General features: G+C 33.3%; 60 protein-coding genes (2 of these 60 only partly in view). 39 read left to right on the top strand and 21 right to left on the bottom strand.

Translation table 11 applies throughout. The features are described from left to right. Positions 1-700, top strand: partial view of an amino acid permease gene (locus BTJ66_RS04205; RefSeq protein ID WP_099089723.1) — the 3' portion only. The gene continues 689 nt to the left of window position 1, outside the view; only the last 700 of its 1,389 coding nucleotides appear in the window; its start codon lies beyond the left edge, outside the window; the stop codon is at positions 698-700. Between the two features lie 248 nt (positions 701-948). Beyond that, complete coding sequence (locus BTJ66_RS04200; RefSeq protein ID WP_099089722.1) at positions 949-2,382, top strand: alkaline phosphatase; 1,434 nt, start codon at positions 949-951, stop codon at positions 2,380-2,382. Positions 2,383-2,520: 138 nt separating this feature from the next. Here BTJ66_RS04200 and BTJ66_RS04195 read toward each other — a convergent pair whose 3' ends face one another. The 6 genes from BTJ66_RS04195 to BTJ66_RS04170 form a co-directional block, all read right to left on the bottom strand. After that, positions 2,521-3,396 carry a MurR/RpiR family transcriptional regulator gene (locus BTJ66_RS04195; RefSeq protein WP_099089721.1) on the bottom strand — a complete coding sequence of 292 codons (876 nt, stop codon included), beginning with the start codon at positions 3,394-3,396 and terminating at the stop codon, positions 2,521-2,523. A 2-nt stretch (positions 3,397-3,398) separates the two neighbouring features. Continuing rightward, positions 3,399-4,838: a PTS transporter subunit EIIC gene (locus BTJ66_RS04190; RefSeq protein WP_099089720.1), complete on the bottom strand. Its 1,440-nt coding sequence runs from the start codon at positions 4,836-4,838 to the stop codon at positions 3,399-3,401. A 62-nt stretch (positions 4,839-4,900) separates the two neighbouring features. Further along, complete coding sequence (gene murQ / locus BTJ66_RS04185; RefSeq protein WP_099089719.1) at positions 4,901-5,791, bottom strand: N-acetylmuramic acid 6-phosphate etherase; 891 nt, start codon at positions 5,789-5,791, stop codon at positions 4,901-4,903. A 5-nt stretch (positions 5,792-5,796) separates the two neighbouring features. Continuing rightward, on the bottom strand, positions 5,797-6,846 hold the full coding sequence (locus BTJ66_RS04180; RefSeq protein ID WP_099089718.1) for a MupG family TIM beta-alpha barrel fold protein: 1,050 nt from the start codon (positions 6,844-6,846) through the stop codon (positions 5,797-5,799). Between the two features lie 97 nt (positions 6,847-6,943). Continuing rightward, positions 6,944-7,273 carry a hypothetical protein gene (locus tag BTJ66_RS04175; protein ID WP_099089717.1) on the bottom strand — a complete coding sequence of 110 codons (330 nt, stop codon included), beginning with the start codon at positions 7,271-7,273 and terminating at the stop codon, positions 6,944-6,946. Positions 7,274-7,473: 200 nt separating this feature from the next. After that, a complete protein-coding gene (locus BTJ66_RS04170; RefSeq protein ID WP_099089716.1) occupies positions 7,474-8,166 on the bottom strand; it encodes a helix-turn-helix transcriptional regulator in 693 nt (230 codons plus the stop codon). A gap of 448 nt (positions 8,167-8,614) precedes the next feature. Between BTJ66_RS04170 and BTJ66_RS04165 the strand changes: the two genes are divergently transcribed. The 7 genes from BTJ66_RS04165 (at position 8,615) to BTJ66_RS04135 (ending at position 16,682) form a co-directional block, all read left to right on the top strand. Beyond that, positions 8,615-9,406, top strand: a complete 792-nt coding sequence (locus BTJ66_RS04165) for an inositol monophosphatase family protein (protein ID WP_099089715.1) — start codon at positions 8,615-8,617, stop codon at positions 9,404-9,406. Positions 9,407-9,545: 139 nt separating this feature from the next. Continuing rightward, entirely contained in the window at positions 9,546-10,499 is a 954-nt protein-coding gene (locus BTJ66_RS04160) for an LCP family glycopolymer transferase (RefSeq protein ID WP_099089714.1), read from the top strand. 278 nt (positions 10,500-10,777) lie between these two features. Next, a complete protein-coding gene (fdhF, locus tag BTJ66_RS04155; protein ID WP_099089713.1) occupies positions 10,778-13,732 on the top strand; it encodes a formate dehydrogenase subunit alpha in 2,955 nt (984 codons plus the stop codon). After that, positions 13,732-14,199 (top strand): helical membrane plugin domain-containing protein, encoded by a 468-nt coding sequence (locus BTJ66_RS04150; RefSeq protein WP_099089712.1) that lies wholly within the window; start codon positions 13,732-13,734, stop codon positions 14,197-14,199. Before fdhF ends, BTJ66_RS04150 begins: the two co-directional genes overlap by 1 nt. 241 nt (positions 14,200-14,440) lie before the next feature. Further along, on the top strand, positions 14,441-14,674 hold the full coding sequence (locus BTJ66_RS04145; RefSeq protein WP_099089711.1) for a hypothetical protein: 234 nt from the start codon (positions 14,441-14,443) through the stop codon (positions 14,672-14,674). A gap of 26 nt (positions 14,675-14,700) precedes the next feature. Then, positions 14,701-15,477 (top strand): N-acetylglucosaminidase, encoded by a 777-nt coding sequence (locus tag BTJ66_RS04140; protein ID WP_099089710.1) that lies wholly within the window; start codon positions 14,701-14,703, stop codon positions 15,475-15,477. Positions 15,478-15,557: 80 nt separating this feature from the next. Next, positions 15,558-16,682 (top strand): FAD-dependent monooxygenase, encoded by a 1,125-nt coding sequence (locus BTJ66_RS04135; protein WP_099089709.1) that lies wholly within the window; start codon positions 15,558-15,560, stop codon positions 16,680-16,682. Positions 16,683-16,741: 59 nt separating this feature from the next. On the opposite strand, the gene BTJ66_RS04130 is transcribed toward BTJ66_RS04135, so the two are convergent. The 5 genes from BTJ66_RS04130 to BTJ66_RS04110 all read right to left on the bottom strand — a co-directional run bounded on the left by BTJ66_RS04130 (position 16,742) and on the right by BTJ66_RS04110 (position 20,135). Further along, on the bottom strand, positions 16,742-17,698 hold the full coding sequence (locus BTJ66_RS04130) for a 2-hydroxyacid dehydrogenase family protein (RefSeq protein ID WP_099089708.1): 957 nt from the start codon (positions 17,696-17,698) through the stop codon (positions 16,742-16,744). 275 nt (positions 17,699-17,973) lie between these two features. Continuing rightward, positions 17,974-18,288, bottom strand: a complete 315-nt coding sequence (locus tag BTJ66_RS04125; RefSeq protein ID WP_099089707.1) for a DMT family transporter — start codon at positions 18,286-18,288, stop codon at positions 17,974-17,976. Next, the gene (locus BTJ66_RS04120) at positions 18,288-18,608 is read right to left on the bottom strand and encodes a DMT family transporter (RefSeq protein ID WP_099089706.1); all 321 of its coding nucleotides are present in this window, start codon (positions 18,606-18,608) and stop codon (positions 18,288-18,290) included. Before BTJ66_RS04120 ends, BTJ66_RS04125 begins: the two co-directional genes overlap by 1 nt. 357 nt (positions 18,609-18,965) lie before the next feature. Further along, positions 18,966-19,433, bottom strand: coding sequence for a CHAP domain-containing protein (locus BTJ66_RS04115; RefSeq protein WP_099089705.1), 468 nt, complete (start codon positions 19,431-19,433; stop codon positions 18,966-18,968). 330 nt (positions 19,434-19,763) lie between these two features. Further along, positions 19,764-20,135 (bottom strand): DUF4870 domain-containing protein, encoded by a 372-nt coding sequence (locus BTJ66_RS04110; protein WP_099089704.1) that lies wholly within the window; start codon positions 20,133-20,135, stop codon positions 19,764-19,766. A 282-nt stretch (positions 20,136-20,417) separates the two neighbouring features. Between BTJ66_RS04110 and BTJ66_RS04105 the strand changes: the two genes are divergently transcribed. Both BTJ66_RS04105 and nhaC read left to right on the top strand, forming a co-directional pair. Next, on the top strand, positions 20,418-21,488 hold the full coding sequence (locus BTJ66_RS04105) for an NAD/NADP-dependent octopine/nopaline dehydrogenase family protein (protein WP_099089703.1): 1,071 nt from the start codon (positions 20,418-20,420) through the stop codon (positions 21,486-21,488). Positions 21,489-21,516: 28 nt separating this feature from the next. Beyond that, complete coding sequence (gene nhaC / locus BTJ66_RS04100; RefSeq protein ID WP_099089702.1) at positions 21,517-22,914, top strand: Na+/H+ antiporter NhaC; 1,398 nt, start codon at positions 21,517-21,519, stop codon at positions 22,912-22,914. 760 nt (positions 22,915-23,674) lie between these two features. Here nhaC and BTJ66_RS04095 read toward each other — a convergent pair. Beyond that, complete coding sequence (locus BTJ66_RS04095) at positions 23,675-24,412, bottom strand: CHAP domain-containing protein (RefSeq protein WP_099089701.1); 738 nt, start codon at positions 24,410-24,412, stop codon at positions 23,675-23,677. 517 nt (positions 24,413-24,929) lie between these two features. Here BTJ66_RS04095 and BTJ66_RS04090 point away from each other — a divergent pair. The 4 genes from BTJ66_RS04090 to BTJ66_RS04075 all read left to right on the top strand — a co-directional run bounded on the left by BTJ66_RS04090 (position 24,930) and on the right by BTJ66_RS04075 (position 28,344). After that, positions 24,930-25,982, top strand: coding sequence for an LLM class flavin-dependent oxidoreductase (locus BTJ66_RS04090; RefSeq protein ID WP_099089700.1), 1,053 nt, complete (start codon positions 24,930-24,932; stop codon positions 25,980-25,982). 15 nt (positions 25,983-25,997) lie between these two features. Next, positions 25,998-26,357, top strand: coding sequence for a DoxX family protein (locus BTJ66_RS04085; RefSeq protein WP_099089699.1), 360 nt, complete (start codon positions 25,998-26,000; stop codon positions 26,355-26,357). Between the two features lie 371 nt (positions 26,358-26,728). Then, positions 26,729-27,076, top strand: coding sequence for a transcriptional regulator, SarA/Rot family (locus tag BTJ66_RS04080; RefSeq protein WP_099089698.1), 348 nt, complete (start codon positions 26,729-26,731; stop codon positions 27,074-27,076). Positions 27,077-27,264: 188 nt separating this feature from the next. Next, a complete protein-coding gene (locus BTJ66_RS04075; RefSeq protein WP_099089791.1) occupies positions 27,265-28,344 on the top strand; it encodes a PTS sugar transporter subunit IIC in 1,080 nt (359 codons plus the stop codon). Between the two features lie 250 nt (positions 28,345-28,594). Here BTJ66_RS04075 and BTJ66_RS04070 read toward each other — a convergent pair whose 3' ends face one another. The 4 genes from BTJ66_RS04070 to BTJ66_RS04055 are packed head-to-tail and all read right to left on the bottom strand — an operon-like array spanning position 28,595 to position 31,590. Then, complete coding sequence (locus BTJ66_RS04070) at positions 28,595-29,293, bottom strand: amino acid ABC transporter permease (RefSeq protein WP_099089697.1); 699 nt, start codon at positions 29,291-29,293, stop codon at positions 28,595-28,597. Positions 29,294-29,306: 13 nt separating this feature from the next. Then, a complete protein-coding gene (locus BTJ66_RS04065) occupies positions 29,307-29,990 on the bottom strand; it encodes an amino acid ABC transporter permease (RefSeq protein ID WP_099089696.1) in 684 nt (227 codons plus the stop codon). Continuing rightward, positions 29,990-30,844 (bottom strand): transporter substrate-binding domain-containing protein, encoded by an 855-nt coding sequence (locus tag BTJ66_RS04060; RefSeq protein ID WP_099089695.1) that lies wholly within the window; start codon positions 30,842-30,844, stop codon positions 29,990-29,992. Before BTJ66_RS04060 ends, BTJ66_RS04065 begins: the two co-directional genes overlap by 1 nt. Beyond that, positions 30,841-31,590: an amino acid ABC transporter ATP-binding protein gene (locus BTJ66_RS04055; RefSeq protein ID WP_099089694.1), complete on the bottom strand. Its 750-nt coding sequence runs from the start codon at positions 31,588-31,590 to the stop codon at positions 30,841-30,843. The genes BTJ66_RS04060 and BTJ66_RS04055 overlap by 4 nt, the downstream gene beginning before the upstream one ends. A 150-nt stretch (positions 31,591-31,740) precedes the next feature. On the opposite strand from BTJ66_RS04055, the gene BTJ66_RS04050 reads away from it, so the two are divergent. The 4 genes from BTJ66_RS04050 (at position 31,741) to BTJ66_RS04035 (ending at position 35,693) form a co-directional block, all read left to right on the top strand. Next, complete coding sequence (locus tag BTJ66_RS04050; RefSeq protein WP_099089693.1) at positions 31,741-32,892, top strand: acyl-CoA dehydrogenase family protein; 1,152 nt, start codon at positions 31,741-31,743, stop codon at positions 32,890-32,892. 185 nt (positions 32,893-33,077) lie between these two features. Then, positions 33,078-33,992, top strand: coding sequence for an ABC transporter substrate-binding protein (locus tag BTJ66_RS04045; protein WP_099089692.1), 915 nt, complete (start codon positions 33,078-33,080; stop codon positions 33,990-33,992). Positions 33,993-34,368: 376 nt separating this feature from the next. After that, on the top strand, positions 34,369-34,917 hold the full coding sequence (locus BTJ66_RS04040) for a biotin transporter BioY (protein WP_099089691.1): 549 nt from the start codon (positions 34,369-34,371) through the stop codon (positions 34,915-34,917). Positions 34,918-34,955: 38 nt separating this feature from the next. After that, positions 34,956-35,693 (top strand): GNAT family N-acetyltransferase, encoded by a 738-nt coding sequence (locus BTJ66_RS04035; RefSeq protein ID WP_099089790.1) that lies wholly within the window; start codon positions 34,956-34,958, stop codon positions 35,691-35,693. A gap of 51 nt (positions 35,694-35,744) precedes the next feature. Here BTJ66_RS04035 and fdhD read toward each other — a convergent pair whose 3' ends face one another. Next, positions 35,745-36,542, bottom strand: coding sequence for a formate dehydrogenase accessory sulfurtransferase FdhD (gene fdhD / locus BTJ66_RS04030; RefSeq protein WP_099089690.1), 798 nt, complete (start codon positions 36,540-36,542; stop codon positions 35,745-35,747). A 207-nt stretch (positions 36,543-36,749) separates the two neighbouring features. On the opposite strand from fdhD, the gene BTJ66_RS04025 reads away from it, so the two are divergent. The 8 genes from BTJ66_RS04025 (at position 36,750) to BTJ66_RS03990 (ending at position 44,805) form a co-directional block, all read left to right on the top strand. Beyond that, a complete protein-coding gene (locus BTJ66_RS04025; protein ID WP_099089689.1) occupies positions 36,750-37,754 on the top strand; it encodes a LacI family DNA-binding transcriptional regulator in 1,005 nt (334 codons plus the stop codon). Between the two features lie 97 nt (positions 37,755-37,851). Further along, positions 37,852-39,012 (top strand): galactokinase, encoded by a 1,161-nt coding sequence (locus tag BTJ66_RS04020; protein WP_099089688.1) that lies wholly within the window; start codon positions 37,852-37,854, stop codon positions 39,010-39,012. A gap of 35 nt (positions 39,013-39,047) precedes the next feature. Continuing rightward, positions 39,048-40,049, top strand: coding sequence for a UDP-glucose 4-epimerase GalE (gene galE, locus BTJ66_RS04015; RefSeq protein WP_099089687.1), 1,002 nt, complete (start codon positions 39,048-39,050; stop codon positions 40,047-40,049). A 3-nt stretch (positions 40,050-40,052) separates the two neighbouring features. Continuing rightward, complete coding sequence (gene galT, locus BTJ66_RS04010; protein WP_099089686.1) at positions 40,053-41,543, top strand: UDP-glucose--hexose-1-phosphate uridylyltransferase; 1,491 nt, start codon at positions 40,053-40,055, stop codon at positions 41,541-41,543. A 199-nt stretch (positions 41,544-41,742) separates the two neighbouring features. Beyond that, positions 41,743-42,522, top strand: coding sequence for a molybdate ABC transporter substrate-binding protein (modA, locus tag BTJ66_RS04005; RefSeq protein ID WP_099089789.1), 780 nt, complete (start codon positions 41,743-41,745; stop codon positions 42,520-42,522). Positions 42,523-42,534: 12 nt separating this feature from the next. After that, entirely contained in the window at positions 42,535-43,206 is a 672-nt protein-coding gene (gene modB, locus BTJ66_RS04000) for a molybdate ABC transporter permease subunit (RefSeq protein ID WP_099089685.1), read from the top strand. Next, the gene (locus tag BTJ66_RS03995) at positions 43,207-43,812 is read left to right on the top strand and encodes an ATP-binding cassette domain-containing protein (RefSeq protein WP_099089684.1); all 606 of its coding nucleotides are present in this window, start codon (positions 43,207-43,209) and stop codon (positions 43,810-43,812) included. A gap of 162 nt (positions 43,813-43,974) precedes the next feature. Next, positions 43,975-44,805 (top strand): MBL fold metallo-hydrolase, encoded by an 831-nt coding sequence (locus tag BTJ66_RS03990; RefSeq protein WP_099089683.1) that lies wholly within the window; start codon positions 43,975-43,977, stop codon positions 44,803-44,805. Between the two features lie 92 nt (positions 44,806-44,897). On the opposite strand, the gene cudC is transcribed toward BTJ66_RS03990, so the two are convergent. Further along, positions 44,898-45,458 carry a choline uptake/conversion transcriptional regulator CudC gene (gene cudC, locus BTJ66_RS03985; RefSeq protein WP_099089682.1) on the bottom strand — a complete coding sequence of 187 codons (561 nt, stop codon included), beginning with the start codon at positions 45,456-45,458 and terminating at the stop codon, positions 44,898-44,900. Positions 45,459-45,694: 236 nt separating this feature from the next. On the opposite strand from cudC, the gene BTJ66_RS03980 reads away from it, so the two are divergent. Both BTJ66_RS03980 and BTJ66_RS03975 read left to right on the top strand, forming a co-directional pair. Continuing rightward, positions 45,695-46,699, top strand: a complete 1,005-nt coding sequence (locus BTJ66_RS03980) for a ThiF family adenylyltransferase (RefSeq protein ID WP_099089681.1) — start codon at positions 45,695-45,697, stop codon at positions 46,697-46,699. Between the two features lie 13 nt (positions 46,700-46,712). Continuing rightward, positions 46,713-47,213 carry a MogA/MoaB family molybdenum cofactor biosynthesis protein gene (locus tag BTJ66_RS03975; protein ID WP_099089680.1) on the top strand — a complete coding sequence of 167 codons (501 nt, stop codon included), beginning with the start codon at positions 46,713-46,715 and terminating at the stop codon, positions 47,211-47,213. Positions 47,214-47,284: 71 nt separating this feature from the next. Here BTJ66_RS03975 and moaC read toward each other — a convergent pair whose 3' ends face one another. Then, a complete protein-coding gene (gene moaC, locus BTJ66_RS03970; RefSeq protein WP_099089679.1) occupies positions 47,285-47,770 on the bottom strand; it encodes a cyclic pyranopterin monophosphate synthase MoaC in 486 nt (161 codons plus the stop codon). A 63-nt stretch (positions 47,771-47,833) separates the two neighbouring features. Here moaC and BTJ66_RS03965 point away from each other — a divergent pair, with 63 nt between their 5' ends. The 7 genes from BTJ66_RS03965 to BTJ66_RS03935 all read left to right on the top strand — a co-directional run bounded on the left by BTJ66_RS03965 (position 47,834) and on the right by BTJ66_RS03935 (position 52,629). Further along, positions 47,834-49,093: a molybdopterin molybdotransferase MoeA gene (locus BTJ66_RS03965; protein ID WP_099089678.1), complete on the top strand. Its 1,260-nt coding sequence runs from the start codon at positions 47,834-47,836 to the stop codon at positions 49,091-49,093. Beyond that, positions 49,090-49,581, top strand: coding sequence for a molybdopterin-guanine dinucleotide biosynthesis protein B (mobB, locus tag BTJ66_RS03960; protein WP_099089677.1), 492 nt, complete (start codon positions 49,090-49,092; stop codon positions 49,579-49,581). The genes BTJ66_RS03965 and mobB overlap by 4 nt, the downstream gene beginning before the upstream one ends. Next, the gene (locus tag BTJ66_RS03955) at positions 49,582-50,031 is read left to right on the top strand and encodes a molybdenum cofactor biosynthesis protein MoaE (protein WP_099089676.1); all 450 of its coding nucleotides are present in this window, start codon (positions 49,582-49,584) and stop codon (positions 50,029-50,031) included. A gap of 2 nt (positions 50,032-50,033) precedes the next feature. Continuing rightward, positions 50,034-50,267, top strand: coding sequence for a molybdopterin converting factor subunit 1 (gene moaD, locus BTJ66_RS03950; RefSeq protein WP_099089675.1), 234 nt, complete (start codon positions 50,034-50,036; stop codon positions 50,265-50,267). A 5-nt stretch (positions 50,268-50,272) separates the two neighbouring features. Continuing rightward, on the top strand, positions 50,273-50,881 hold the full coding sequence (gene mobA, locus BTJ66_RS03945) for a molybdenum cofactor guanylyltransferase MobA (RefSeq protein ID WP_099089674.1): 609 nt from the start codon (positions 50,273-50,275) through the stop codon (positions 50,879-50,881). Between the two features lie 14 nt (positions 50,882-50,895). Then, positions 50,896-51,918 carry a GTP 3',8-cyclase MoaA gene (moaA, locus tag BTJ66_RS03940; protein WP_099089673.1) on the top strand — a complete coding sequence of 341 codons (1,023 nt, stop codon included), beginning with the start codon at positions 50,896-50,898 and terminating at the stop codon, positions 51,916-51,918. A 360-nt stretch (positions 51,919-52,278) separates the two neighbouring features. Beyond that, positions 52,279-52,629 carry a SarA family transcriptional regulator gene (locus BTJ66_RS03935; RefSeq protein WP_099089672.1) on the top strand — a complete coding sequence of 117 codons (351 nt, stop codon included), beginning with the start codon at positions 52,279-52,281 and terminating at the stop codon, positions 52,627-52,629. Positions 52,630-52,694: 65 nt separating this feature from the next. Here the strand turns inward: BTJ66_RS03935 and BTJ66_RS03930 are convergent, their stop codons facing one another. Then, positions 52,695-53,906, bottom strand: a complete 1,212-nt coding sequence (locus BTJ66_RS03930) for an MFS transporter (RefSeq protein WP_099089671.1) — start codon at positions 53,904-53,906, stop codon at positions 52,695-52,697. 1 nt (position 53,907) lies between these two features. After that, positions 53,908-54,342 (bottom strand): MarR family winged helix-turn-helix transcriptional regulator, encoded by a 435-nt coding sequence (locus BTJ66_RS03925; RefSeq protein WP_099089670.1) that lies wholly within the window; start codon positions 54,340-54,342, stop codon positions 53,908-53,910. Between the two features lie 348 nt (positions 54,343-54,690). Here BTJ66_RS03925 and BTJ66_RS03920 point away from each other — a divergent pair, with 348 nt between their 5' ends. The 3 genes from BTJ66_RS03920 to BTJ66_RS03905 all read left to right on the top strand — a co-directional run. Continuing rightward, complete coding sequence (locus tag BTJ66_RS03920; protein ID WP_099089669.1) at positions 54,691-55,452, top strand: VOC family protein; 762 nt, start codon at positions 54,691-54,693, stop codon at positions 55,450-55,452. 367 nt (positions 55,453-55,819) lie between these two features. Then, on the top strand, positions 55,820-57,067 hold the full coding sequence (locus BTJ66_RS03910) for a lipid II:glycine glycyltransferase FemX (protein ID WP_099089667.1): 1,248 nt from the start codon (positions 55,820-55,822) through the stop codon (positions 57,065-57,067). A 242-nt stretch (positions 57,068-57,309) separates the two neighbouring features. After that, a protein-coding gene (locus tag BTJ66_RS03905) for an efflux RND transporter permease subunit (RefSeq protein ID WP_099089666.1) crosses the window boundary here: on the top strand, positions 57,310-57,671 show its beginning. It continues 2,812 nt past the right edge of the window; 362 of the gene's 3,174 nt are visible here — the first part of the coding sequence; the start codon lies at positions 57,310-57,312; the stop codon falls past the right edge of the window.

The raw sequence follows: 57,671 nt of genomic DNA, 5'->3' as shown, positions 1-57,671 counted from the left end.
AAACATTAAAAGTGCGGTGAATGGTGTTATCTGGCGTATCTTGATTTTCTATATTGGTGCGATATTTGTAATCGTTACTGTTTATCCGTGGGATGAATTAGGCAATATTGGCAGTCCGTTTGTTGCAACATTTGCCAAAGTAGGTATTACATTTGCAGCTGGATTAATTAACTTTGTTGTATTGACTGCAGCAATGTCAGGGTGTAACTCAGGTATATTCAGTGCCAGTCGTATGACATTAAACTTATCTCAAAAAGGTATGCTACCTAAGTTCTTTGGTAAAGTTATGAAGAATGGTGTGCCATTATGGACAGTACTTGCTATTGCAATTGGTATTTTAATCGGTGCATTATTAAATGTTATCTTACCTTTATTTATTAAAGGCGCAGACAGTGTCTTTGTTTACGTTTATAGTGCATCCATCTTACCAGGTATGGTGCCATGGTTTATGATTTTAATTAGTCATTTAAGATTTAGAAAAAATCATCCAGAAGAATTAGAAGGCCACCCGTTTAAAATGCCAGGTGGCGCAATCACGAACTATATTACAATGGCATTCTTTGTAATGGTATTGATAGGTATGTTATTCAATAAAGAAACGGTTGTTTCTGTAGTCATTGGTATTATATTCTTACTGTTCATGACATTGTTCTTCTTCTTAAAAGGTTATCATAAATTAAATAAAGACAAACTTATATAAATGAATAAAACAATAAAATAAGTATAGCTTAATAAGCGATTATATAATGATACATCATTATATAATCGCTTTTCTTTTATTTATTCATATGAGTAAAAAATAAAGTAGCTGTTATGTATTATGATGGCATTTATATTCAAAATATAATTAATTTACAGAAAATTAACTATATTAAAATGTTCACTCAAAATTTGTGCTTTAAACTGAAGTAGTAGCATGATAATACATATTAAAGGAGTTATTAATTTATGAAGATATTCAATAGGTTAGCAACTATTACTGTAGCAAGTGCAATTGTGGCTGGTACGGCATTGGGGAGTGCACAACCAACCTATGCATCAGGTGGGGAACAAGAATCAAATCAAAATGATGAAGTTGCATATATGGGAAATACCAAAAACCCTAAAAATGTAATTTTTCTTGTTGGTGATGGTATGGGACCTTCATATAACTCTGCTTACCGTTATTTTGCGGATAATCCAGAAACTAAAGAAATGGAAAAAACAGCATTTGATAAATATTTGGCAGGTAATCAACGCACCAATCCAAATGATCCTAAAGAAAACGTAACTGATTCAGCAGCGGGAGCAACAGCTTTTAGTTCTGGTCATAAAACTTATAATGGTGCTATTGGTGTAGATGAAAACAAAAAGAATGTTAAAACAGTATTAGAACAAGCAAAAGAAAATGGTAAGTCTACTGGACTCGTTTCTACAGCTGAACTCACAGATGCTACGCCAGCTGCTTATGCATCGCACGTGGACGATCGTGATAAAAAAGATGAAATTGCACAACAATTTTATAATGATAAAATAAATGGCAAACATAAAGTGGATGTTCTGCTTGGTGGTGGTGCTGAATATTTTGGTAAAGATAATGGCGATTTAACGAAAAAATTCAAAAAAGATGGCTATGATATCGTGAAGAACAAAGCACAAATGCAAAATGCCAAAAGTAATCAAATGCTCGGTTTATTTGCTGATAATGATATGCCTCTACAACTTGATGCGCCTAAGAAAAATCCCAAACTTGTTGATATGACGGATACCGCGGTTAATAAGTTGAAGCAAAATGATAAAGGATTCTTCTTAATGGTAGAAGGTGCATCAATTGATAAATCAGGTCATCCAAATGATGTTACGGGTGTCATGTCAGAAATGCAAGGATTTGAGAAAGCTTTTGATTACGCAACACAATATGCTAAGGAAAATCCAGATACACTGGTCGTTGCAACTGCTGATCATTCAACAGGCGGTTTATCTATCGCGAAAGGTAAAGACTACGTGTGGAATCCAGATGCAATTCATTCGATGAAGCATTCAGGTGCGTATATGACTAAGCAAATTGCTGAAGGTAAAGATGCTGCAAAAGTAATTAATGAAGGTTATGGATTTGATGTGAAGCAAACACAAATTGATAAAATAAACGAAGAAGCTAAAAAAGTGAGAGATCTCGATGAAGATGATGAAAAATATAAAGACCAATTACAAAAACTTCAGGATGCTGTACAAAAACCTATAAATGATAAATCTAATACTGGGTGGACGACATATGGTCATACTGGAGAAGACGTGAATACTTACGCATATGGTCCAGGTAGTGAAAGATTCAAAGGCAACATTGATAATACTGATAATGCTAAAAACATCTTTGATTTTTTCAAAAATGAGCAACAATCTTAATTTGATTGCTATATAACTAAAGAAAACACTTTCGTTAAATCCACACAAGCATGTGAAGGATAACGAAAGTGTTTTTTTGTATTAGAAAAGCTAAAGTATACATAGATATTTCGCTATAAGCAGCTATGCCCTGGGAATTTAATGCTTAAATCGAATTGTTGATAAATGTTTTCGATAATTATCTAAAGCCATTTTGGATTGTGTAATGGAGTCAAGTGCACTTTGATAATTTAAGGCAATATAGCGATAATACAAAATATCAACAGTGAATAATTGAGCAAAGAGTGACGTAGTAGCAGCCATGCGTAATTCATTTTCATCTGTTGGACCATAAATGATGGTGAAATCAGATATTTTAGCAATCGGATTATCATTCGAACTAGAAATTGTAATGATGGGCACGCTATAATCTGTGGCTACTCTTGCCATAGATTGCATTTCACTGTGGTTACCTTGATTTGTCACAAAAATAATGCAGTCTCGTTCATCATGTGTAGCAAGTGTAGACATGAATAAATGTGTTTCTTGTATAAGACGTACATTCAGTCCTATTCGTGATAATTTTTGAAAAAGATCAGTGACCACTACGAGTGAGGCACCATAGCCAAATAAGAATATCGTACGTGCACGTTTCATTGTGTCGCAAATCATATCGATAATTTGATCATCGATATGATTAGAAACAAAATTCATTGTATCAGTCGCACGAGAAAGCATTTTGGATTTAAGCATATCTACTGATTCATTATCGACAAGTTCAAGATGACTATTGTTAATAGCATCATCAGGTAAATAACGAGATATAGCAATTTTAAGCTCTTGAAATCCTTTTTTCGTAATTTTTTTACTAAATCTAACTATTGATGCTGTACTTGTATCAATTTCTTTTGCTAAATCTTGGACAGACATATTGATTATTTTATGAGGTGTATTCAATATGAAGTCTGCGATTTTCTTCTCACTTTTAGTAAATTGATTATAGTTGCTGTCAATTTTATATAGTACGTTGGTCAATTTTAATCACCTAATGTATCAGATTCTCGCATAGCCTTCGTTGTACCGAAGAAATAGGTGAATACGAAACCACCTGCATATGCTGCGAGTAGCCCTGCAATATAGCCTAAATACATATGATCTGAAATCAAAGGTAATAAAGAAATACCGCTTGGTCCGATTGCAGTAGCACCTATGTGACCGATGCCACCTATGACAGCACCGCCGATACCACCGCCGATGCAAGCTGTAATGAATGGCTTTCCGAGTGGTAATGTGACACCATAAATTAATGGTTCTCCAATACCTAAAAAGCCAACGGGTAAAGCACCTTTAAGCGTATCTCTTAGGGTTGTATTTTTACTGCATCTTACCCAAAGCGCAAGCGCTGCACCAACTTGTCCAGCACCTGCCATTGCTGCAATTGGGAGTAGGTATGTAGCACCTGTTTGATTAATCATTTCAATATGAATAGGCGTAAACATATGATGTAATCCTAACATTACTAATGGAAGGAAGAACGCTCCGATAATAAAGCCACTAAAGATACCACCGATATCAATAATGCCATTAATAACACTAACCAGACCATCAGAAACAAAACCAGCTAGAGGCATGAATATAAAGATTGTTAATAAACCGATGATAAATAATGTGATTGTTGGCGTAACGATAATATCAATCGAATTTGGAACGATTTTATGAAGTCGTTTTTCAACAATACTAAGTAACCAAACGGCAAAGATAACACCAATGATACCACCTTGTCCTGGCTGAAGGGGGTCACCTGTAAAAATATTTGTAATCATATTTTTGTCTGTTAATCCCGTCAATAATGTTGTACCACCAATGACGCCACCTAAACCAGGTGTAGCTCCAAATTCTTTAGCGGCATTGATACCTGTAAAGATTGCTAGGTAAGCTAACATACCATCCTTAATGACATTAAAGACGGTAACAAGTTGTGTAACCCATTCACCTGAAATTTGTCCTGCAGCTAACATGTTACTTAATACGGCAGCGATACCACCAATTAAACCTGCTCCAATAAAAGCAGGGATTAAAGGTATGAAGATATTCGCTATTGTTTTTAATAACTTATTAAACTTGCCTCTTTTTTGCTTATTTTGAAATTCAGATTTATTTTCTTGTGCTTTTGCTGCTGCATTCGCGCGATAGTCTTTAGATTTATGTGGAATTGTTTCTCCTAAAGGTGCGCCACTTAATTCAGACATGTGAGATGCAACTTTATTAACGGTTCCAGGTCCAACAACAACTTGTACGCGATCATCTTTTACTACGCCCATGACACCTTTAATAGATTTTAATTGTTCATAATCAATTTTATCTTCATCGAGTACTTTAATTCTAACGCGTGTCATACAATTAATGATGTCATCCATATTATCAATGCCCCCAACGGCATCTATAATATTTTCTGCTAATACTTGCTCTTTAGTCATAAAATGACCTCCTTCTCATCTTGATTGCAGTTAATTATTGTAGCGTTTACCTGTTAAAGTCATTATTCTTCTCGGATAGCTTTTTTAATTATATCATCGTTGTTTCTAAGTCGTGTGAGCGCTTCTGTTTTATTGATACTACATAGATGCATGACGACTGCTACTTTTAAGTTATGGTCAGCACTATCATATAGTTGATGAGATTGTTCATAAGAGATATCACATATGTCTTGAATCATGCGTATAGAACGATCCACTAACTTTTGATTGGTAGCTTTTACATCTACCATAAGATTATCGTAGACTTTACCGACACCAACCATCGTAATGGTTGAAATCATATTAAGAATTAATTTTTGGGCAGTGCCTGATTTTAATCTTGTTGAACCGGTCAAAACTTCTGGTCCTACATTTACTTCAATAGCATATTGAGCTAATTGACTTATTTTTGTATTTGTGTTGCATGAAATTGCGACAGTATGTGCATCCGTTACTGTAGCGTATTTAAGTCCACCCATCACATAAGGGGTGCTCCCACTAGCAGCAATACCAATTACAACATCTTTTTCATTGAGATGTATATGTTTTAAATCTTCATGAGCAAGTGACTCACTATCCTCTGCACCTTCTACTGCCACTGTCATTGCTCGTTGTCCGCCAGCAATGAGTCCTATTACTTCATCCGTAGAAGTATTAAACGTCGGTACACACTCTGCAGCATCTAGTACACCTAAACGACCACTTGTACCAGCACCCATATAAATGATGCGTCCACCTTGTTTGAATTGTTCAGTAGTAACTTGAATGACCTTTGCTAGTTCAGGCAGGACATCACGAATTTGTTGTGGTACTTTTTGATCTTCAGTATTCATTATTTCCAATGATTGTTGAATTGTCATCTCATCTAAATGCATTGTTGCTTCATTTCTTGATTCTGTAATAGAATGATTCATAATTCTCAGCTCCTTGTATGTATGGTAAATTCAAACGTATCATTAGGACGCATACATTCAATAAGTGGTATATCGTCATTAATAATTTGACCAACTACGTTAACATGGTCATGTGGTTGTAAAGTAGACTTTATAATTTGTAATTCTCCTTGATAGCGGCCGTTGAGTTGATTATCTACAGTTACGGTGCCTGTTTTACGTAAAACATTAAATTGAGGTTCTATCGCGGTTTGACAGTAATGGCGTGCTTCTTGAGAACGAACTACATTGCCTGGGTTATCTGCTCGAACGGTATGCTGCTTTGATAGAATTGATTCGACTTGCGCATCTTGTAACGTGATAGATAAATTGAAATGTCTTTTAGTTAAAAGTGACATGAGTTTATGTGCATAAGTTTGTGATATAGATGGATCTCCAATCATTACATGTGTTATAGATTGATCTAGTAATAATTGTGCACTTTTAAGCGGATGCATATATCTTGTTTCTTCAATTGTCGGTAACCCTTTAAACAGGGGACCTCGTTTTGTTGTGCCAACAATAAAACCATAAATATTAGCATTAGGATTGTATTTTAAAATTAAATTATCCTGAGATTGAACAAAATTTGTCGTTAATCCAGTATCAGGACGTGGATAATAATTATGACAATAGCATAAGTAACTAAAATCATATAACTGAGTATATAACTGCTGAAGTAATTGTTCAGATACAATGCTAGCGTTTAAGCAGCATTGAAATCCATGTTCAATAATATCATTTACAATAGCGATAGACGTGCTGTGATCAATACGAATAATAAAATTAGCACGTTGATATTGCTTTAAAAATTGATAAAAAGAATGATTCAGCAATGAAGGATTGATATCAATCATATAAGTCAGCTGATCGTTTGACAGATAATCTAAAAGTTCTCCCAAATAGCGATATTTAGTGTTTTCATTTTCTTCAGGAATTTGAACTGAAGTAAAAATGGTTGTGTATCCTAAATCAACCATGCGTCGTATATATGACTTATCGATGGATTGACCAAGATAAATAGAAAAGCCATGCATCTTTACCACTCCTTTAATGCTGTAATCGTTTTCATTGTACAACACATGAAAAAGTATTACAATTTGTATTTATATAATTATAGAAAATGAAATTTTATTACAAATAATAGGATAGTAATTGATGTATATGCAATAAACGCTGTTGAATAAGGTCAATGTGTTTGCTGGTATTACCAATTGTAAGTTCGTCAAGGGGATCTTCTATTTGATTGCTTAAGAAAGTAAAATAATTATAATGAAAAAGAGAAGCTTGATATAAGGCATCTTGTTTAAATGAATTGTATTCTTGCTCTATAAATTTATGAACTTCCATTTTATATTGAGACTTCTTTTTATGATTGGTGACATAAGCGAATTTATATACTTCGATTAAATTGAGTAATTTGCTCATACGTTGTTCTAAGTTATGAAATTCTAGTTGATACATAGAATCATCCTTTCATTATATGCGGGTATAATACACAATCATTAGGTGAATGGTTGATAGCAGGTAGGCATGCGAAAAAAATTTAAGTAATTCGATTAAGCGATAAGGAAAAAGTTGAGTCTATATATTGTGACTCGAATAAAAAAGAGATAGATAGCCAATATGACCATAAGTGATAATACATAAAAAATCCAACTGAGTTAAGACTCAGTTGGATTTAAAAATTGTTGATAATTATTGATAGTGATATCTTGTGTTTTGATGGTTTTGCCAAAAGAATAAGCTATATCATGGATATCAACAATTGGTATTTCATTTGTTTTACCGAGTCCAATTTCAAAAATGACGGCTTTCCAAAGCCCCTCTTCACATAACAACCCAATGAAAATAACGTTTTCTGTAACAATATCTAAACTATTATTATATTCCATTGCCATGACATTTCTTTCAGTACAGTAAATCAGTACATCAGAAAATATAGGGGGTAAGTTTAGATGTTCACTATGGTCAAATTTAATATAGCGATCTAGTTTTTTTAGCGAACGTCTCATTTTGGTATAAGGTAAGTTTAAACATTTTTTAATTATTGCATTGATTTCGTCTTTATAAGGTAGTGTTGAATAAGATTGACTTTCATTTAGGACAAGGAATAGAGCAGACAATTGATTTTCGGTTAACTCAATGTCATAACTATTTGGTGTTTCTTGTAATTGGTAACCACCCAGTTTACCGTGTTTCGCTAAAATTTTGACACCTTGATCTTCCAAGTCTTGAATATCTCGTAGAATCGTGCGCTTTGAAACATTTAAGTTTATTGCTAATTCTGAAGCAGTAATCTGCCTATTCTCTTGAATAGCTAGAACAAGTTTATTTTGTCTTTCGCGTTTATTCATTAGAAAGTCACCTCCCAAATGATTACATATTACATTTATTATATCATAAAAGTGACAATGACGACATTTAGAAAATTTTTTCGAAAAATTTAAAGAAATTTATAGAAAACGCTTACATTTATTTTGTGGTTATGTTAGTATGTAACTAGTAACAAGGGGGTAGCGAATAGATGGCAAAGGGGTAGGCTATTACATAATAGTTTTGTTAACATCTATTTGTTCGAGTTACTAAATCAAACATCTTCAATATTTATTACTTACTTTCCTTTCTATTTAACCGACTAGCTACGCTAGTCGGTTTTATTTTTTTGTGCTTTAGCCCACATTTTATATATAGTGAGATATGAAATAGCATATATTTTAGGTCGAATTCTGTGATAGAATATAACAAATTATACATAGTGTTTATGTTCGGCATATACTATTTAAATAAAGAGGTGCATCATATATGGAAAAAGAACAACTTATTGAAATAGATGAATCGATTAACGCCTGGTTAACAACATTAGATGACATAATTCCCAAATTAATCAGCGATATGGTCACAACTACAAAAGAAAATATGTTTGATTTAGTAACTAATGTAGATAAAGCAATTCAACAAAATTTCGAATTGTTTTTAAAAGAACATTATCCAAGTCATCAACTATTTGCAGAAGAAAAATCTAATCGTGAGGTCAATGCTAAAGAAGGCCATGTATGGATAATGGATCCTATCGATGGCACGACGAACTTGGTTAAGCAACAGGAAGATTATTGCATTATATTAGGTTATTTTATTGAAGGAGAACCCGTCTTATCTTATATATATGATTATCCACATGGACAACTTTATAAAGCAGTCAGAGGATTTGGTGCTTATGTAAATGGACAACCATTATCGTCACCTGAGGATATTGAGTTAAAAGATGCGATTATTTCTTATAATTCATTAGTCATCAATGATGAAACCATTCAGGATTTAAATGATGCTTCCTTTGGATATCGCTGTATTGGCTCTTGTGGATTAGATTCTATACGTGTTATTAAAGGACAATTTGGTGCACATGTAAATACGAATCCTAAGCCTTGGGATATAGCGGCACAATTCTTATTTGCAAGTGAATTAGGATTAAAAATGACGACCTTAAACAATACAAAGTTGGATTTTTCAACTGGTGGACCATTTATTATTAGTAATCAAGCTTGTCATGCCAGTATGTTAGAAATACTCAATTCAGGAAATGGTTATAATAAATAGTAAATTCAAAAAGTTACTATATCTATTATTTATTTAATAAATAATAGGTCTAAAGCACTATGTCATATTTAATGTATTACTTTATAATGTATTATTAAATAGATTATAAAATTGAATATAGAAATGGAGAATGATAATAGTGAATCGTTCTGATAAAAATAAAAAAATGAGTTTCCCAGCTAAAATCGCCTTATGGTTCATTGGTATTTTGGCGCTATTAGCTTTAGTAGCAGTTATCTACCTTGGTTTTAAAATATTTTCTGTTGGAGGCTCTATCCATAATCCGCTTGATAGAGATAAATCTTCGTTAAGGGATAAAGATGTCAATTTGGATGATGGAGATCCATTTACAATCGCATTGTTTGGTGTAGATTCGAATGCTGAACGAAATGCTAATGGTGGTGGCCAACGTAGTGATACTATCATGGTCTTATCTGTTAATCCTGAAAAGAAAACGACTGAAATCGTAAGTATACCTAGAGATACACAAGCAGATATTGTAGGTAAAGGGACAACTGAAAAAATTAATCACGCTTACGCATATGGTGGACCAGACATGGCAGTAAAATCGTTAGAAAAGTTACTGAACATTCCGATTGATCATTATGCAACGATTGACATGGATGGTATGCAAGATATGATTGATACAGTAGGTGGTATTACAGTCACAAGTAATGCAACGTTCTCATATGACGGCTATCAATTTACTAAAGGCGAGCAATCTAAAATGGATGGCAAAGAAGCAATGGCATTTATTAGAAGCCGTAAAGAAGACGGTGCTGGTGGGGATTTTGGACGACAAGAACGTCAACAATTGGTCATCCAAGGGCTTGCAAATAAGCTTACGAGCATAAGTTCTATTACGCATTTTAATTCTTTAATGAATCATGTAGAAGATAATGTGAAGACAGATTTATCAATTGGTGAGTTAAATAAAGTGAGAAGTAACTATAAAGATGCAAACGATAATGTAAATAGACATCAATTAGAAGGTCAAGGCGGCATTCAAGATGACGGATTATATTATTTTGTACCTAGTGAAAGTTCATTGAGTGAAATTGAAGCAAATATTAAAGATAATTTAGGAATTTAATATAAACTTTATAACTCGTTTTTTAGTTTAGTCAATCATAGTTTATAAGTGTAATAAAGAAAGTAGTTTTACTTTTTAACAACTATGGAATGAATATTGTGCTATTTAATAAAAAAACCAAAGAAAACCAAAGAAAAACTTAACAATTTGTGAAAATACCTATACAATATAAAGTAACATTATCTTGAAAAAGTGTGGGGCTTTTTAGATGTAATGTTATAAAGCATCTTATGAAGTTAAATACATGGGCAGAATAAATAATAATAGGGGTGAAGTGTATGCAAGAACATTTGATTGTCTCGTTAGATGGCAAAGATTATCTTGTAGAACCTGGAACGAATTTACTACAGTTTATTAAATCTCAAGATACATTCGTTCCTTCAATATGTTACAACGAATCGTTGGGGCCTATCCAAACATGTGATACTTGTACGGTTGAAATCGATGGTAAGATGGAACGTGCTTGCAGTACCACAATAGATAGACCAATGGTTGTTAACACACAGAATGACAAAGTACAAACAAGTCAAAAAGAAGCATTGGATCGTATTTTAGAAAAACACATGCTTTATTGTACAGTGTGTGACTATAACAATGGTGATTGTGAGATTCATAATACAATGGACCAATGGGGTCTTGAACATCAAACATATGAATACAAAGAGAAACCATATGAAAAAGATTATGGCCCATTCTATCGCTATGACCCAAACCAATGTATCTTATGTGGGCGTTGTGTGGAAGTGTGTCAAGATGTACAAGTTAATGAAACACTTACGATAGACTGGGAACGCCAACAACCTCGTGTTATCTGGGATAATGATACTTCTATTAACGATTCTTCTTGTGTTGGTTGTGGACAGTGTGCAACCGTTTGTCCTTGTAATGCAATGATGGAAGTCAATATGGAAGGTAATGCCGGATATATGACAGATTTAGAACCTGGCTCATTGGCAGCAATGATAGATTTAACTAAAAAAGCAGAACCAGGGTATGGACCATTATTTGCAGTTTCAGATTCTGAAGCAGCAATGCGTGAAGAACGCATCGAAAAAACTAAAACTGTATGTACATATTGCGGTGTAGGGTGTTCTTTCGATGTTTGGACAAAAGATAGAGAAGTATTAAAAGTACAACCTCAACACGAATCACCTGCAAACAAGATTTCTTCATGTGTTAAAGGTAAATTTGGTTGGGATTACGTTGATTCAGACGAACGTTTAACTAAACCTTTAGTACGTAAAAATGGTCAATTCGAAGAAGTAGAATGGGAAGAAGCCTTAAATATAGTAGCTGAAAACTTTAACAAAGTAAAACAATCTCATGGCTCGGACGGTTTAGCATTTATTTCTTCATCTAAGGCAACAAATGAAGAATCTTATTTAATGCAAAAATTAGCTAGACAGGTTATTGGAACAAATAACGTAGACAACTGTTCACGTTACTGCCAAGCACCAGCGACTAAAGGATTATTTAGAACTGTAGGTCATGGCGGCGACTCCGGTTCAATAGAGGATCTTGAAATTGCCGATATGGTTGTTTTAGTTGGTACCAATACAGCAGAAGCACATCCGGTTATTGCGTCTCGCATTAAGCGCGGACATAAACTATATAATAATACTTTAAATGTATTCGATATCCGTAAGCATGAAATGGCTGAACGCGCCGACAATTTCTATCAACCGAAACCTGGTACAGATTTAGTATGGCTATCTGCCGTAACAAAATATATTATAGATCATGATTTGCATGATAAGACATTTATTGATGAATGGGTTAATCATTTTGAGGACTATTATAAATCATTAGCACCTTATACAATGGAATTTGCTGAAGAAACTACAGGTATTGCTAAAGAAGCACTGATAGATTTTGCGCATCAAGTAGTTGAAGCTAAATCTGTATCTATTGCTTGGGCAATGGGTGTTACACAGCAAGATATTGGTAGTGATACTTCAACAGCTATTTCAAATTTGTTATTAGCAACAGGAAACTATAGAAAACCAGGTTCAGGTGCTTATCCTTTACGTGGACATAATAATGTACAAGGATGTAGTGATATGGGAAGTATGCCTGATCAATTCCCAGGGTATCAAAAAGTTACAGATGATGAAATCAGAGCTAAATTCGAACGTGAATATGGTGAAGCATTACCGAAACAAGTTGGTAGAGATAACCATCAAATGATGGAAGGTATCCACAATGGAGAAATTGATTCGCTATACTTATATGGTGAAGATACTGGTATTGTTGATTCGAATATTAACTTTGTTCAAGCAGCATTAGAAAAAGTAGGATTCTTGGTTGTACAAGATGAATTCTTTACGTTTACCGCAACGTTTGCAGATGTTGTATTGCCAGCAAGTCCATCGCTTGAAAAAACTGGAACATTTACAAACACTGAACGTCGTATCCAACGTTTATATCAAGCACTAGAACCTAAAGGTGATTCTAAACCGGATTGGGAAATTATCCAAGCTGTTGCCAAAACATTAGGCTATGATTGGGGCTATTCACACCCAAGCCAAATTATGGATGAAATCGCTAGACTAACACCATTATATTCAGGTGTGAACTATGATAGATTAGAAGGTTATAATAGCCTACAATGGCCAGTGGCGGAGGATGGTACAGATGAGCCAACGTTATATCTAAATGGATTTAATTTCGATGATGGTAAAGCTAATTTTTACCCGCTTACATTCGATAACTTCTTTAAAGTAAATGAAACGTATGATTTACATGTGAATAACGGCCGTTTATTAGAGCATTTTCACGAAGGTAATATGACTTATAAAGTACCAGGTTTAGAGTATAAAATGCCGCATGCCTTTGTAGAAGTATCTCCTGAACTTGCAAAAGAAAGAGACATTCATGAAGGAGCAGAAATCAAATTAATTTCTGAAACTGGTGAAGCAGAATTAATCGCACATGTAACAGATAGAGTAAAAGGCAAAGAAATCTATATTCCTTTAAATAATAATGCAATGGTCCATGGCGATAAAGGCGCTATTAATTTATTAACAAATAGTGATGTTGATAAAGATACCGATACGCCATCATACAAACGCACAAGTTGCCGTATGGAAGTTAAAACACGTAGGGGTAAATCACCACTAAATCCTACGAACTTCCGTGTAAATAAACAACGTCAACCACAGTATAGCGTTCGTGTTCAAGATAAGTGGAAACGTGAGGATTATACATTCCCGGGAAGTCAGGTGGATAAGTAATGGCTGAAAGAATCACTCAAATTAAACGTTTGCAAAAGTCCGAAGAAGAACTGAAACAAGATAGTTTAGCAGAAGTTACTGATGCAATTGTTGCTAATAAAGATAGCATCTTAAAAGCGATTAATATTATTAGTACTATAGATGATGCTAAATTATTAGATGCAGTTTCAGGCGCAGTTAAAAGCAGAGGCGTTATTGCTAATAAGTTTGCTGTAGAACTTAACAAAGAACAATATACTGGATTAATTTCAAATATGGCTTCACTTGTATTCTTACTTGGTGATTTAGATGTGAACGATTTGTCGACAATGTTGAACAAAGTAAATAAAGGTTTAAGTGTTGCAAATAGAGCTAATCCAAATCAAAAAACATCTATTACAGGTTTAATGGGAATATTGAAAGATGAAGAGATGAATCGTAGCTTAACGTATATGTTAAATATGCTAAGAGGTATGTCTAGAGAATAGCTAGTTAGACGATATAAAAATATAAAATTGTATTTTCAATAAATACCACTATAATTAAGCATTACTTTATAAGGAATGGGCTTAAGAAATCAAAATTCATATTTTGATTTCAAGCTTGTTCCTTTTTGCTTATTACAAAATGACATATTGAAACGGAGTTAAGTGTGGTACAATTTCTAATATTGGAGTCGAATGAAATTAATTATGTATAGCAAGGAGTGGAAGGCTTATCAGTGCGAAAATGGTGAAAATCTTAGCTATTATCTCAAATGTATTTTTAGTTATCGGAATAGTGTTTTTAATTTCTTTAAACATGATAATGGCAATCACAATGTTTGTTGTATCACTAGCAATAAGTTTAACAATTTTTAATACGTTATTCAGAGATCGAACAGCGATGAAAATTATCATTAATATTTCATTTGCAATAGTTTTAATTGCTATTATATTTGCTTATGTTACATTAACAAAATAAGTGTAAGATGAGGAGTTTTTCATAAAATGAACGAAAACATAAAGCGTAAAATACCTTTGTTTATTATTATCTTAATTTTTATTGTTTTTCTAATCTTATTTATTGTTAATGAAACACATTTATTTGATAATCAAAAAACCAATACATTTAATGAAGCGGTCGAAAAACAAGTAGCAACTGGGACATTAAATATGACTGAAAAAGATGGCCGATTTGTTGAAGCATCTAAAAAAGACGTTCAAAAAGCAATGGATGTGAATAGTGACAAAGATAACTTAAATCACATGGATATTTCTGAAAAAGTATCCATGTCTGAAGACGAAGTCAATCGTATTTTAAAAGATAAAGGTATCTTAAAAAATAAGGGGAAAGCCTTTTTAAAAGCTCAAGATAAATATGAAGTGAATGTCTTGTATCTTGTCAGCCATGCCCTTGTTGAGACAGGAAATGGCAAATCTGAACTAGCAAAAGGCATAGATGATGATGGAAGCCGATATTATAATTTTTATGGTATTGGTGCCTTTGATGAGAATGCAGTTCATACAGGTAGTAGTTTTGCAAAAAAACAAAAATGGACGTCGCCAGAAAAAGCAATAATGGGTGGCGCTCGCTTTGTGAGAACTAACTACTTTGAAAATAAGCAACTCTCTTTATATCAAATGCGATGGAATCCTAAGTCACCAGGTGAACATCAATATGCAAGTGACATTGAATGGGATGAAAATATCGCCACGTTTATGAAACACTACTATGATAAATTTGGCATTAAGAAAGATCATATTAAGAAAGATTACTATTTATAGACTACTATAAATACTGTTATAGGCTAGAATGTCATATAAATAAATTAAGAAGAGATAGGGAAGTTTGGAGTGAATTTTAGATGAAAATAGCAATCGTAGGTGCTGGTATTGGCGGTTTAACAGCTGCCGCATTATTAAGTGAGCAAGGTCACGAAGTTAAAATTTTCGAGAAAAACAAAGAGATTACTGAGATAGGTGCTGGTATTGGCATCGGAGGTAATGTGATAGACAAATTAGGCAAACATGATTTGGCAAAAGGTATCAAAAACATTGGACAAGTTATCAATGTTATGAAAATTTTGGATGATAAAGATAATGTATTAAGTAAAGTGAAGTTGAAGAAACATACAGTGAATTTAACAATGACACGACAAAGTTTAATAGATGTTATTCAATCTTATATTCCAGAATCAGCAATTTTTACAAATCATCATGTTACGCATGTAGATAATGATGCGTTAAAAGTTGTGTTACATTTTGAAGAACAAGAGGCAGAGGCATTTGATTTATGTATCGGCGCAGATGGACTACATTCTAACATCAGACATGCTGTAGCGCCAAATAGCAAAACCTTATATCAAGGCTACACAGTGTTCAGAGGGCTTGTAGAAGATGTAGATATTAAATCAAACAATGTTGCAAAAGAATATTGGTCTTCTAAAGGCAGGGTAGGTGTCGTTCCGTTATTAAATAACCAAGCTTATTGGTTTATTTCAATCAATGCTAAGGAAAATGATGCAACTATGCAATCCTATGCAAAACCACATTTGCAAGCTAGGTTTAATCATTTTCCAAATGAAATTAGAAACATTTTAGATAAACAAAGTGAAACAGATATTCTACTTCATGACATTTATGATGTGCAACCGTTAAAAACTTTTGTCTATCAGCGAATTCTATTACTAGGTGATGCTGCACATGCAACAACGCCAAACATGGGACAGGGAGCTGGACAAGCAATGGAAGATGCTATTGTTTTAGCTAATTGTTTGAAAACATATGCCTTTGATGAGGCTTTGCAAAGATATGATAAATTACGTGTGGCTCATACTAAAAAAGTTATTAAACGCTCTAGAAAAATTGGTAAGTTAGCACAAAAAAGTAATAAATTGGTTGTATTAGTAAGAAATACAATTACTAAAATCATTCCAAATCGACTTGTTGCCAAACAAACTAAATTTATTTATAAAGCAAAACACAAATAAAACAAAACCTCGAAACAATGTCTAAATCACTGTTTCGAGGTTTTTCTGTACATAATTTTTTAGTTTACGGCAAATTTAGGTTTTTGATTGTTCATTTTACTAATTGTATCATTTGCTACAATTTTTGACATCATGTCACGTGATTCATATGTTGCATTACCAATGTGAGGCGTAATTACAACATTGTCTAATGTTTTAAGTTCATCATGAATTTCTGGTTCGAATTCGAATACGTCTAAGGCTGCGCCTTCAATTTCTTTTTCTTTTAATGCTTGTACTAAAGCCTGTTCATGAACGATAGGACCTCTTGAAGCATTGATTAAGTAACTAGTTGGCTTCATCATTTCAAACTGTGCTTTGTCTATTTGGTGATGTAAACTTGGACTATAGGCAGCGTTAATTGTGACAAAATCTGAATTTTTTAATAATGTGTCTAAATCAACATATTTTGCACCAATTTCTCGTTCTTTCTCGACTTTCTGATGCGGTCCTGTGTATAGGACGTTCATGTCAAAAGCTTTGGCACGTCTAGCCACTGCACTACCAATTTCACCTAGGCCAATAATGCCAATTGTTTTACCAGAAACTTCTCTACCGCGGAAAAATAAAGGCGCCCATCCATCAAAACCAGTGGTTCTACATAGTTTATCACCTTCTGGAATTCTTCTTGCAACAGCAAGTACAAGTGCAAAGGTTAACTCTGCCGTAGAATTTGTGGATGCTTTAGGTGTGTTTGTAACATCGATGTTTTGTTGACGAGCATAATCAATATCAACATTATTGAAACCAGCACCATAATTTGTGATGATCTTAAGATTATTGGCGGCATCAATCACATCTTTATCGACATTAGTTGAAAGAAGACTTATCAATGCATCCGCATCTTTAACGCCTTGCTTGAGTGTCTCTTTATCAATGATACCTTGTCCTTCATACATATTAACTTCAAAGCCTTGATCTTTTAATAAGTTGAGACCAACTTCAGGAATTGGACCTGCGATATAAACTTTTACCATATATAATCACTTCCTTCACCTTAAAGTATAGTAAATTTCATGGAACCAAACAAATATTAGTACTGTAAAATAGTAAAAAGTAAAACATTAATCAGAAAATCCAGTTTAAATACGATAACTGTGTAAACTTTATTTTAATAAATTTTATAAAAATAGGGCGATAGGTTAAAATCTAATGGTGTTTTAGACTTTAAGCCACCACCCTAAATGCTAAATAGCTGCATATTATCCTGAAATCAGTAAAAGTTATTTATCTCACATTTGATTTTAAAATATTAACCTACTATTTTTAAACCTACGATAGATAGTATAATTAAAGCAATAAAGAAGATTCTTTTTGCATTTTTTGATTCATTATACAAGAACATACCTACTAAGGTACCACCACCAGTACCAATCCCGCTCCACACTGCATAAGCTGTGCCCATCGGAATATCGTTCATTGCAAACTTTAACGTGCTGAAACTACAGATAAATGCAAGTGCTAATACGACGATGAGCCATTTCTTTTTCGTACGTGTAATTTCATTTAATACAATCACACCTACAACTTCTAAAAGGCCAGCAATTAATAAGATAATCCATGCCATTAGCTTTCAGCCTCCTCAGTAGTTAATTTTAAACCTACAATGCCGATAACTAACAAGATAATTAGGATAATCTTAATTAAATTGAATGGATCTCCTAAAAATATCATGTCTACAAATACTGTCCCTACAGCACCAATACCGACAAACACAGCATATACTGTACCAACTGGTAAGTATTTACAAGCAGAAATAACAAGAAAGAAACTAATAATAATAACTATGAATGTTCCAATCCAACCAAGTACTGAATCGGCTGTATTTAAACCAGTTACCCATACAATTTCTATGAGTCCGGCTAAGATAACCTTGAACCACTGCATTTGATGTGCCTCCTTATAATCATTAAACCATTTCATTTTCTCAAATAATCGACTAGAGTTCAATATGACTAGAAATAGAAAATAATAAGAACGCAGTAATCAGCATATGTTTAAATATTATCCTCATGTTATATCATTGATAAATTATCCGTCAGTCGTTGTGTAGGTTATACGCCCTGAAGCACATGCCATGCCAAATTATTGCTTATTTTCAAAAAGAGTAAAGGTATGTTAAATAAAAACGAATTTGTATCTTTATTAGAATCAACTATTGTCAATAACAAAAAGAGCCCGAGGCATGTAACTACCTCGAGCTCTTTCTTCATTCAATATTAGGTTTTGTAGCGATATTAATACTTAGTTTACGTGAATGTAGTTATATGAACTAGCTTCGCCAGCTGAAATTGTACGTTCACTAACTGAGTATGGTCCACCATTATAGTTCATTTCAGATACGTTTACAGAACCATCACTATTTACATTTTCAACATAAGCGACGTGACCGTATGCGCCTGAAGATGATTGTAAAATTGATCCAGCTTCTGGAGAGTTATTTACTGTGTAACCTGCTGAAGATGCTGCTGAAGCCCAGTTATTAGCGTTGCCCCATGTTGAACCGATATTTCCACCAACTTTATCGAATACATACCAAGTACATTGACCAGCTGTATATAAGTTAGCACTAGAACCTGAAGTAGATTGTGTAGTGTTTTGATTTGTTGGTTGCGTTTGTTCTGCTGCATCTGCTTCGTTTCCGTGATCTAATCCTACGATTGCTGCGCCAATACCTGCTGTTAAAGTTGTTGCTGTAACTAATTTTTTCATAATTAAAAAATCCTCCCAAAGATTATAAAGTGTTATATGTTATTCAATTGATTGTCTTAAATTTTAATAGTTATTCTTTTTACGGTTTGCTTTCAACGACAAGTAATACTCTAACAGATGAATCAAGCTTTGTGTGGATTGTTACGCTTTTGTAAAACAATTAAAAAAACCTCACATCTCGTTGTAATAAACGAGATGTGAGGTTACAGGATCATATCAAGCCGTAATATAGGATATGAGGCTTTAATATAACGTTTTTTAATAAAATTTACAGTTTTTAATATTATAAGTGTTACAACAATTGTAAAAAATCACAAAATTGTGTTTTGATTATTTGAAGAATCGTATTGATAGTGGTGGTAAATAATCTTCACCATTATATGCTTTTACCGCTGCCACAATTGTAAAAATGAAATGTAATATTGCGATAATAGGGAACAATATAAATCCTATTAATATAAGCATTGCTATCGTTGCAATGCTTAACCAAATAACATAAGAAAGCACGAAGTTAAAAAAGTTTTTCCCAGCTCTATCGACAAATGGTGAATCTTCACGCTTAATCAACCAGATAATCAATGGTGCAATTATTGAAGTGAAAAAACTTAATACATAGATTAATGTTGCCATTAATCTTGCGTCTGAATCAGATTCTTGATTTACATACAGATTAGTTTGTTGGTTATTATCAAATTCAACCATATCTGATATACCTCCTTTAGTTTGAAGTTGTGGATAGTTTTACTATAACAAACTTTGATGAGCAATAGAATGTAAATTAATTTATTATATTTAATTGTAAAAATTGACTATATCCTTATGTCTATCCTTGTTAAAATATAATAATGCAATTTCTAAACTATTACTTACTATTACCTCAAATTTAAGTTGTAAACCAGTGTTTATTAAATTTCTATATAGGCTATAGTTGATAGTAATGTTTATAATTGATAGTCCGAAAAATAAAAAGAAAGAAGGGAAATTATGAAAATAGCTATCGTAGGGTCAGGTAATGGTGCCGTAACTGCTGCACTAGATATGATCAATAAGGGGCATGAGGTCAAATTATATTGTAGGAACCAATCAATGAATAAGTTTGACAAAGCACTAGCACAAGGTGGATTCACTTTTAATAATGAAGGAGAAGAAAGTTTTATTGAATTTACTAATGTTAGTGATGATATGGAGTATGTGCTTCAGGATGCAGAAGTTATACAAATTGTTATACCATCTTCATTTATCGAACACTATGCACAAACAATGGCGCCTTTTGTGAAGAAAGAGCAACTCATTTTCTTCAATATTGCAGCTTCTATGGGGTCTATTCGATTCATGAATGTGCTTGAAGATATGCATATAGATGTGTTACCACATTTTGCAGAAGTAAATACTTTGACATATGGCACACGAGTTAATTTTGAAGAAGCACGAGTAGATTTGTCATTAAATGTGAGAAAAGTTCATTTTTCAACATATGATAAAGAGTACTTAAGTGATTGTTTTGATAAGATAGAAACGTTGTACCCAAATATCGTTAAAGAAGAAAGTTTATGGAAGACTAATTTAGAAAATGGTAACCCAGAGGTGCACCCTGGACCAACTTTACTGAACGTAGGACGTATTGATTATGCGGATAATTTTGCTTTATATGAAGAAGGAATTACTAAGCATACAGTTAGATTATTACATGCAGTTGAATTAGAAAGACTCACTTTAGGACGTAAACTTGGCTTTGAATTATCTACTGCCAAAGAAGCGCGAATTGAAAGAGGTTATTTAGAAAGACAAGATGAAGATGAACCGCTAAACAGATTATTTAACACGAGTCCCGTATTTTCACAGATTAAAGGACCAAACCATGTGAAGAATCGTTATTTAACTGAAGACATTGCTTTTGGATTAGTATTATGGTCAAGTCTTGGACGTGAAATCGATGTTGCAACGCCAAATATTGATGCAATTATCGTGCTCGCATCAACAATATTAGAGCGAGATTTCTTTGAAGAAGGTCTAACAATCGATGAATTAGGCAAAGATAAACTAGGATTTGAATAATTAGTTATATAACAGAGGGGGATTGTGTATGAAAAGACAACCAACATTTTTAGAATCAATCTCAACAATTATAGTAATGGTTATCATCGTGATTACTGGATTTGTAGTGTTTGATATACCGATACAGGCGCTTTTAATATTATCTTCTGCTTATGCTGCATTAATAGCAAGAAGAGTAGGATTGAAATGGCAAGATTTAGAAGAAGGGATAACGAAACGTTTATCTACAGCAATGCCAGCAATTTTTATTATTTTAGCTGTCGGTATTATTGTAGGAACATGGATGTATTCTGGCACTGTTCCAGCACTTATTTATTATGGTCTAGAGTTTTTAAATCCTAATATATTTTTGGTTTCAGCATTTATCATTTGTGCAGTTACATCTGTTGCGACGGGAACAGCCTGGGGTTCTGCCTCAACGGCCGGCATAGCCTTAATGGCCATTGCAACACAATTACATATCACGCCAGGTATGGCTGCTGGTGCTATCATTGCTGGTGCGGTATTTGGAGATAAAATGTCTCCACTTTCAGATACAACAAACTTAGCTGCATTAGTAACAAAAGTGAATATATTTTCACATATAAGAGCAATGGTCTGGACGACGGTACCGGCTTCAATTGTAGGACTGATTGTATGGTACTTTGCGGGAAGACAGTTTGGTGGTAACACGAATACATCTCAGGTTAACGAATTGTTAAAAGAACTGTCACAAATATATAATATAAATATTTTTGTATGGATACCTTTAATTGTTATTATCATTTGTTTGCTAATGAAAATGTCAACAGTGCCAGCAATGTTGATTTCTGCATTAAGTGCAATTATTGTTGGCGCAGTAAATAATGGATTTAAAATTGTCGACGGTTTCAAAGCAACATTTGATGGCTTTAATAAGGATATGGTCATAACCAATAGTGGTACATTAACAAATAAAGCTATCAGTTTGATAGAACAGGGCGGCATTATGAGTATGACTGAAATTGTGGTTACGATATTTTGTGGTTATGCATTTGCTGGTATTGTTGAAAAGACAGGCTGTTTAGATGTGATTTTGCAAAAAATATCTAAAAACATAAATACAGTGGGACAATTGGTGCTAGCAACGGTATTAGGTGGTCTCATGATGGTGCTTGCTGCAGGTGTAGCATCTGTTGTGATTATTATGGTAGGTGTTCTGATGATGGATATGTACAATAAAATGGGACTCGATAGATCCAATTTATCTAGAACATTAGAAGACTCAGGTACAATGATTATTCCATTAATTCCATGGGGAACATCTGGTATTTATTATACACAACAACTAGGCGTAACAGTTGATCAATTCTTTATATGGACAGTACCATGTTATTTATGTGTACTATTTGCTTTATTCTATGGCTTTACTGGTATAGGTATTAAAAAAGCAGAAATAAATGAATAGTGTAACAACGGTGGGTGCACCATTTCACATTAATTCAACATCAGTTCAATGATTCACAACAGTCATTGAGCTGATGTTTTATTATATTATAGTTATCTATAAGCGTGTAATATAAGCACTTAACTAAGCAGATAGATAAACAAAGAGGATATCATTTGTGAAGCCCTTACAATTTATTTATATCAATTTCATATTAGAAGTTTAAAAATATATAATTAGGCTAAACATAACTATGAATGAGATGAATCTATTATGTACGTAGTAATCATTGTAGCGATATTGCTATGTACCAATCACTTCATCAATATTTCAATGTAGATAAAGTGTTTAATATCCTTCTATTATCTATTTTTAATCGGTTTTGTTCTGTATATTGTAGCGATATTACATTATAGAACCGATTTATTAGCGCAATCATTTATTTAGAATGGAACACTAAGGACCATAGTTGTTTGAATATATATTAAAATGAGACAAGCATATGGTTAATTTAAGACTGCTGATAAAGGTTCTTACTTTGTTGTCAGCTTTTTTATGGATGCTTTGGTAGGAACTGCGTTAGCTTGTCGACCACGACAAGTGTTTTTCTCACAGGAGCTATCATAAATTACTGTCAATACGTTATAAAACAAATATTTTAAATAGTATACAGGTATTTTATGAAAGAATAAATATATAGGAATCATTGCTTTTCTATCTTCATTTAAGCATAACAAAAAAGACAACCCCAAAAGGATTGTCTTTTTTATATCACTAAGTATTAGTGGATGTAGTTGTAACCTGAAGCTTCGCTTGCAGAGATAGTACGTGATGTAACCACACCAGCGCCTTGACCATAGTTCATTTCAGAAACATTGATAGAACCATCACTATTTACATTTTCAACATATGCTACGTGACCGTAACCACCAGCTGTTGATTGTAAGATAGAACCTGAAGCAGGTGAGTTGTTTACAGTGTAACCTGAAGCAGCTGCAGCGCTTGCCCAGTTATTTGCGTTACCCCATGTAGAACCGATTTTACCGCCAACTTTGTCATATACATAATATGTACATTGTCCAGCTGTGTATAGGTTGTTTGAAGAACCTGAAGTATTTGAAATTGAATTTGAGCTTGAACCATTTGATGGTGCGCTAGTAGTACTTACTTTAACATTACTGTTTGAAGTAGAGTTAGAAACAGCACCTTTACCACCAGTACCTTGGTTATTAGCTGTATATGATTGAGTTGAATTATTATTAGTTGAGTTAGTATTGCTAGTTTGACCTTGACCATTGTTATTAGTGTGACCTTGATCACTGTTGCTTGGATTCCAATTACCTTGCCAAGTGTAGTGGTATTGACCTTGTTGATCTATAGTGTATGAATAGCTATATGAACTTGGGTCATTTGGGTTATATCCCCCATTATTGTTTTCTGCTGCATCTGCATCATGTTGTGCAAAAGCAAAAGTAGCGATTCCTGCAGTAGCGATAGAAGCTGTAGCGATTTTTTTCATTGTTAAATATCCTCCTAAGAATAGTAAATAATTTAAATATTAGTATTAATTTTATCCCAGTCTCTAAACGACAATTTTATAATTTTTATTCGCTGTTTCAACGACAAGAATTACTTTATCAAAAAAAGTGCTGTTTGTGGGCGTTGTTATCATTTTGTAATTTAGTTCTAATAATTAAAGTGATTATGTAACAAATAAAGCAAAAGTGAATTTAGGGCTAATGACTGATAATATCATGTTTTACTGTGATAAAGTGTAAAATGGTACTTCATTATATTACAAAGCTGTAAAATAACAGAAAATTTCAAACAAGAAAAAATGTGACTTTATATATATTTAAAACATCTAAAAATTACTATACGACTATTTTATGAATTATCTATTATATTAAGTTAAATGAAAAATTCAGACGTCTATAATAATCATTTGAATTATGTATGAGCATGGGTATTGACACTATATAGGTAAGATACTAATATAGTAGTATAAAAAATATACTGGTGAGTGAGGTGAATGAATGAAAATTGAATTAGGGTTAACTTCTTTTGCGGATAATACAGATTTGCATACAGAAACAGGTGCTCAATCTGCTATATCAAATGCACAAAGAATTCGTAATATAATAGAAGAAATTGAAATTGCAGATCAATATGGACTTGATGTTTACGGACTAGGTGAACATCATAGACCAGATTATGCTGTATCGGATCCTGTTACAGTATTAGCCGCTGCCGCCACAAAGACAAAACATATTAAATTGAGTAGTGCAGTTACTGTATTGTCTTCAGATGATCCAGTTCGTGTTTATGAACGTTTTTCTACTTTAGATGCAGTTTCAAATGGACGAGCAGAAATCATGGTGGGTAGAGGCTCGTTTATAGAATCATTTCCATTATTTGGCTATAATTTAAACGACTATGACCAACTATTTAATGAAAAAATTGATTTATTAATAAGTATCAATCGCAATGAAATTGTTAATTGGGAAGGACATATTAGACCATCTATAGAGAATTTAGGCGTCTATCCAAGAGCAGAGCATGGACCACTACCAATTACCATTGCTACGGGTGGTACACCAGAATCTTCATTAAAAGCAGGAGCGTTAGGTTTACCAATAACTTATGCTATAATTGGTGGGGATCCAAAACGATTCAAAAGAAATGTAGATATGTATAAATCTATAGCAGAATCTTATGGGCATGATGCTAAAGCATTATCTGTTGCAACACATTCATGGGGCTATATAGCTGAAACAGATGAACAAGCTAAACGTGAGTTCTTCCCATCAGTAAAAGCTAGTCACGACATATTGGCAAAAGAGCGTGGTTGGCCAATGTATAATGAGAACAGCTTTGAACGAGAAGTTGGGCCAAATGGAGCATTATACGTTGGTAGCCCAGAAACAGTTGCCACTAAGATCATAGAAACGATTGAAGCACTAGGTATTACACGTTTTATGTTGCATACCCCAGTGGGCTCAATACCGCATGAAAGAACAATCAGTACGATTAAACTATTGGCTGAACGTGTAAAACCTATTGTAGATAAATATTTTGAAAACAAATAAAAAGGAGATTTTGTAATGATATTACGTTATTTAACAAATTTAAAATTAGCTAAGGAATTATATGGTGCGGCAAAACCTAAAATAAAAGGTGACCAATCTATGAAAGATACATTTGTTGAAGTATTTAATTTACCAGCAAATGCTGTACCATTAGCAGGTGCAGTCGAAACATTAAGTGCAGTATTTTTTGTATTAAGCTTTGCAAGCAAAAAATTATCACGTCTTGGTTCATTGCTAACGATTGCAGTACTAGGCGTAGCAGCATACAAACACTTTGAAGCTGGTCACGGTAAAGCAGGCGCTAAACATGCATTAGATTTAACAGGTTTAGCAGCATTAAGCTTTTTAGATACATTTGACTGTAAGAAAAAATAATTAGTTATATTTTGACTATTATTAGTTGTTATCATGTAAAGGATATAGGCTATTTGCTTTTTTAATTAAAAGCAGATAGCTTTTTTTATTAGAAAATATTTTTTGCTAAAGTTCCATGTATTTTGTATGTCAGAAGGTTTGATAATTGTAATGGATAGACACATTCTTTTTTTAGTAATAATAAGAATGAATCGCTAAATAAAATTTGAAAATGAAAAGTAAATATTAAAAAAGTAGTATGAAATTTTAATATTTCACATAGTTGGTCATATTGAACTAGCAGTGGAAAATGGGATAAAATTAGTATATTAATATTGCTAAGAATCACTTGGACAGATATTAACATCATGAAAAACATAAGGAGTGGTTAAATGAAGTCACAAGCATTCAAGTCATTAAACGAACTTATTGAAACGTATCAGCAAGGGAAAAAGTTTTTTAAATTAACTAAAAGGGATTATAAATTGAATTATGAAGAAGTATTTATCTTAAATTACATTTATAACTGTAAAGACAATGAAATTACAGCAAAAGATATTGCAAAATATTCTGAACTGCAACCGTACTATTTAACAAAAGCATTACAAAAATTAATTAAGATGGGTTATTTAAGTAAAAAAAGAAGTGAAATTGATGAAAGAACGGTGGTAGTTTATGTAAATGAACAGCAACGTACTAAAATAAATGAAATGATTGAAACTTTACACCAATCACTATAATGTCGATTAATCTCACTTAATCAAAAGAATTGTACATAAGTAATAACAATAAGAATATTCTGAATAATGTAATTTTATAATAAAAGTTATATATTGTACTTAGATATTATTTTGGAAGAGAATTAACTGTGTTATACTTATATTTATTAAGTGAAAGCGCATACAAAGTGGGCGGGAAAGGTGTTATTATGAATTTACTTATAGGGGTCATATTTTTAGGTATTGTGTTATGCTTATTTACTTTATTTACAAGTAAAGCACCAAATGGTAGTAAAGCAATGGGGGCGCTGGCAAATGCTGCAATTGCATCTTTTTTAGTTGAAGCATTTCATAAATACGTAGGCGGTGATTTGTTTAGCATTCCATTTTTAGGTCAGCTTGGTGAAGCAGCGGGTGGCCTTGGCGGTGTCGCAGCAGCAGGTTTAGTGGCGCTGGCAATGGGCGTATCTCCCGTATATGCATTTGTTATTGCAGTTGCATGTGGCAATATGGATTTACTTCCAGGTTTTGTAGCAGCTTATATAGCGAGCTTTGGTATGAAGTGGATGGAAGAAAAATTACCAGATGGTTTGGATTTAATTGCTGCAATTATAGTTATTGCACCGATTACAAGACTGATTGCAACTGGAATGACGCCCGTAGTTGATGCATCATTATTACAAATTGGTAATATTATTAAGGAATCAACGACATCTAGTCCGGTGTTAATGGGTGTTGTACTAGGTGGCATTATAACTGTTGTAGCAACGGCACCGTTAAGTTCAATGGCATTAACAGCTTTGCTTGGATTAACTGGAACGCCTATGGCAATTGGTGCATTAGCAGTATTTGGCTCATCATTTATGAATTTTGTATTATTCAAACAAATGAAGTTTGGTGATCGCAAAACAACCATTTCGGTTGCGATAGAACCTTTATCACAAGCGGATATCGTAACTGCAAATCCAGTTCCAGTATATGTAACTAATTTTGTAGGTGGTGCGATATCAGGAGTCATTATAGCATCGTTTGGTTTAGTGAATGATGCAACTGGAACGGCAACTCCAATTGCTGGACTTATGGTGATGTTCGGTTTTAACAATGCAATAACGGTAATCACTGTAGCTTTAATATGTGCAGTTAGTAGTGCAGTCTGTGGCTATTTAGGATCAGTTGTATTTAAAAATTATCCTATTATTACAAAAAATGAATTACAAAATGGTACAATGCCTAAAAAAGTTAAGCAATATTATAAACTTAAAAAGCAATATGCAGAAAGTTTAGCATGATGATAAAGAGACTCAAAACGGAGTCTCTATTTTTATGACCGCTTATTTATATTATAATCATGTCCATTATATAATATTGCAGCTTGTCTCTTTTAATCGATACAGTTATATGAATATTTGTTAGTTATAATAAAGCTATGCTTTTATAAATTTAACAGCGTTCATGTTGAATAGCTTACTTCCAACTTGAACGCTGCAATTATGTGTTCTGTTAAATATGAAAAGATAACCTTTCATGTATGCAACTATATTATATTGACTTAGTTTGGGTATAGCGTATCGTGCTTCTTTCCATTTTATTAAATATATACTCTAGGATCATAGCCAATAGCCAATAAAATAATGCAGCAATGGAGTAAACTGTTATGAAACGATAGCCTTCATTAGCTATTACATGACTTACAGCCATAATTTCGGTTACCTGAACTGCAAAAGCTAACGAAGTTCCTTTGATAAGCATAATGAACTGGTTTTCTATATTAGGTAAGGCATAGGCAAATGCTTGGGGTAACACAATTTCTTTGTAAATGTGATATTTAGTTAAACCGACTGATTGAGCAGCTTCTATTTGATGAAAATCAACCGATTGCAAACCACTTTTAATTGACTCTGATAGATAGGCAACAGCATGCAATGAAAATACAATAAAGGCAATGATTAATGGTGAAAAAATATCTGGATTCATGTGCCAATCTAAATTTTCGTTTAAAAATATAATGAAGGTAGGTAAACCATAATAGACAATGAATAATTGAACGATAAGTGGTGTGCTTCTAAAGAATGAATTATATACAATAATAAACTGAGATAGCACTGGTATGCGCTTTAATCGAATCAATGCGAAAATTAATCCGATGGATAGGCCAATAATGATAGCGACAAGAGAAATCATTATTGTATTAGGTACGCCTTTAAGAATTTCGAACATCGTGTACAGAACAAAAGACATATGCCAGTCCTCCTTATATATGGTATGGTTTTTGAGCACGTTTATCTATGAATGTAAATATGCCTTGGATCACTAAAGCAATCATCCAATATACGATGGAAATGACGATATATACTTCTAACATGCCTAAACCATAATTATTACCAATGATGAGTTTTACTTGTCCCATCATGTCGATAATACCTATGGTAAAAGCTAATGAAGTATCTTTTACAAGTTCGATGATTTGAGTTGTTAAATTTGGAATACTATTACGTAGTGCTTGTGGTAGAATAATCTCTTTTAAAATTCTAGGATATGTTAAACCAATGGATAATCCAGCCTCAATTTGCTGATAGTCAACCGATTGATAACCAGCACGAATAATTTCGGATAAATAAGCACCAGTATGTAATGTGAAAGCTAAAATCACGAAAAACAATCTACTGAAATGATTGATATCAATATGCACGATTAATAATAGCTGAGGTAAAGCAAAATAAACTAAGAAAAGTTGTAACAGTAACGGCGTACTACGAATAAAAGAAATATAAATGCTTACGATTGAAGATAATAGCTTAATTTGTTGAATGCGAATGGTAGCTAACGTAAAGCCAAGTATCAAAGCAAAGACAAGTGATATCATTACCATTAACAAAGTTAAAGGTAATTGTTGCAATACCTGATTAAATAAATCTAACCAATTTGCTGTCTGCATTAAGGTTGTACCTCCAATTGTGATTTCTTGCTATTAATATCATCCAAATCTTCAAAAACATTAATATCAAAGTATTTTTCGGAAAGAGACTGCAGTTTGCCCTCTTTTTTCAATTCAAGTGTTGCTTGATCAATATCATCATGCAATTGTTGATGTTTTTTATTGTAAACAATGTGCAAAGGTTCTTTTTTTACAATACCACCAATTTTAACGTCTGCTTTAATTTGAGATTGAATCGCTTTGTAAGTATTCCAATTTAATAGCATCGCATCTCGTCGTTGCTGACTTACCATTTTTAAATTATCGCCATTGGAAGGTTCTTGTATTGTATTGATATTAATTTTGTCATTATTATTTTTATTGTATTCCGTTAATATGGCATAAAGACCGCCACTAGGGGCCATAGGTGTGATGTTCTTTCCTGGAAGGTCTTCTAAAGTATGTATATCGTTGTTGTTACGATTAACGACTAGCATAGGTAGCGCGTAACTATATGGTACATCTTGGTATAGAAATTGCTTTTCACGTTCAGTTGTTTTGAAAAACCAATTAATCCCCATATCAAATTTGCCAGCACCAATTCCTACTAAATTCGATTCTTCTTCGCCAACTTCATATTTGAAATTGTATTGTGGTAGTTTTTGTTCAAGTAACTTCATATATTCCATATCGAGTCCAACAAATTTATTATCTTTTGTGGTATACAAATAGGGTGGATTAATCTCTGCAGATAAAGCGACTTTTATTTGTTTTTTTGGTGATGAACTATCCTCTTTATTCAGAGTATTACAAGATGTCAATAAAAAGCATAGCGAACCGAGTAATATAAATATGTATGTTTTATATCGTATCATTGAGCACCACGCCCTGTACTAACGTGATTTAGGAAACGTTGAATTCTTTGGGATTCACTGTGCTCTAATACTTCTTGTGGCGAACCACGATGAATAATTTGTCCTTCATCAATAAAAAGTACTTGATCAGCAATCGCTTTAGCAAATTGGATTTCATGAGTGACCAAGACCATCGTCATACCTTCTTGTGCAATAGATTTGATCAGAGAGAGTACACTTTGTATGGATTCTGGATCTAAAGCAGAGGTAGGTTCATCAAGTAGGAGTACATCAGGATTTAACGCAAGCGCACGTATAATTCCAATACGTTGACTTTGCCCTCCAGACAACTGTACTGGGTACTTATCTTTTTGATTTAATAAATCAATTCGATTTAAGTAAGATAATGCGATGTCGTTAGCTTTGCTAGTAGTATAATTTTTGCCGTATTTTAAACCAACTGTAATATTTTCTAGTATAGTTTTATTTTTAAAAAGATTATAATTTTGGAAGACCATTGCTGATTTTTGTCGTAACTTATAAATATCTTTTTTATTGTAGTGTGAAGCATCAAAGACTGTGTTTCCAATTGTAATGGTTCCTGATTTTGGAAGTGCAAGTGCATTTAGCGTTCGTAACAATGTTGTTTTACCTGAGCCACTAGGCCCAATGATTGCTGTAACAGTACCCTTTGTTTGTTTGAAGCTGACATCGTTCAGTATCACATTTTCATTGTATTGATGTGTAAGATGATTAACATTAATCATATAAATCCTCCCAATATAGCATTAATTATAAATTATCACAATAAATCTTATCGGTAAAGTAGGGAATTGGGTTAGAAACCTTTATTTCAATCATGTCCAGTGTTAAACTTATATTTACATAGAAAGAAATATGACGATGAGGTGAAGTAAATGGAAACTTCTGCATTAATACATACAGATATTCAGGAAAAGTGGATAGCAAAATTGAATACAGTGAAGGATGATTTTAAATCACATGCTGTGTATAACGATTTACATTCCAGGTTTCCATATGAAAATATTGAGTGGCTTGTCAAAGAAGGTTATACATTATTAACTTTACCTAAAGCATATGGTGGCGAGGGTGCTACAGTTGAAGATATGGTAATCATTCAAAGTTACTTAGGATCAATAGATGGTGCAACAGCACTTTCAATTGGGTGGCACCTTAGTGTTGTGGGTCAATTATATGAACAAAAGATGTGGGATAAAACAATATTGGACCAATTTGCTAATGCTGTTAGACAAGGCGCACTTGTGAATAGATCAGTGAGTGAAGCAGAAACAGGCAGTCCTACACGAGGTGGCAGACCAGCTACGCATGCAGTTAAAGATGGCAAGGATTATGTAATAAATGGTGTTAAAACATTTACTTCTATGAGTAAAGGATTAACACATTTCATTGTGAGTGCCTATGATGAAACGATTGAACAAGTAGGATTTTATCTCATACCGAAGGAATCAGCAGGTGTGGAAATAGCTGACAATTGGAACATGATAGGAATGAGAGCCACAGAAAGTCATGATTTAATATTAAATGATGTCCGTATTCCAGAGCAGAATTTTGTGGAAATCAGAGGTGCTGGTGGTAAAGCACCTAATGGATGGATATTACACATCCCAAGTACATACTTAGGCATTGCGCAAGCAGCACGCGATTATGCTATTGATTTTGCTGAAAATTACAGCCCTAATAGTATAGAAGGTACGATAGGAGATATAACAACGGTTCAACAAAATATTGGTAAAATGGAATCATTGCTATTATCTGCACGTCATTTTTTATGGAGTACGGCGTCGCTATATTCAACTGAATATTCGGCTAAAGCTATATGGAATGAAACTTCTGCGAGTAAGGTATTAGTAATGAATCAAGGTCTCGAAGTGATTGATCTCGCTATGCGCATCGTTGGTGCTAAAAGTCTTGAAATGGAACGGCCTCTACAGCGTTATTATCGAGACATGAGAGCGGGATTACACAATCCTCCGATGGAAGATATGGCATATACAAACATTGCAAAAAGCGTGTTAGGTCAATTTTAAAAATATTTAACGTTTTGTAACAGAACAATTTAATATTTGTGATTAAAATACATTTAGCTTGTTTGTCTAAATGTATTTTTTAATTTCTTAAAATAATGAAATTAAATTTTCTTACCTATTGTAAATTTACTAGACTCATTATATAATTAATTGGTACTGATAATCATTTTCAATGGAGGAAAATTATGAAAAAATTATTGTTTCCGTTACTTGCTTTAATGCTTGTTTTGGCCGCATGTGGTAACAAATCAGATAGTGATTCAAATAATGACAAAAAAGCAGAAACAAAATCATATAAATTAGATAGTGGGAAAAACATCGATATTCCTAAAGACCCAGAACGCATTGCAGTTGTAGCACCTACATATGCTGGAGGTATCAAGTACCTTGGTGGTAAGATTGTTGCTGTAAATGAACAAGTAGATAACAGTCAATTACTTAAAGATAAATTTAAAGGTATTGAAAAAATTGGGGAAAATGATGTAGAAAAAGTAGCAAAAACAAAACCAGATTTAATTGTTGTATACTCTACAGATAAGAATATTAAAAAATACCAAAAGATTGCACCTACAGTTGTTTATGACTATGGTAAGCATAAATATTTGGATCAACAACGCCAATTAGGTAAATTACTGGGTAAAGAAGATAAAGTGAAATCATGGGAAGACAAATGGAAATCACAAACTAAAAAAGATGGTCAAGAAATAAAAAATAAAATAGGTAACGATGCAACCGTTTCTATCTTCGATGAATTTGACAAAAAATTATATAGTTATGGTCCTAACTGGGGACGTGGCGGTGAAGTAATATATCAAGCTTTTGGTTTGAAAATACCAGATAAACTGAATGAGTTAGTTAAAAAAGAAGGCTGGGCAGAAGTTAAACAAGAAAAAATCCCTGATTACGCCGGTGATTATATCGTTTCAACAAGTGAAGGTAAAGCAAAACCTGGCTATGAAAAGACAGATTTGTGGAATAATATACCAGCAGTACAACAAGATCATGTAATTAAAGTTCAGGCAGAAACATACTGGTATAATGATCCATATACATTAGAATTTATGAGAAAAGACTTAAAAGAGAAATTCTTGAAAAACTAAATTAAAATATCAGTACACAAGCTATATTAATAAAATCATTAGTAGTTTAAAGCGCCCAAAACATTAATAAATCAATGTTTTGGGCGCTTTATTATATTTGTAACAGATATGCTAAAAGTATATGCAAGTTCACATTGTATTGTTGTTTCAAAAGACGATTTATTCTTATTTAGTACCACCCTTTGAAAATACGCTTAGTTATCTTAAATGAATGAAAGCAACTTTAGGCCGAATAAAATCAATGATTCGTAGGTGATATGTATTAGACATATGTTTAAAAATAGCAATTGAAAAAATTAATGCATCTTATTGTAAACTTTTTATTTTTAAAAGTTTACAATCGTGATATAATTCATTTTATTGAGGAGGATTGACTATGACAACAAAATATTTAGTATATACAGCTTTGATGACAGCTATTATCGCAGTTTTAGGGTTTGTTCCCGCGATACCATTGCCTGTTATGCCAGTACCTATTGTCTTACAAAATATAGGGATTTTCTTAGCAGCGATACTACTTGGACGTAAATATGGAACTTTAAGTGTAATCGTATTACTATTACTCGTAGCGACAGGACTACCTTTATTATCTGGTGGACGTGGTGGTATAGGTGTTTTTGCTGGACCATCAGCAGGTTTTTTATTTATGTATCCAGTTATTACATATCTAATTGGTTTAGTAAGAGATTTGTATTTTAATAGAATTAATTTTGTTGTATTATTAACTACAACAATACTGTTTGGTGTATTACTACTAGATGTAGTAGGTACTTTAATTATGGGATGGATTACGCAATTACCAATTTCAAAATCAATAATGCTATCATTTGTCTTTATGCCAGGCGATTTAATAAAAGCGATTATTGCTAGTTTAATAGGTAACGCAATGTTAAACCATAGCCAATTTAAACAGTTACTTAAGTAATAATGCGTTAGGGGAGGGTATATAAAGTGGTTGTTTCTATGAATGATATTTATCAACAAGGCACAATCTATCAAAGTGATAACAGAAAAACCATTTATTTAACACCTGAGGAACCTTTAGTATATGATACAAATAAATGGGCATATAAAATCATGCCTACAATTGATTCGTGGAAATTGGATATAGCATATCAACAATATATGCATGAACAACAATCATCTTCACATCTAGCATTTACCTTTCCTGAAAATGAAAATCTTGATCAGCAATGGTTAGATGAAATAAATGCATTAGGTTTTGAATTAGGTATTATGGAACTTTATGCGATTGAACCGTGTGATATAAATAGAAGTAAATATAATGACATAGAAGTTGTAATTGTTAATGATATGACGCTTGAAGATTATATAGCGATTTATCGCAAATTTGCTGAACCTTATGGTGTAGCATATGCAAATGAAAGTATACAGTTGATTCGTAATCAATTTGATACAGAAAATAGGTTGAGAATCATTGCATACAAAGATAACACACCAGTAGGGATATTAGATTTAATTGTAGGGGAAACTACGGTAGAGATTGACGGATTTGGTGTGCTAACACAGTTTCAAAGACAGGGCATAGGTGCTGTAATGCAGTCATTTGTAGCAGAAATTGCGAATGATAAGACGATTATTTTAATTGCTGATGGTGAAGATAGTGCGAAGAATATGTATATAAAGCAAGGGTATATATTTATTAGTTATTGTTATCAGGTTCTTAAAGAACATATCTAAAATATTACTATTTCATAAATAAAGTGGAGAAGTAGTTGGAGATTCAATCAACTACTCCTCCGCTATTTTTATGCGTTCTGGATGACTATAGATATTAAAATTGCCCTCTCTGATGAAACCAATAGCTGTAATATTTAAATCATGCGCAAGTGTAATCGCTAAAGTTGTAGGTGCGGATTTAGAAAGTATAACACCAACACCGATCTTTGCTGCTTTAATCAATATTTCAGAAGATATGCGTCCACTGAATATAAGTACTTTATTGCGTACTGGTATATGTCTTTCGATACAATAACCATATAGTTTATCTAGCGCATTATGGCGTCCAATATCTTGTCGGTGTTCGAAAAATGTATCGCCATCACTTATAGCTGCATTGTGTAACCCGCCTGTTTTTTTAAACACTTCACTTGCACTTTGTAAACGTGTCATCATATTTAGTACTTGCTTGGGATTTAATTCGATATTTGACATAGAAGTCTTTGCAATAGCAGCATCATTTTGAAAATAAAACTCTCTACTCTTTCCACAACAAGATGCAATCATGCGTTTAGTTGAGTATTCAAATCGTTCCCCTAAAGACTTAGTTAATTCTACATGTGCAAACCCTCTACTATCATCTATTTGAATAGATTTTAAATCATCGCTTCTCAATATTGCACCTTCTGACGCTAAAAAACCTAATGTAAGTTCTTCCATATGATTTGGACTGCAAATAACTGTAGCAAATTCTTCGCCATTCACCATGATTGTTAATGGGAATTCAGTTACATAATGATCTTTTTTTTCTATAAGTGTACCATTTTCATAACGCACTATTGGTTGATTAGTTAAAACATCTTCATGCATCTATACACCTCATTTCATATTTAACTACTATTTTAACTTATTTTTGGCAGTAAAAAAATAATTCAGTTTCTAAAGCTAACATTCATATGTTGTGTGTGTTTGAAGTTGATACACAGTTAAGAACTAGATAAGGTAAATCAGCATTGATTTGAAATCGTGTGAGAAGTAAACTTAAAGTAAACAAACATTTATAGAGGTGATTTTATAATGGCAAGTATTAGAGACATTGCTCGTCAAGCCGAAGTGAGCCCAGGTACAGTCTCTCGTGTACTAAATAATGATCCAACATTATCTGTTGCAAAAGACACGAGAACGCGTATACATCAAATAGCACAAGATTTACAGTATCAAAAAAGCACAAGAAAGAACAAAAGCATTCAAATTATTACGTATGCTTCTCGAGCTAAAGAAATGTCTGATCCCTATTATAGAGAGATTCGTTTAGCAATCGAAGCTGAGGTGAAAAGGTTGAATTTGTCACTTAAGCGCACATTAAGAATAGATGATCAACAAAATCAAATTAATTTACATAAAGTTGAAAATGCAGGAGCAATTATAGTGATAGGTAATTTTTCAGTAGATGCATTAAACGAGTTAAAGTCACATAATCCGAATATGGTTGTTATTAATAATCCAAATACGCCTAAATCGATTGATGCTGTATATTCTGACTTGAATGATGCGATGATAGAGTTGTTGGATTGTATTTTGGCGCAAGGGTTAACAAGCATTGCATATGTAGGAGGTCATCACACTATACGGGGATTAGACGGTATTACAACAACCAATGCAACAGATGTCAGATATCAAGCGTATCGGTCATGGTGTAAACAACATAAAATTGAAGAATATGTATTACTTCTCGGATGGGAAAAAAAACATGGTGAAGATGCAGTGAAGCGCTTTTTAAACAAAGCAAACGACTTTCCAGAAGTTTTTATTGCAGGTAATGATATGCTTGCAATAGGTATTTTACAACAATTGCAGACTAGTAAAAAAATAATTCCTGAAGAAGTGAAATTAATTAGTTTTAATGATTTAGAAGTGATTCAATATGCAACACCTTCAATCAGCAGTGTGCATATTCCAGTAGATGAATTTGGTAGAACTGCTGTGAGGATGGCAGAAGAGCGTATAAATAAAACGAGACAAATTGCAATTCATGTCGTTGCAGAGGCGCAGCTCAAAGCGAGAACTACTTTTCAAGTATGATTAGCAACATTGACAAAACATTTAGTAAACAAGTAAACTTTATTTGAGTTTACTATGCTAGATGGTATCTTAGTGTTAATAAAGGAGTGACGTACTTATGTTACAGGGAATGTATGAAAAATTTGAATCATTATTCGATGTAAAAGCAGAAGTAGGTGCATTTGCACCAGGGCGTATTAATTTAATAGGTGAACATACGGATTATAATGGCGGCTATGTATTTCCTGCTGCAATAGAACTTGGGACATATGGATTAGCATCCCAAAGAACCGATCGCACAATTTGCTTATATTCTAATAATTTTGAAGACATTGGCATCGTATCTTTTACATTGGACGAGCTCGTATATAATGATCAGCATGATTGGGCAAATTATCCTAAAGGTGTTGTCAAATACTTAAACGAACAATTTGACAATATTGATCATGGGTTCAATATTTTGATAGAAGGTAATATTCCGAATGGTGCGAGCTTATCATCATCAGCATCAATAGAATTATTAACAGGTTGGTTAATTAAGCGACTATTCAATTTAGAATTAGAGCGTTTGCAACTAATTAAGTTAGGTCAAGTAGTTGAAAATAAATTTATGGGCGTTAATTCTGGCATTATGGATCAATTTATTATTGGTATGGGCAAAGCAGAACATGCCTTATTATTAGACACTGCAACACTTGATTTTGAATATGTACCAGCTAAATTTGGAGATTATGTGATTTCTATCATGAACACTAATAAACGTCGCTCGCTAACTGAAAGTAAATATAATGAACGTAGATCCGAGTGTGAAATGGCTTTGTCTCAATTACAACAGAAACTGGAAGTTGATTCATTGGGTGAGCTATCATTAACTGAATTCGACACATATAAATCGCTAATTAGTGATGATGTCATAAGAAGAAGAGCCAAACATGCTATTTCAGAAAATGAACGAACGAAACTTGCCCATAAAGCATTGACTGAAAATGACTTCGAACAGTTTGGTGAATTGTTAAACGCATCACATAAATCGCTAAAGGATGACTACGAAGTTACAGGCATTGAATTAGATACATTAGCAGAAACGGCACAACAAGTAGATGGTGTATTAGGCGCTAGAATGACAGGCGCAGGATTTGCAGGATGTGCGATTGCTTTAGTTGATAAACAGCGCATACAAAGGTTAGAAGATGAAGTGTCAAAAGCTTATATTGAAAAAATAGGGTATGCACCTTCGTTTTATCATGTGGGTATTAGTGATGGCGTTAAATCCTTATAAGTAATACAAAATGATTAAGAGAAAGGATTTTGAATATGTCTGTATTAGTATTAGGTGGCGCTGGATATATAGGTAGCCATGCAGTAGATCAATTAATAAGTAGAGGTTATGACGTAGTTGTTGTAGATAATCTAGGGACTGGTCATCGGGCAGCTGTGAATAAAGGGGCACGCTTTTATGAAGGCGATATTCGGGATAAATCATTTTTAAATCAGGTGTTTACAAATGAAACGATTGAAGGTGTATTCCACTTTTGTGCTTATTCTTTAGTCGGAGAATCTGTAGAAAAGCCATTAGCTTATTTCAATAATAATGTAAATGGTTTACAGGTCTTGTTAGAAGTCATGTATGATCACCAAGTGAAGCACATTATTTTTTCTTCGACTGCAGCAGTATATGGTGAACCTGATACGGTGCCAATAACTGAAGCGGATTCTAAAACGGCGACGAGTCCATACGGTGACAGTAAGTTAATGATGGAGAAAATGATGCATTGGAGTCACAATGCATATGGTGTGAACTATGCTGCGTTACGTTACTTTAATGTAGCGGGAGCAAAACAAGATGGCACGATAGGTGAAGATCATCGACCTGAAACGCATTTAGTGCCGATTGTGTTACAAGTTGCTTTAGGACAAAGAGATGCCTTAACCATATTTGGTGATGACTATGATACAGAAGATGGTTCATGTATTCGCGATTACCTTCACGTTGTAGATCTTATAGATGCTCATATTTTAGCTTATCAACATTTACAAAAAGGTGGGGCATCTGGTGCATTTAACTTAGGAAGTAGCCAAGGATATTCAGTATTTGAAATATTGAATGCAGCGCGTAAGGTAACAAACAAACCAATTGAAGCGAAAGTAGGCCCAAGAAGAGCCGGAGATCCTAGTAAGCTCATAGCTTCTAGTGATAAAGCACGATCTATACTTGGTTGGAAACCTCAGCACGATTGTATTCATGACATCATTGATTCTGCTTGGCAATGGCACAATCAACATCCAAACGGTTACCAAGAAGATATGGAGGTATAATGCATGTTACTAAATCAACAATTAGTACAGCAATTTGTAGCACATGCCATTTCATATGGTGATTATGAACAAGCAGACGCTATGTACATTCAAAACCAATTGCTACGTATATTAAATGCAACAGGTATTGATACTGTAAATGAGATACAATTAAGTGAAAATGCAACCGCAAATATGATTGCTCAGTATTGGATAGAGCAAGCGATTAATGAACAAAGGTTAGAGGATACCATTTATATAAAGGAAATAGTGGAAGCCCAAATATTAGATTTAATAACGCCACGACCTTCAGTGGTTAACCGCAAGTTTAAGGAAGCGTATAAACAATCACCAGAAGCAGCAACCAATTACTTTTATGAAATAACTAAACGCAATCATTACGTAAAAGAAGATGCGATTGCCAATAACATAAATTATGAAGTTCAAACAGAATACGGTGCAATTGAGATTACAATTAATTTATCTAAACCTGAAAAAGATGCTAAGCAAATTGCAAAAGCAAAAGCTGAACCGACAAAAAATTATCCTAAATGCGCATTATGCATAGAAAATGAAGGATACGAAGGCTCAGTAACGCAGGCGGCTCGGACAAACCATCGTATTATACATTTAGACTTAGGTGGTAAGTCATGGGGGTTCCAGTATTCTCCTTATGCCTATTTTCAAGAACACAGTATTGTGTTGTCAGAACAACATGTGCCTATGGAAATTAATCAACAAACGTTTATCAATTTATTAGATTTTATTGAACAATTTCCACATTATTTTATTGGTTCCAATGCAGATATCCCATTAGTAGGTGGGTCGATATTATCCCATAATCATTATCAATCTGGTAAACATATATTTCCTATGGATAACGCAGCAGAAATCGAAAGATTTACAATGGAAGGATTTACATCAGTGTCTGCAAGTACATTAAATTGGCCAATGAGTGTCATAAGACTGAAATGTGAAGATCGAGATGAATTGATCAAAGCGGCAACACATGTGATGAATGTATGGAATCAATACACAGACGAAACGATAGACGTAAGAGCATTCGGTAAAGATGGGGAAAGACATCATACAGTGACACCGATTTCCCGATATAGACAAGGTCAATATGAATTAGATATCGTTTTAAGAGACAACCAAACCTCTGCACAATTTCCAGATGGCATCTTCCATCCGCATGCAGATGTACAACATATTAAAAAAGAAAATATTGGTTTAATAGAAGTGATGGGGACAGCAATATTGCCCGGTCGATTGAAAGAGGAATTACAACAAGTAAAAGCCTATCTACTCGGTGACAACCAATTAGATTTGGGTGTACATCAACAGTGGGCGGACCAAATGAAGCAAACATACAATATAAATAAACAACATATTGATGAAATAATTAATAAGGAAGTTGGTTATAAATTCAAACGTGTCTTAGAGGATGCAGGTGTTTTTAAAAATACTGAAAGCGGACAGCAAGCATTTAATCGTTTCATAAACCATTTGTGATGAACTTGAGCGTCTACAGCTAGTTGAAGGATAGTTACAGATGATATATATTGCACGCAAAGCATCGTGCTATCATATTGTTATTTAAATGAGAGCAGAAGTAAGAAATCAAAGTAATCATTTTGGTTTCATATTTCTGTTCTTTTAATTTCCCATTTATGAGCATATAATAAATTAAAAAGGAGTGATTATTTTGAAAATTAGAGTTAAGCATTTAATTATTTCATTTCTTGTGATATGTCTTGTGTTAGCAGGATGTTCAAATGATGATAATAAGGATAATAGTAAAGCAAAAAATAATAAATCAACACAAACATTGCATGTTTCTGCAGCAGCAAGTCTAACTGATGTTACAAAAGATTTAGAAAAAGCATTTAAGAAAAAGCATAAAGATGTTGATGTTTCTTTTAACTATGGAGGATCAGGTGCGCTAAGACAACAAATTGAAAAAGGTGCGCCAGTAGATGTGTTTATGTCTGCTAATACGAAAGATGTAGATGCGCTAGCCGATAAAGACAAAGCACGAAATACATATGAATATGCTCAAAACCAATTAGTGTTAATCGGTGTAAAAGATAGCAATTATCATTCAGTTGCTGATATTAAAAGAGATGATAAATTAGCAATTGGCGAAGCGAAATCTGTGCCTGCAGGTAAATATGCTGAACAATATTTAAAAGATAACAACTTGTTTGATAAAGTGAAGTCCAATTTGGTATATGCAAAAGACGTGCGCCAAGTATTAAACTATGTAGAAAAGGGTAATGCTCAATTAGGTTACGTTTATAAAACAGACTTATATCAATCGCAACAAAATGGTGATAGTAAGGTTAAAGAAATTAATACAACTGATTTGAAAAAACCGATTACATATAAATCAGCAACAACAACAGATAATAAATTAGCAAAAGAATGGATCAATTTCTTGAAAACAAATAAGGCTAAAGATATATTAAAAAAATACAAATTTGATGCATAGGAGGTTTTAGCAATGCCAGATATCATACCATTTTGGATATCGCTCAAAGTAGCCATTATTAGTACTATAGTTGTTACTGTTATTGGTATATGTATATCAAAATGGTTATATAGGCGCCACGGTATCATTGCTAGAATCCTAGAGAGTTTGATTGTGTTACCCATTGTGCTACCACCAACAGTGATGGGCTTTATCTTATTGATCGTCTTTTCACCGAGAAGTTATGTCGGAGCATTCTTTGCTAACGTATTACATTTACCAGTAGTGTTTACATTGACTGGTGCAGTTATTGCAGCTGTGATTGTCAGCTTTCCAATGATGTATCAGCATACGGTTCAAGGATTCAGAAGTATAGATAACAAAATGCTTAATACGGCTAGAACGATGGGAGCGAGCGAAAGTAAAATATTTTTCAAATTAATATTGCCGTTATCTAAACGTTCAATATTATCTGGTATAATGATGAGCTTTGCTCGTGCGATTGGTGAGTTTGGTGCTACACTTATGGTAGCTGGTTATATTCCTAATAAGACTAATACCTTGCCTTTAGAGATTTATTTCTTGGTTGAACAAGGTAAAGAAAATCAAGCATGGTTATGGGTCATTGTATTGGTAGCATTTGCAATAACTGTTATTGGTACGCTTAACCTATTAAATAAGGATCGTTATCGGGAGGTGGATTAATTGTTATCTATTCATTTAAATCATCTGCTAAAAGAAACACCATTAAAAATAAATATTAATGATGACCAACCTAAGATATATGCGATTAAAGGTCCATCAGGTATTGGTAAGACGACAATATTGAATATGATTGCTGGTTTAAGACAAGCGGATAGAGCCTTTATACAACTTAATGAACACATCATTTCAGATACGGAACATGCGGTTGATGTTAAAATTCAACAACGCAATATAGGCTATCTATTCCAAGATTATCAACTTTTTCCGCATATGGATGTATTCCACAATATCACTTTTATGGCAGAACCCACAGAGCACATTAGTAAATTGATGCAACAGTTAAATATTGACCATTTAAAAAATCAATATCCTGTGCGTTTATCAGGTGGTGAAGCACAACGTGTAGCGTTAGCTAGGACACTGAGTACAAGACCAGACTTAATTTTGTTAGATGAACCCTTTTCAAGTCTAGATGATTCGACTAAGGATGAGAGTATTCAACTTGTTCGACATATATTTGAAAAGTGGAAAATCCCTATCATATTCGTTACACATTCTAATTATGAAGCTGCTTCATTAGCTCATGAAGTCATCAATATTGGTTAGCCATACGATAAATGACAAAATGGATTACTTAGTATAACCTGTATAACACCCTAATAGTTATGCAGGTTTTTGTATAGGTAGAAGATGGGGGAGTCATCCTAGCATGTAAGTTGAGCGTAGTTTTAATTATAATAAATTTCATATTTTTAGTGGGGTGTATAAATGAAGATAGAGTTTTTAGGTACGTCAGGTGGCGTGCCATCACTTTATAAAACACAATCGCAGCATTCAGAGGCACTACATAGAACTGGTCCTGCAATTTATATTCATGATCTTCAAGTATTAATTGATACATCAGAAGATATATTTTATCAATTACGTCGTTCGCAAATTTATGATATAAAATATGGTATATATTCACATTGGCATCCAGACCACACGATGGGCATAAGGATTTGGGAAACGTTAAATTATGATTTTATAAACAAAGTGCCACAGTCAAAAACATCAAAAATATTCCTTACTGAGCAACAAAAGAGTGATTTTAAAAAATATTTTGGTCACTGGGAACATTTGAATTACCTTTGTGAATTGGGCGTAATAGAAAAAGAAATTATTGCTAATAATGGCCAAATACAAATCGGTGAAGCTACTATCGAATGGATTCAACTTGCAGAAGAGATTGCATTTGGATTTTATATTTCGACCTCAACACAGCGTATTTTAATTATTCCTGATGAAATTAAAGATTTTAAACCAATAGATAAATTGAAAAATGTTGATATTGCGATTTTACCCTTTGGTAGTAATGAAGTTAATCCAGTTACAAAGGAACGTATACATGAAGCGGGGATGCTTGAAGCATTAAACGAGACTCGATTTGAAGAAAGTGTTGGAATTGCTCGTGAAATCAATGCAACTCATACGTATTTCACACATATAGAAGCCACGGAAAGTTTAAATAAATCACAAATCAGAATATTAGAACAGCAATTAAAGGACGACGGATTGTCTGCAGTCATTGCATATGATGGGTTACAGATAATAACTTAATATAGTATAAACATAAATAAGTACCCTTCAATATAAACACATAAAAGTATTAATACTGAAGGGTACTTTAATAATTTGATTATTGAAAGATATTATTGGGAGGGTGTATTGTCGGGAATTGGAAAATAGTCGAAGATTTCACCAGAATGCAGTGCTTCTGATAAAGTAGATAACCAAGCATAATACATTTTGGAATGTTCAATTTGCTCTAAGATTTTATTTGCGTCTTCAACTAAATCTGGGTCTGCATTATCGGAATGTATCATAGGGAGTAACAATTTTTCGGCACGCTGAATTGCTTCTAAATTCAATTTAATTTCTCGATTCCATTTTTGTGAGAAAAAATTACCAAAGAATGTAAAGAAGTCTTTTTCTGCAGTGAAATGTTGTTTTCTACTGCCTCTTATAAATTGTTGTTTTACGCCATCAAACTCTTGTAATCGTTTAACACCAGCACTCATACTTGGTTTGCTCATCTGTAATTCATGACGCATTTCATCTAAAGTCATGCTCTTTTGTTCGAAAACCATCGTTCCATATAAATTGCCTACACTCCGATTTACACCATAAAGATCCATTGTTTCCCCAATAGAGTTAATTACGATATCTTTCGCTTCCTCTAACTGTTGCTCAAAGTTTTTTGCTCGCGCCATGAATTCACCTCAAAATAGTATTTAATTAATTGTACCATGAAGATAAGTTAATAAGATATCTTTAATATTTTAAAATGCTTTATCTTTAATTGAAAAATGCGCGTTGTATGATTGTTTTAAAATGTAATTAGCGATTAGGGAAAACACTACTTGTTATAATCTTAACTGCTAACCGTTGTTACATTGCAGTCCAAGATTTATAATAGAAACAATGATATAAAGAGAGGGTTATTTGTGTGGCACAAGATCGATATTCAAGACAAATATTATTTAAACATATCGGATTGGATGGACAGGACAAAATTATGCAAGGACATATACTAATTATTGGTATGGGTGCGTTAGGTACTCATCTTGCTGAATCTTTAGTACGATCTGGTATAGGGGAACTTACGATTGTTGATAGGGATTATATTGAACATAGTAATCTTCAAAGACAAACATTATTTACAGAAGCAGACGCTGATGCTGCATTGCCTAAAGTTATTGCGGCAGAAAAAAGCTTATTAACAATACGAAAAGATTTGCGCATACACAGTCATATTGCGCATGTTGATCGTCAATTTTTAGAGGAATATGGTAAAAATATTTCTGTTATTTTAGATGCGACGGATAATTTTGAAACGCGTCAATTAATTAATGATTTTGCATATCAACAAAACAAACCGTGGATATATGGCGGGGTGGTACAAAGCACTTATATTGAAGCGGCATTTATACCTGGCACGACACCTTGCTTTAACTGTATGGTACCCCAATTACCAATGTTAAATATGACTTGTGATACTGTTGGGGTCATACAACCGGCTGTATCCATGACGACAAGTTTACAAACGCGTGATGTATTGAAGTTACTGGTTGAACAAAGCGTTGATACTAAAGTGACTTATGGAGATTTATGGGATGGGACGCATAGGCAATTTGGATTTAGTAAGTTGTACAGAACAGAATGTTCAACTTGTGGTACAAACCCAACCTATCCTTATTTAAATGAGACCAAGCGACAATATGCTAGTTTATGTGGTAGAGATACAGTGCAATACGACAATCCTAATATTTCCCAGGAAATGCTTGCCATATTTTTAAATCAACACAACATTGCCTTTAAACGCAATCCTTACATGCTTCAATTTCAATATAAAGATTATCGTATTGTAAGTTTCAAAGGTGGCCGAATGCTTATACATGGGATGAGCCGTCCACAAGAAGCAATTAACTTAATGAATCAATTATTTGGATAAATGGAGGGATTACATGCACACAAAGGTACAATTAGATAAAGATATTAGATGTGCTATTTTAACAGTTTCCGATACAAGAGATTTTGAAACGGATAAGGGCGGTCAATTAGTTAAATCATTACTATCTGATTTAAATGTTACTATAGCGAAGCAACACTATCGTATTGTTAAAGATGAGCAAAGCGCTATTCAGCATCAATTGCAACAATGGTTAAAGGAAGAAGTTGATGTCATCATCACAACTGGAGGCACAGGTATTGCTCAACGAGATGTCACAATAGAAGCAGTTTCTACATTAATCACTAAAGAAATTGAAGGCTTCGGTGAATTATTTAGATACCTAAGTTATGCAGAGGATGTAGGGTCACGTGCATTATTATCTAGAGCTATTGCAGGTACTGTTGGTAACAAAATCATTTTTAGTATTCCTGGTTCTACAGGTGCTGTTAAATTAGCATTAAACAAGCTCATAAAACCAGAACTAAATCATCTTGTAAATGAAGTTACCAAATAAAAAAGAACGAGGTATAGCAAAATACTAGTTTTCTAAAACTGCATTTTGCAACTTCGCTCTTAAATTTATTGTTAATCTTGGCGTAGGTAATCACCGGATTTACCACCAGATTTGGATAATAAATATGTTTCGCCGATAACCATACTCTTATCTAGCGCTTTTGTCATATCGTATACAGTGAGCGCAACGGCAGATGCAGCAGTTAGCGCTTCCATTTCAACCCCTGTTTTACCAGTAGTTGAGACAGTTACTCGTATGTTTAGCGTAAACGAGGCTTTATTTTCTTGCCAATTGAACGATACATCAATACCAGTAAGGGGTAATGGGTGACACATAGGTATAATATCGGCAGTATTTTTAGCGGCCATGATACCAGCGATTTGAGCTGTGTTTAGAACATTCCCTTTTTTATTCGTATGATCGACAATTTGGTTATGAATTTCTGAGTTAACTGTAATGCTTGAATGTGCGACAGCTATGCGTTTGGTAATATTTTTATTAGAGACATCTACCATTTTAGCGTTGCCTTGTTCATTTATATGTGTAAATTCAGACAAAGTATCCCTCCTAATCGTTTTCTAGTATATCACGAATTTAAATTATATAAGGAGTAGATTTAAATGCCAGTTGAGAAAAGAAATCCAATTCCTGTTAGTGAAGCCATTGAACGTGTAGTAAATCAAGAAATATATACAAAACAAATTGAAGTTCCTTTAAATGAAAGCATGAACCATATATTAGCCGAAGATATGATTGCAACTCATGAAATTCCACGCTTTAATAAGTCACCTTATGATGGCTTTGCTATTCGAAGTATCGATACTAATGGTGCGAGTGGTGAACACCGTATTAGGTTTAATGTGATTGACCACATTGGAGCAGGATCTGTATCTGAAAAAGAAGTAGGTGCTTTTGAAGCTGTCCGTATTATGACAGGTGCAGCTTTACCAGAAGGAGCTGATGCAGTAGTTATGTTAGAACAAACTATTGAAGACGGTGAAACATTTACTCTGAGGAAGTCATTTGAGCATAATGAAAATGTTTCTTTAAAGGGTGAGGAAACAGGTATTGGAGATATTGTATTGCAAAAGGGGCAAGTAATTAATTCTGGTGCTATTGCTGTGCTAGCCACATACGGTTATACACAAGTAAAAGTCAATGAGAAACCAAGTGTAGGTGTTATAGCGACGGGTAGTGAATTATTGGACGTAGGTGATGCATTAGAAGCAGGGAAAATTAGAAATTCTAATGGACCAATGATAACCGCTTTATCACAAAAATTGGGATTAAATGTAGTTGCTTATCAAATTCAAAAAGACGATTTGGAAAGCAGTATTCAAGTAGTTACTAAAGCCATGGATAAACATGATATTGTTATCACAACAGGCGGTGTGTCGGTAGGTGATTTTGATTACCTGCCACAGATTTATGACGCGCTAAATGCTAAAGTGCTATTTAATAAAATTGCTATGCGACCAGGTAGTGTCACTACTGTAGCTATAGCTGATGGAAAATATCTCTTTGGTTTATCTGGTAATCCTTCAGCTTGTTATACTGGTTTTGAGCTATATGTTAAGCCGGCAGTACTTCATATGATGGGCGCAAATACAATATATCCTCAGGTCGTACAGGCGACATTGATGGAAGATTTTAAAAAGGCAAACCCATTCACACGATTTATTCGAGCAACAGCTACATTTAATGGTAAAGAAATGACAGTTGTCCCATCTGGATTTAATAAATCAGGTGCTGTCGTTGCCATTGCACACAGTAATGCAATGATTATGCTACCAGGTGGAACTAGAGGGTACAAACAAGGACATACAGTTAATGTTATTTTGACAGAATCACAGGCTTACGAAATGGAATGCTTTATATGATATTACAAATAGTAGGTCATAAAAATTCTGGTAAAACAACACTGATGTCATACACGATAAACTTTTTGAAGGCACATCAGTTATCCGTTGCAACAATAAAACATCATGGACAAGCCCAATCGAACTTTGAAGAAGCGGATATTACGCTACAAAATGATCAAGTTGACCATATGAAACATTTTAATGCTGGAGCAGATCAAAGTATTGTTCAAGGACGGTTTTATCAACAGTCAGTAACAAGAAATGAAAATCAAAGTCTTGAGGAAATACTTGGTGAATCTGTTACAATAGACTGTAACGTTATTCTTGTAGAAGGTTTTAAATCTGCCGCTTATGATAAAGTAGTTGTGTATAAAAATGAGCAAGAACGTCAAACTTTAAGTCGACTGGCAAATGTTAAATATTTTGTGAATTTAAGAGATAAGGATGCATTGCATTTGTATCATCAATGGCTATGTAATTATTTTAAAATAAAAGGAAGACATTAAATGAAACAATTTGAAGTCATACATGATCCAATACAACCTGAACTTTATAGACCGTATGTGCTTGATGAAAATCAAGGCGCCGTGGTGGTTTTTACAGGTCACGTAAGGGAATGGACTAAAGGTATTAAAACAGAATACTTAGAATATGAAGCTTATATTCCGATGGCAGAGAAAAAACTAGCACAAATAGGTAATGAAATAACGCAACAATGGCCTGGAACAAAAACGGCCATTGTCCACAGAATAGGACCCTTAAATATATCAGATATTGCTGTACTCATTAGCGTATCTTCACCCCATCGTAAAGATGCATACAAGGCCAATGAATACGCTATTGAACGTATTAAGGAAATTGTACCAATATGGAAGAAAGAAATATGGGAAGATGGGGCACAGTGGCAAGGCCATCAACATGGAAGTCATTATGATGCAGTTGAGGAGGAACAGTAAATATGAGAATACTGTACTTTGCAGAATTAAAAGAAATTTTAGGTATGCAATCTGAAATAATTGATTTAAGTTACGATTTAACCGTAGATGAATTTATCAACGATTTATTTAATCGCTATCCACAAATTAAGGGTAAACAATTTCAAATTGCAGTAAACGAAGAATTTGTCAAAAATAATGACGTCGTATGTCAAAATGATACAGTGGCACTAATTCCACCAGTTAGCGGAGGGTAAAAGACATGAAAGCAATTATACTTGCCGGAGGACAATCAGAAAGATTCGGTGAACCAAAGGCTTTTGCTCAAATAAACGGGCAATCATTTTATAAGAGAATTATCGATGTATTAGAAGGTACAAATATGTTCAATCAAATTATTATTAGTACTAATGAGACATTAGCTGCTCAATTTGATCATTCTGATATTATCATTGATGAAAATAAAAATAGAGATAAAGGTCCTTTGGCAGGTATTCGGTCAGTGATTCAACAATATGAAAATGAAGAACTATTCTTTGTCATTTCAGTGGATACACCCATGATTACCCAGAAAGCTATTAGTAAACTATATCAGTTTATGGTAGAACATCTTATAGAAGATCAATTAGATATTGCTGGTTTTAAGGAACAAGGCAGCCCGATACCGACCATTGCTTTTTATAGTCCACATACGCTAACTTGCATTGATAAGGCATTAAATTCAAATGATTATAGTTTGAAGAATGTATACAGTCATGTTAAAAGTGACTGGCTAGACGTAGATATGGTTGAATCACCAGATTACTGGTATAAAAATATAAATTATCAACAAGATTTGGACTCTTTACAACAAGATATATTAAATAGATAAGGAGGCCTAATATTATGGTAGAACAAATAACTGATAAACTCGGCCGTCCGATTCGTGATTTAAGATTGTCAGTTACAGACCGTTGCAACTTTCGTTGTGATTATTGCATGCCAAAAGAGATATTTGGGGATGACTTTGTATTCTTGCCTAAAGATGAGTTACTGACATTTGATGAAATGGTACGTATTTCACGTGTTTATACACAATTAGGTGTGAAAAAAATAAGAATTACAGGTGGAGAACCCTTATTAAGACGTGATTTAGATAAACTGATATATAAATTAAATCAATTAGAAGGTGTCGAGGACATTGGTTTGACGACAAATGGTTTACTATTAAAAAAACACGGACAAAAATTATATGATGCAGGTTTAAGACGTATTAATGTTAGTCTTGATGCAATAGACGATGCGGTGTTCCAAGCCATAAACAATAGAAATATTAAAGCTACTACGATTTTGCAACAAATTGATTATGCAGTTTCAATAGGATTCCAAGTGAAAGTGAATGTGGTTATACAAAAAGGTGTAAATGATGATCAAATTGTACCGATGATTCAATATTTTAAAGATAAAGACGTACAAATACGATTTATTGAATTTATGGATGTTGGTAACGATAACGGTTGGGATTTTAGTAAGGTAGTATCAAAAGACGATATGCTAGAAATGATAGAACAGAACTTTGATATTGAGCCAGTTGAACCTAAATATTATGGAGAAGTTGCTAAGTATTATCGACATAAAGATAATAAAGCCCAATTTGGGTTGATCACTAGTGTTTCTCAATCATTCTGTTCCACATGTACACGTGCACGTCTTTCTTCGGATGGTAAATTTTATGGATGTTTATTCAGCACTGTAGAGGGGTTTGATGTTAAGTCATTTATGCGCAATGGCGCAACCGACAATGACTTAATGGATCAATTTAAAGCGCTGTGGAATATAAGAGATGATCGTTATTCTGATGAACGTACGGAACAAACCGTTGCTAATAGAAAGCATAAAAAAATTAATATGAATTATATTGGTGGGTAATCGCTATATAATAAAGTAAAATGACGTCACAAACAATAGACTGTGACGTCATTTTACTTTGTCTTCAATGCATTACACTTAATAATATGGGAATTGTTTACTGAAAACGAGCGTTTAGTTTTGCAAAATAATAATTTTAATAAAACTTGTTAATTTAAATTTAAACATGTTGAGTAACACAAATTTTTTAAGATGTTCATTTGAGATTATATAAATAATATTCAATAGAAGATTTTATTTATCTGTTTAAATAAAAATAATAGATTAAATGAAGAAAGTGTTATATAATACTTTTGAAGCTTATTCATTAAATAAAGCCATAGAACACAACTAGAGTAGTCAATAAGGAGGCCATTTTTTATGGAAAGTAAAGTATCATATTTTATAACTTCTGAAAGAGCGTTAAGCCAATTAAAACATTGGTTAAAATCTACGCATCATTTATCAATAGAAGAGTTTGTCGTGTTATACAAAGTTTATGAAGCTAAGAAAATTAGCGGTAAAGAATTAAGGGATACCTTACATTTTGAAATGCTTTGGGACACAAGTAAGATTGATGTGATAATTAGAAAGATTTATAAAAAGGAACTTATATCTAAAGTACGTTCAGAGACAGACGAAAGACAAGTTTTTTACTATTATAACGATGTTCAGATAAAGCTAATAGATGATATTATTAATGAAATTGAAAAAATTCAAATCGCTCAATAGCATCATGCCTAAATAAATAAAAACCAGTCGATAAATCAAAATGACTAATCGACTGGTTTTTATTTTTAATAGGCATTTAAATTTTTAACCTTACTACCATGTACAAAATGGTAAATTATTGCTGTGATTAAGACGATTACAGCCATAATTGCATATAATTGCGCATAGCTTACTACAGATGTGAAGAACCCTAATACATAAGGTCCAAAGCCTAAACCTAAATCAAGACCGATAAAGTAGGTTGAAGTCGCAATACCATATTTAGCCGGAGGGGAAACTTTAATTGCAATGGCCTGCATACATGACGATATATTGCCATAACCAGCGCCTAAGAACAGACCTGCAAGTATGAGTAACCAACCATTGTTTGTAATACTTAGAGTAAGGAAGGTAATAATTAAGAATATAAACGATGGATAAGCAACGACATTCTCATTTTTCTGATCCATGAGACGGCCAGCTACTGGACGTGTAATGAGTGATGCGATTGCATAAAATATAAAGAAGTAACTTGAAATCGCTACTAGATTCATTTCTTGAGCGAAAAATTGTAAGAATGTAAGGATTGACGAATAAGTTAAACCAGAAATCAACATTATTACTGCTACTGGTACAGCCTCTTTGGCAATATAATTGTTAATATTGAATTTTTTGGGTGTACTCGTTTGTTTTTTAGATATTGTTTTACTTTCCACTTCAAATTGTAAGTTAACAAAGAAAGAAATAATCAAACTGATAATGCCGCAAAGTAAACAAATTGAAAATAATAATTTAATTGGGAAGGTATTGATTAGTAATAAACCAAAGAACGGTCCAATTGCTGCCCCAATAACTAAACTTAAAGAGAATAAACTAATACCTTCGCTTTTTCTATCATTAGGTGTAACATAAGCTGCTATCGTTCCTGTTGCAGTGGTAGTGATGCCTGTAGCAATACCATTGACAAGTCTTGTTATCATTAAAAAAGCTAATGAACCTTCGATAAAATAAAATAGTTGTGTAATGATTAAAAAAACTAAACCAATTAATAAAATACGCTTCGGTCCAACTTGATTAACGTATTTTCCAGTCGTAAATCTACCGATTAATGAACCAATAATGAATAGTCCTGATACGAGTCCAGCAACGCTATCGGACGCGTTGTACTCTGCTTTCGTATAACTTGCAATAATAACAATAAGTAGATACATACAAAGGTAAATTAAAAAGTTAGTTAAAAAGTTAATATTAAAACTTTTGGTCCAAATAGGTGATTTCAGAGATGCAGATTGATTCATATTACATTTCCTCCATATTTAAAATTTGTTCATGGATCTTTTGAATTACTTGAATAGTACGTTTAAGTTCCTCATCAGATAAACCTGTGTTTTCAATAATTTCATCTTGTATAGCACAAATGCGTGTATTAATAGCATCAAATAGTTGTTGTCCCTCTTCGGAAAAAGATAATAACTTTTCTCTTTTATCCACTCCGGGTTCAATGATCAATAATGATTTTTCAGAAAGTACTTTTAATATCTTTCGCGTAGTTGGTTTTTCGATTGCTCGACGTTTTGATATTTGCACGAGTGTTGTGGGAGCGTTTTGTGCAATATCTTTTAATATCAACCATTGTGCTGGATAAACATCAAATTCTTCAAATATTGGCTGAAAATATTTAGTGTATGGTCTATAGATAGCAGTTAAATTATTGAATATACTTTGTGAATCCATATGATCCTCCTAGATAGTTAGCTTAGCTAACCTATTTAATAACAAACAATATTATAAACCTTTTGAAAGGATAAAGCAATAGTATTTATTCATAAGTTACCTTAATAGTGATTATATATAGCAAGAATGAACTAACCTCCCTTTGCAAAACCAGGACTTAAATTTGTGCATACGTAAGAGAGGAATGGTGGCATTATTTGTAAAGAGAAGCACTATAGAAAGTATAAACAAGTATAAAAGAAAATTTCGGTTTCTATTTTTTTAAAAGATGGGTTATCACAAGTAAAGTGGTATGCAATTTGTTATGATAAAGGTGAAGGTAAGCGTTGGAAGAAGGGGGAGCAATGCATGCAATATTTAAAATTAGACCATATCATCCATTACATTCATCATTTAGAAAATTTCAAATTTCCGGGGCATTTATTTACTTTAAATCAAGGTGGCCAACATGAACGGTTGGGTACATATAATAGACTAGCGTACTTAGAAAACGCATATTTAGAATTGTTAGATGTTTATAAACCCGAAACCCTACAAAAAATTGTTAAAACAGATGAAGGTCGAGTATCATTTCCGTCTAAAATTGTACAAGATCATTATAGTCAGGGAATGAAAACATTAGCCTTGAGCACAACAAATATCAATCAACTTAAGGAAGAACTAGAAGGTAAGGGGATAGATGTTATTGGACCAGTTGATATGCATAGAGAAAATATAAAAGGTGATAAAACAGCGTGGAAATTATTGTATATTGCTGACCCTGATTACAGAGTGAAGCCGCCGTTTTTTATACAATGGGAAGAGCGTGAACAAAAGAGAGATGAAAAATTACAAGCACTACGTCAAAATGAATTTACAATTAAATCCATTGATTTGCACAGTACTGAGCGGAGACACACAGTGAACAAATGGCGTCATTGGTTTGATATGGAAGTAGTTAGTGAAGATAATAAAGTCACAATACTTAAATTGAATAATAATGATGTATTGTTCAAAATTAGTGACGGCCCGAATTCGGGGTATAAATCGGTGACAATCAAAGATAGTAAAACGACGTCTCCGTATACTTTAATCATCAGAGGTTTGAGTTATAAATTTGAGGCAGATTAATAAATATAAACATAAGCACTATGAGCAATAATGAATATGTGTATCAATGAAATAATAAGTGTTAAAATAGTTAAGTAAGTGGAAAATTTATTAGTACGTAATAAAAGTAAGTAAACAGATATTACAAAAGATAAAGCCGCTAAAATAATTCTTAAACTTAAATATGAAATTGTAAGTGGTTCAATAAAGGCATGAATTATGAAAATCAAATTAATGATAAATAATAAACCAATAATAATACTACGCATATTAACACCTCATTTCTAAACTTAGTATAGTATATCAAATGAGTAAATTCTATGTGAAAGATTACTAAAGACATTATATAATATCAAAGTATTGAATGGATAAAGGAGACATCAGTTTTATGGAAAAAATGAACATTACCAACCAGACACATGATGCATTTGTTAAAGCGCATCCCCAAGGTGATTTATTACAATTAACCCAATGGGCAGAAACCAAAAAACTAACTGGATGGTATTCTAGACGTATTGCAGTAGGAGAAAATGGTGAAGTAGTTGGAGTAGCGCAACTTTTATTTAAAAAAGTACCTAAGTTGCCTTATACACTCTGCTATATTTCAAGAGGATTTGTGACCGATTATAGTAATAAGCTAGCATTAGAAACGTTGTTGGAAGCTGCAATGCAAATAGCTAAAGAGGAAAAAGCATATGCTATTAAGATAGATCCAGATGTTGAAGTGGATAAAGGTGCAGATGCTTTGTCGAACTTAAGCGCACTTGGTTTTAAACACAAAGGATTTAAAGAAGGCTTATCTAAAGATTATATACAGCCAAGAATGACAATGATTACACCTATAGCACAGACTGATGAAGAATTAATTCAAAGTTTTGAACGTAGAAACCGTTCAAAAGTGAGGTTAGCATTAAAGCGAGGAACTACAGTTGAACGTTCAAATAGAGAAGGTTTAAAAACATTTGCTAATTTAATGCAAATTACAGGTGAAAGAGATGGATTTTTAACAAGAGATATTAGTTATTTCGAGAATATTTATGATGCTTTACATCCTGATGGTGATGCCGAGTTATTTTTAGTGAAATTAGCACCAAAACCTGTCTTAAAAGATTTAAGACAAGAAATGTTTGATTTAGAAAATGAAAAAGCAAAACTTGCAGAAAAAAAACAAGATAAGAAAACACTTAATAAACTAAATGATGTTGATAATAAAATTGCTAAAACACAAGAACTTATAGATGAAATGGTTGCTTTAGAATCAACACACCCTGAAGGTGTTTATCTATCTGGTGCGTTATTAATGTTTGCTGGTAAAAAATCGTATTATTTATATGGGGCCTCATCAAATGAATATCGTAATTTCTTACCAAATCATCACATGCAATTTGCTATGATGCAATATGCTAGAGAACACGGTGCTACATCCTATGACTTTGGTGGTACAGATAATAATCCAGATAAAGATTCAGATCATTATGGATTGTGGACATTTAAAAAAGTTTGGGGAACTTATTTAAGTGAAAAAATTGGGGAGTTTGACTATATTTTAAACAAGCCGTTATATCAAATCATAGAAAATATTAAACCGAAATTGACAAAAGCAAAAATAAAAGTGTCTCGTAAATTAAAAAAATAATAATTTTTACTTTTTAAGTACAAATATATATGCGCTATAAAGTGTTAGAATACTTTGATTCAACTTTATAGTGCGTTTTTTGTGTGAAGGTATGTCTTGTTACACGTTTAATTATTACGATAATTGCAATACAAACATTATAAATAATGACTATTGATTTAGTATTAATAAGTACATATTTTTGATATCACACTTGTGATAAATTAGAAGTGTTAAAAGGAAACCTGAAAGGAGCGAAATGAATGATAAAAAAGTTGTTGCAATTTTCATTAGGAAATAAATTCGCAATATTTCTAATGGTTTTGTTAGTTATACTTGGCGGCGTATACGCAAGTTCGAAAATGAAACTAGAGCTGTTACCGGATGTAGAACCACCAATGATTACAGTACAAACAACAATGCCGGGCGCTACACCTGAAACTGTAAAAGAGGATGTAAGTGATAAGATTGATGATCAAATCAGATCTATGGCTGGTGTTAAGAATGTGAATGCTCAGTCAATCCAGAATGCCTCGATGGTCACAGTTGAATACGAAGAAGGTACAGATTTAGATAAAGTAGAGAATGAACTTAAAAAAGAATTAGATAAAATAAAATTTAACGA

This window comes from Staphylococcus edaphicus (genome assembly GCF_002614725.1).
GTDB classification, from domain to species: domain Bacteria; phylum Bacillota; class Bacilli; order Staphylococcales; family Staphylococcaceae; genus Staphylococcus; species Staphylococcus edaphicus.
Note: the sequence above shows the minus strand (reverse complement) of the source record. Positions and strands in the feature narration are given on the sequence as shown.

What these genes read in the sequence shown, in the direction of transcription:
- BTJ66_RS04035 (WP_099089790.1), top strand. Translation starts at nt 34,956, where the DNA reads ATGAATGATATTTATCAACAAGGCACAATCTATCAAAGTGATAACAGA.
- BTJ66_RS04070 (WP_099089697.1), bottom strand. Translation starts at nt 29,293, where the DNA reads ATGTCTTTTGTTCTGTACACGATGTTCGAAATTCTTAAAGGCGTACCT.
- BTJ66_RS03910 (WP_099089667.1), top strand. Translation starts at nt 55,820, where the DNA reads ATGGAAAAAATGAACATTACCAACCAGACACATGATGCATTTGTTAAA.
- BTJ66_RS03920 (WP_099089669.1), top strand. Translation starts at nt 54,691, where the DNA reads ATGCAATATTTAAAATTAGACCATATCATCCATTACATTCATCATTTA.
- BTJ66_RS04060 (WP_099089695.1), bottom strand. Translation starts at nt 30,844, where the DNA reads ATGATACGATATAAAACATACATATTTATATTACTCGGTTCGCTATGC.
- BTJ66_RS04020 (WP_099089688.1), top strand. Translation starts at nt 37,852, where the DNA reads ATGTTACAGGGAATGTATGAAAAATTTGAATCATTATTCGATGTAAAA.
- BTJ66_RS04025 (WP_099089689.1), top strand. Translation starts at nt 36,750, where the DNA reads ATGGCAAGTATTAGAGACATTGCTCGTCAAGCCGAAGTGAGCCCAGGT.
- BTJ66_RS04120 (WP_099089706.1), bottom strand. Translation starts at nt 18,608, where the DNA reads ATGCAGTGGTTCAAGGTTATCTTAGCCGGACTCATAGAAATTGTATGG.
- galT (WP_099089686.1), top strand. Translation starts at nt 40,053, where the DNA reads ATGTTACTAAATCAACAATTAGTACAGCAATTTGTAGCACATGCCATT.
- BTJ66_RS04085 (WP_099089699.1), top strand. Translation starts at nt 25,998, where the DNA reads ATGATATTACGTTATTTAACAAATTTAAAATTAGCTAAGGAATTATAT.
- mobB (WP_099089677.1), top strand. Translation starts at nt 49,090, where the DNA reads ATGATATTACAAATAGTAGGTCATAAAAATTCTGGTAAAACAACACTG.
- BTJ66_RS03965 (WP_099089678.1), top strand. Translation starts at nt 47,834, where the DNA reads ATGCCAGTTGAGAAAAGAAATCCAATTCCTGTTAGTGAAGCCATTGAA.
- cudC (WP_099089682.1), bottom strand. Translation starts at nt 45,458, where the DNA reads ATGGCGCGAGCAAAAAACTTTGAGCAACAGTTAGAGGAAGCGAAAGAT.
- BTJ66_RS04065 (WP_099089696.1), bottom strand. Translation starts at nt 29,990, where the DNA reads ATGCAGACAGCAAATTGGTTAGATTTATTTAATCAGGTATTGCAACAA.
- BTJ66_RS04130 (WP_099089708.1), bottom strand. Translation starts at nt 17,698, where the DNA reads ATGGTAAAAGTTTATATCGCAGGTCCAATTCCTGAAGTTGGTCTCAAC.
- BTJ66_RS03990 (WP_099089683.1), top strand. Translation starts at nt 43,975, where the DNA reads ATGAAGATAGAGTTTTTAGGTACGTCAGGTGGCGTGCCATCACTTTAT.
- modB (WP_099089685.1), top strand. Translation starts at nt 42,535, where the DNA reads ATGCCAGATATCATACCATTTTGGATATCGCTCAAAGTAGCCATTATT.
- BTJ66_RS04165 (WP_099089715.1), top strand. Translation starts at nt 8,615, where the DNA reads ATGGAAAAAGAACAACTTATTGAAATAGATGAATCGATTAACGCCTGG.
- BTJ66_RS04170 (WP_099089716.1), bottom strand. Translation starts at nt 8,166, where the DNA reads ATGAATAAACGCGAAAGACAAAATAAACTTGTTCTAGCTATTCAAGAG.
- BTJ66_RS04125 (WP_099089707.1), bottom strand. Translation starts at nt 18,288, where the DNA reads ATGGCATGGATTATCTTATTAATTGCTGGCCTTTTAGAAGTTGTAGGT.
- BTJ66_RS04040 (WP_099089691.1), top strand. Translation starts at nt 34,369, where the DNA reads ATGACAACAAAATATTTAGTATATACAGCTTTGATGACAGCTATTATC.
- mobA (WP_099089674.1), top strand. Translation starts at nt 50,273, where the DNA reads ATGAAAGCAATTATACTTGCCGGAGGACAATCAGAAAGATTCGGTGAA.
- BTJ66_RS04190 (WP_099089720.1), bottom strand. Translation starts at nt 4,838, where the DNA reads ATGACTAAAGAGCAAGTATTAGCAGAAAATATTATAGATGCCGTTGGG.
- BTJ66_RS04115 (WP_099089705.1), bottom strand. Translation starts at nt 19,433, where the DNA reads ATGAAAAAATTAGTTACAGCAACAACTTTAACAGCAGGTATTGGCGCA.
- BTJ66_RS03975 (WP_099089680.1), top strand. Translation starts at nt 46,713, where the DNA reads ATGCACACAAAGGTACAATTAGATAAAGATATTAGATGTGCTATTTTA.
- BTJ66_RS04050 (WP_099089693.1), top strand. Translation starts at nt 31,741, where the DNA reads ATGGAAACTTCTGCATTAATACATACAGATATTCAGGAAAAGTGGATA.
- moaD (WP_099089675.1), top strand. Translation starts at nt 50,034, where the DNA reads ATGAGAATACTGTACTTTGCAGAATTAAAAGAAATTTTAGGTATGCAA.
- BTJ66_RS04200 (WP_099089722.1), top strand. Translation starts at nt 949, where the DNA reads ATGAAGATATTCAATAGGTTAGCAACTATTACTGTAGCAAGTGCAATT.
- murQ (WP_099089719.1), bottom strand. Translation starts at nt 5,791, where the DNA reads ATGAATCATTCTATTACAGAATCAAGAAATGAAGCAACAATGCATTTA.
- BTJ66_RS04140 (WP_099089710.1), top strand. Translation starts at nt 14,701, where the DNA reads ATGAACGAAAACATAAAGCGTAAAATACCTTTGTTTATTATTATCTTA.
- BTJ66_RS04080 (WP_099089698.1), top strand. Translation starts at nt 26,729, where the DNA reads ATGAAGTCACAAGCATTCAAGTCATTAAACGAACTTATTGAAACGTAT.
- BTJ66_RS04045 (WP_099089692.1), top strand. Translation starts at nt 33,078, where the DNA reads ATGAAAAAATTATTGTTTCCGTTACTTGCTTTAATGCTTGTTTTGGCC.
- BTJ66_RS04145 (WP_099089711.1), top strand. Translation starts at nt 14,441, where the DNA reads ATGGTGAAAATCTTAGCTATTATCTCAAATGTATTTTTAGTTATCGGA.
- fdhF (WP_099089713.1), top strand. Translation starts at nt 10,778, where the DNA reads ATGCAAGAACATTTGATTGTCTCGTTAGATGGCAAAGATTATCTTGTA.
- BTJ66_RS04075 (WP_099089791.1), top strand. Translation starts at nt 27,265, where the DNA reads ATGAATTTACTTATAGGGGTCATATTTTTAGGTATTGTGTTATGCTTA.
- BTJ66_RS04180 (WP_099089718.1), bottom strand. Translation starts at nt 6,846, where the DNA reads ATGCATGGCTTTTCTATTTATCTTGGTCAATCCATCGATAAGTCATAT.
- BTJ66_RS04095 (WP_099089701.1), bottom strand. Translation starts at nt 24,412, where the DNA reads ATGAAAAAAATCGCTACAGCTTCTATCGCTACTGCAGGAATCGCTACT.
- BTJ66_RS04135 (WP_099089709.1), top strand. Translation starts at nt 15,558, where the DNA reads ATGAAAATAGCAATCGTAGGTGCTGGTATTGGCGGTTTAACAGCTGCC.
- nhaC (WP_099089702.1), top strand. Translation starts at nt 21,517, where the DNA reads ATGAAAAGACAACCAACATTTTTAGAATCAATCTCAACAATTATAGTA.
- BTJ66_RS04175 (WP_099089717.1), bottom strand. Translation starts at nt 7,273, where the DNA reads ATGTATCAACTAGAATTTCATAACTTAGAACAACGTATGAGCAAATTA.
- BTJ66_RS04105 (WP_099089703.1), top strand. Translation starts at nt 20,418, where the DNA reads ATGAAAATAGCTATCGTAGGGTCAGGTAATGGTGCCGTAACTGCTGCA.
- BTJ66_RS03935 (WP_099089672.1), top strand. Translation starts at nt 52,279, where the DNA reads ATGGAAAGTAAAGTATCATATTTTATAACTTCTGAAAGAGCGTTAAGC.
- BTJ66_RS03930 (WP_099089671.1), bottom strand. Translation starts at nt 53,906, where the DNA reads ATGAATCAATCTGCATCTCTGAAATCACCTATTTGGACCAAAAGTTTT.
- BTJ66_RS03955 (WP_099089676.1), top strand. Translation starts at nt 49,582, where the DNA reads ATGAAACAATTTGAAGTCATACATGATCCAATACAACCTGAACTTTAT.
- BTJ66_RS03925 (WP_099089670.1), bottom strand. Translation starts at nt 54,342, where the DNA reads ATGGATTCACAAAGTATATTCAATAATTTAACTGCTATCTATAGACCA.
- BTJ66_RS04150 (WP_099089712.1), top strand. Translation starts at nt 13,732, where the DNA reads ATGGCTGAAAGAATCACTCAAATTAAACGTTTGCAAAAGTCCGAAGAA.
- BTJ66_RS04110 (WP_099089704.1), bottom strand. Translation starts at nt 20,135, where the DNA reads ATGGTTGAATTTGATAATAACCAACAAACTAATCTGTATGTAAATCAA.
- BTJ66_RS04090 (WP_099089700.1), top strand. Translation starts at nt 24,930, where the DNA reads ATGAAAATTGAATTAGGGTTAACTTCTTTTGCGGATAATACAGATTTG.
- fdhD (WP_099089690.1), bottom strand. Translation starts at nt 36,542, where the DNA reads ATGCATGAAGATGTTTTAACTAATCAACCAATAGTGCGTTATGAAAAT.
- BTJ66_RS04055 (WP_099089694.1), bottom strand. Translation starts at nt 31,590, where the DNA reads ATGATTAATGTTAATCATCTTACACATCAATACAATGAAAATGTGATA.
- galE (WP_099089687.1), top strand. Translation starts at nt 39,048, where the DNA reads ATGTCTGTATTAGTATTAGGTGGCGCTGGATATATAGGTAGCCATGCA.
- moaA (WP_099089673.1), top strand. Translation starts at nt 50,896, where the DNA reads ATGGTAGAACAAATAACTGATAAACTCGGCCGTCCGATTCGTGATTTA.